Below are 57671 nucleotides of genomic sequence, written 5' to 3'. Positions count from 1 at the left end.
CACGCGCGTGAAGTTCCGCCTGCTCGACAAGCTCAGGCTCGGCGTCACGGGCAGCGCGGGCCTCGGCATGGGCGTATTCGGCGCGGCGGGTAAGATCGCGGTTGCGGCGACCAATCCGCTGATGGCGGCGGGCGCAGTGCTCGGTCTCGGCGGCATCGCCTTCCGCCAGACGATGAACTTCCTCAACCAGAAGCAGCGCTACATGGTGGTGATGGCGCAGAACCTCTACTTCCATGCCATGGCCGACAATCGCGGCGTGCTGATCAAGCTAGCGGACCGTGCGGCGGAGGAAGACGTGAAGGAGGAGATGCTGCTTTACAGCGTGCTCGCCAAGGAAACGGCCAAGCATTCGGATCTACCTGCGATCGATGCGGCCATCGAGCAGTATCTGGCGGCGAGCTTTGGCGTCACGGTCGACTTCGACCTCGAGGATGCCCTGCAGCGCCTGCTCGCAGACGGGATCGTGACCGAGGACGCCGACGGTACGCTGCGCACGCTCGGCCCCGAGGCCGCCGCACAGCATCTTGACGCCAAGTGGGACGTGTTCCTGGACAATCTCCCGGATTGCCGGGGCGACGAGGGGCGCGAGGTGGAGCGCACGGTTCCGATCGAGGACGCGGTAGCGGCGCAGCAGGCCGCCAGAGCCCAGCCGGGCTGAGCCCAGGCCCCTCGGTTTGCCATCGCGCCCACGCCCGATGCGCGATATAAACCAGCCGCGCCGCATGCCGGTTCGCCCGGACCCCGCGCGGTTGCATCTTCTATTCTTGCTCTAGAACGGATTCCATGACCCCCCATAAGCTGATTGCCGAGGTGGAGGCGCGCGATCGCGCAATGCGCGTTGCGGGTGCGCTTCAGGATCTTCTCGAGCCGCCGCCGGATGCGCTCACAGTGTTCGAGAACAAGACCGGCGACGACGCGCCGGTGCGCTGGCGCATTGAGGCCTACTTCTCCGATGAGCGGACGCCGCAGGACATCGAAGACGAGCTTACCGCCCTGCTCGGCGAGCCCGCTCCCCGCTTCCAGTCGGACGATATTCCCGACCTCAACTGGGTGGCGCTCTCGCAGGCGGCTCTGCCGCCGGTGCGGGCAAGCCGGTTCACGGTGCATGGCTGCCACGACCGGGAGCGCGTTCCACAAGGGCCGAACGCCATTCTCATCGAAGCGGGCGAAGCATTCGGAACCGCCCATCATTCGACTACTTACGGCTGCCTCATCGCGATCGGCCGGCTGGCGCAGGGCCGGACGTTCCGCAATGTCCTGGATCTCGGCTGCGGCTCCGGCGTGCTCGCCATCGCTGCGGCCCGCGTTTGGCCTCATGCCTCGGTGCATGGCGTGGACATCGATCACCAGTCGGTCATCGTCGCGCGCGAGAACGCGGCGGTCAACAAGGTGGGCGCACGCCTCCGCTTCACCTGCGGACCGGGCGTATCAGCACCCGCCGTGCGCAAGCTCGTGCCGTTCGATCTCGTCGTCGCGAACATCCTCGCCGGGCCGTTGATCACGCTCGCGCCCGATATCCGCCGCGCCACGAAAGCGGGCGGGACAGTGGTTCTCTCGGGCCTGCTCACGCGGGAGGCGCCGCGCGTGCTTGCGGCCTATCACGCGCAAGGCTTCTCTCTCTCCTCCCATCAGCGCTACGATGGCTGGTCGACCCTCACGCTGACCAAGCGGACCTGAGCCTCAAGGACTTTCCCGCCATGTTCCAGACGTTCGCCGCACCGTCCGACGCTGCCGCCGTTCCCGATCGCGTGAAGCGGCTGCGCGCGCTGCTCGCCGAGGAAGGTCTGCAGGCGGTGCTGCTGCCGAGAGGGGACGAGCATCAGGGCGAGTACGTGGCGCCGTGCTCGGAGCGCCTTCGCTGGCTCACCGGCTTTTCCGGCAGCGCCGGGATGGTCGCGGTGACACGGCGGCACGCGGGACTGTTCGTGGACGGGCGCTACACCGTGCAAGTGCGGAGCGAGTGCGGCAGCAGCGGGCTGTTCGACTTCCCCGGGATGGCGCGCGTCGCGCTTGCCGGGTGGCTCAAGGACAAGCTCAAGAGCGGAGACGTCGTCGGCTTCGATCCCTGGCTGCATACGGCATCCGAGATCGCGTGGCTGGACGCGCTCCTGAAGGACGCCGGCATCGCGCTCAAGCCGACCCGGCGAAACCTGGTGGATCGCATCTGGGGCAATGATCGCCCGCTTCCGCCAGACGGGCCGGTGGTGCCGCATCCGATGAAATACGCCGGACGCTCCGCCGAGAACAAAATCGCCTCGCTTCAGAAGACGCTGAAAGATGCTGGCCAGGATGCCGTCGTTCTCACGTCTCCGGATTCCATTTGCTGGCTATTCAATATTCGCGGCCACGACGTTGCGCACAATCCGGTCGTTCTCGCTTTCGCGATCGTGCCCGCCAACGGAAAGGCCGAGCTGTTCGTCGCGCCCGAGAAACTTTCGCGGGAAAGCCGTGCGCATCTCGAAAGCTCTGCAAAGATTTCTCCGCCCGGCGCCCTCAAGGATCGCATTGCGGCGCTGCGCAAGGCGGGGCGGCGCGTGCGCGTCGATTACGACCGGGCCGCGTTCTGGTTCGTGCGCGCGCTCGGCAAGAGCGCAGTTAGGGGCGGTGACCCCTGCGTTGCGCCGAAAGCGATCAAGAACGCAACCGAGATCAAGGGCGCGCGCGTTGCGCATGTGCGTGACGGCGCGGCCGTCGTGCGGTTTCTCGCCTGGCTCGACCGCGCCGTTGCCGGCGGGGATGCCGTCGACGAGATCGCCGCGGTTCGCGCGCTCGAGGACCAGCGTGCCGGGAGCCAGGCGCTCAAGGAGATCTCCTTCGACACCATCTCGGGCAGCGGACCGAACGGCGCCATCGTGCACTATCGCGTGACGGAGGCGAGCAACCGGATACTCAAGCGGGGAGAGCTGTTCCTGCTCGATTCCGGCGCGCAGTATCTCGAGGGAACCACTGATATCACGCGCACAATCGCGATCGGGGAGCCGCCTGCCGAAGCGCGCGAGCGGTTCACGCTCGTGCTCAAGGGGCATATCGCCATCGCGACAGCCCGCTTTCCCCAAGGCACGCGAGGAATCGACCTCGATGCCTTCGCGCGGCGCGCGCTCTGGGAGCATGGGCTCGACTACGATCACGGCACCGGCCATGGCGTGGGCAGCTACCTCTCCGTCCATGAAGGCCCGCAATCGATCTCGCGAGCGGGCATGGCTGTGATCGAGCCGGGCATGATCATCTCGAACGAGCCCGGCTACTACAAGGAGGGTGCCTACGGCATCCGTATCGAGAACCTCGTTCTCGTTACCGAGCCGGAGCGTCCCAAGGGCGGCGACCGGGACGTGATGGGTTTCGAGACGCTGACGCTGGTGCCGATCGACCGCCGCCTCATCGCTAAAGAGTTGCTGACACCAGACGAGACGCGTTGGATCGACACCTATCACGCAAGGGTTCTGGCGACGATAGGACCCGAGGTCGATGCTCCGACGCTTCGCTGGCTCGAAGCGGCGACAAAACCGCTCTAAAAACCTGCCCCGCACAACTCAAAACTTATTTCATTTCCCGGCAAAAGCCCGACCATTTCGCCCCATTTTGTGGCTTTTCTGCCTTCGCGCATAACAGCAAGAAGGCAGCGCGCACATTTTTCCTACTTTCTTCAATGCGTCACGCCGATTTTCTATTATGATTTATTAGATGTGATTCGGGTGTGCCGTGGCCCAGCGCTGCACGTCCCGTTTTCGATCTTTCGGTCGTGCGCCTTGCGTGCGGTTGCGATTAAACCTGCAACAGACTCTTTTGGAGCGTTTCATGACCGCGAGCAGCACTCTGCCCGCTCCAAACCTCATGCCTTTGATGCGCTACCGCGATTTGGCGGAGGCGATGAGCTGGCTCGAGGATGCGTTCGGGTTCGAAAAGCAGATCGCCGTCAGCGATAGCGACGGCGAGGTGATCTACGGCCAGATGAGCTATCGCGGCAGCCTGATGATGATGGGCGCCGTGCGCGATACCGATCTCGACAAGCTGATGCGCCAGCCGGACGAGGTGGGCGGTGTCGAGACGCAGAGCTGCTACATCGTCGTGGACGATGCGGACACCCACTATGCCCGCGCGCGCGACAAAGGCGCGGAGATCGTGCTCGAGATCAAGAGCGACGGCCTCGGACGGCGCGGCTATTCCTGCCGCGATCCGCAGGGACACATCTGGAACTTCGGCACCTATAACCCCGGCAAGGGCCTGACGATGACGTCGGCGTCAGCTCCGCCCTCGGTGGAAGCGCTGCCGGAACCGCCACGCCGGCGCCACAGCCCGCGTGTGCTGATGAGCATCGCCGGCCTGATGGTGGCGCTCGGCGCAACCTGCTGGGTGTTCGCGGACGAGATCAAGTCGGATCTGTCAAAGCGGCTCGCCGATGCCGCGGGCCGTCACCAGGCGGCCGAAGCAGAACGCGCCTACGCGGAGCTGGTGAAGGTGCGCGCGGAGAAGCGCAAGGCCGACGAGCTGGCGCAATCGCTCAACAGCGATCTGGCCAGCGAGCGGGCGCGGCGGATCGCGACGGAAGCCGATGCGGGCAAGACGTCCGAACGCCTTTCCGAGGAACAGACGGCGCGGCGCTCCGCCGAGACGGCCATTGCCGCGCTTCGCGAGGAGCTGAAGCGCGAACAGGATGCGCTCGACGCTGCCGTCGAGGCCAAGCGCATCAGCGAGGAGAAGCTCGCCGTCAAATCCGCAACCAACGAGCCAAGCCCGCCGAAACAACAGGCCGAGGTCAAGGCTGCGGAGCCGCCTGTCGCCGAGGCTACGCCGGAGGCGCCTGCCGCGCCGGTCGCTCTCAATGCGCCTGCTGCGACGCCGCCGGAGGCCCCGTCGTCCGTTGCCACGCCGGCTGGGGCAAGCGGCATCGAGACTTCCGCGACCAATCCGGCATCGGAAAAGGCTGCCGAACAAGCGCCGGCCAAGGCACACGCCGCGGCTTCCGACGATGATGACACCGCCACGCCGCACGCCGCCGCGCCCGATCGCGAGCAGAGCAGCGCGCGGCGTGCATCGAAATCGTCGCAGAAGAGCCAGAAGCAAGCGACGGCCCGTGCCTCGCGCGTTCTGCCGACCTATGTGGTGGACCTGCACGACGTGCCCTGGCCCTATAACACCTGGTACAAATAGCGGTTTCCGCTTTTCCTCAAGCGCGGGATCGACCCGCCCCGACAGGCTTAAAGGCGCGGTGTTCCCGACGGAACAGCGCGCCTTCGCATTCCCCTCCACTCTGGCTCAGGATCGGTTGCAGTGGGCTTGCCGCAAGGCGCGGCCACGCATGCCGAACAGGCGTTGTGCGTCAACAGAGAACGAGAGAAAGGGCGCGACCATGTCCTCGAAAGCCTCCCTGCTGTTTCTGAGCCTGCTCACGGGTGCGGCCAGCCTTCCTATCGGATACGCTTCGGCCGAAACCATCGGCAACACCGTCAGCGTGGCGCAGCTCGTCACCGCGCAGCTCGCGAAGGACACCCGCAACCTCGCGTCCGGCGACCTCATCAATCAGGACGAGCTGATCGAGGTGAGCCAGGACGGATCGGGCGAGTTCAAGCTGCTCGACGATACGAAACTCGCGCTCGGTCCCGGTGCGCGGCTGACGCTCGATAAATTCGTCTACGATCCCGCAAAGAGCGGCAACTCGGTGGTGATGCGCTTCGCCAAGGGCGCCTTCCGGTTCGTCACGGGCCTCGCGGAAAAGCCGGCCTACGTCATTCATGTTCCCTCCGCCTCGATCACGGTTCGCGGCACCATCTTCGACGTGTTCGTGGAGGACGGCGGCACGAGCTGGCTGCTGCTGCACGAGGGCGCCGTGCGCGTCTGCAATGCGACTGGGACCTGCCGCGATCATTCCGAACCGGGCAAGCTCATCCGCATCTCGAGCGGGGGTGAGCTCAGCAAGCCGACCCGATGGGCCACGCTGCCGGGCATCGAGAAGATCTCGTTCGATACCGCATTCCCATTCGTCGGCACGCCGCCGTCGGTCGATCCCAAGCCCGTGCTTACCCGCGAGGCCGTGCTTCAGCCGACGTCCGACACGGCGAAGGAGACTCCGAAGCGCCGCGCTGAAGCACCTAAGAAGAAGCGCCAGCAGCAGGCTTCCGCCGAGGCTACGGAGACGCCCGCGATGACGAACCTGCCGCCCAAGCGCACCAAGATCAAAAAGACCAATATCGAGCCCACCGGCAACAGCGTCGGCACGATGAAGGATCCCCGCAAGACGGGCCGCGGCATGGACAAGTACGAGCGCCATACGCAGAAGACCGATCGCTACACGAAGCAGCGTGAGAAAGGCCTCGATACCGCTTCCCAGTATGCGCCCACGACCATCGACAAGCTGCGCAAGAACGGCACCATCGAGCGTGCAGATGCCGCAAGCTCCGGCGGCCCGGCGACCGGCTGGCGGAAGTACGTGGACAGGTATTACAGCGGCCGGTAGTCGCCGGCCTCGATGAGGGCGAAGCGGAGGAGCCGAAAGCTCCTCCGTTTTTTGTTGTGCCTGGTTCGTCGTGTCTGGGATTACGCGCCGATGAGCGCCAGCCACTCGTCTTCGGTGAGAACCTTGACGCCGAGCTTCTGGGCGTTGGTGAGCTTCGAGCCCGCGTCCGCGCCTGCGATCACGTAGTCCGTCTTGGCGGACACCGATCCGGCGACCTTGGCGCCGAGACGCTCGGCCTGGGCCTTCGCCTCACTGCGCCCGACGCGCTCGAGCTTGCCGGTGAAGACGACGGTCTTGCCGGTGACGGGCGAGGAGACCGCAACGGGCCGCTCGAACGGGGCCACTGTCACGTGCGCCAAGAGATCGTCCAGGGCTTCGACGTTGTGAGGCTCCGAGAAGAAGTCGACGAGGGCGTCGACTACCGTCTCACCGATGCCTTCGATGGCGTCGATGTCGGCGTAGGCCTCGCTCTCCTTGCCATCGCGGACCGCGGCCTCGACGGCGCCGCGGAGCGCTTCGAACGTGAGGTAGGCTTTGGCGAGATCCTTGGCCGTGGTCTCGCCCACGTGGCGGATGCCGAGCGCAAAGATGAAGCGGTCGAGCGTGATGGTGCGGCGGGCATCGATGGCGCGAAACAGCTTCTCGACCGACTTCGTGCCCATTCCCTTGCGGTTTCTGAGCGGTGTCAGGCTCTTCTTGTCTCGCTCTTCCAGCGTGAAGATGTCTGCCGGGCGGAGGATGAGCTCGTCGTCGAAGAACGTCTCGATCTTCTCCTCGCCGAGACCTTCGATGTCGAAGGCAAGGCGCGAGACGAAGTGCTTCAAGCGCTCCTTGGCCTGAGCCGGGCAGATGAGGCCACCGGTGCAGCGGCGCACGACACCGCCGGCGCCCGGAGATTCGTCCGCCTCGCGTACGGCATGGCTGCCGCAGACGGGGCAGGTCTTCGGAAACAGGAACGGCTGGGCGGAAAGCGGGCGCTTCTCGGTAACGACGCGCACGATCTGCGGGATGACGTCGCCCGCGCGCTGCACGACGACGGTGTCGCCGACGCGAATGTCCTTGCGCGCGATCTCGTCCTCGTTGTGCAGCGTGGCGTTCGAGACCACGACGCCGCCGACCGTCACCGGCTCGAGCTTGGCGACGGGCGTCAGCGAGCCGGTGCGGCCGACTTGTATCTCGATGTCGCGGAGCACGGTGACCGCCTGCTCGGCCGGAAACTTGTGGGCGATGGCCCAGCGCGGGGAGCGCGACACGAAGCCGAGGCGGGCCTGATAGTCGAGCCGGTTCACCTTGTAGACAACGCCGTCGATATCGTAGCCGAGGCTCGCGCGGCGCTCGCCGATCTCACGATAGAAAGACAGCAGGTCCTGCGCGCTCTCGCAAAGGGTCATCAGCGGATTGACCGGCATGCCCCAGTGGGCGAAGGCCTCGACCATGCCGTTCTGACTGTCGGAAGGCATGTCCGACATCTCGCCCCAGGCATAGGCGAAGAAGCGCAGGGGGCGGGCCGCCGTGATGGCAGGATCGAGCTGGCGTAGCGAGCCTGCCGCCGCATTGCGCGGATTGGCGAACACCTTGCCGCCGCTCTCGGCCTGTGCCGCGTTGAGGGCGGCGAAATCGGCGTGGCCCATGTAGATCTCGCCGCGCACCTCCGCTACCTCGGGAACGTGGCGGCCTTTGAGCTTCTTCGGGATCTCGCGAATGGTGGCGACGTTGGCCGTGACGTTCTCGCCTTCGGCGCCGTCGCCGCGCGTGGCGGCTTCCACGAAGTGGCCGTTCTCGTAGCGCAGGGAGATCGACAGGCCGTCGATCTTCGGCTCCGCCGTGAAGGCGAGCGCATCGTCCGTCTTGAGGGAGAGGAAGCGGCGCACGCGCGCGGCGAACTCTGACACCTCCTCGTCGTCGAAGGCGTTGCCGAGAGAGAGCATGGGCACGCGGTGGCGTACCTTGGCGAAGGTCTCCGACGCCGCCGCGCCCACTCTGTGGGATGGGCTATCGGCACGGATCAGCCCGGGAAACCTGGCCTCGATCGCGTCGTTGCGCCGGCGCAGGTCGTCGTACTCCGCATCCGAGATCTCGGGCGCATCGGATTGGTAATAGAGCCTGTCGTGGCGGGCGATCTCTTCCGCGAGGTGCGCGAGCTCCGAGGCCGCTTCGCTGGCGCTCAGCTCATCGACAGGGCGTGGTTGGGGCTTTTTTCTAGACATCGCCCGTCACGGTGTACTCGCTCAGGCGTTCTCAACGCAACCGTTCCCTGGCGGCGGAAACGTGCCGCGCCGGGGGTCAGCCGGGGCCGCCGAGCGACAGCTTGGGAACGGCCTTCCACGCCTTGGTGATCCAGGAATCGCTGTTCACGGCCGGGGCGTGGCCCTCGGACTTCAGAAGCGCATAAGCGCTCTTGTACCACTTCGATTCCGGGAAGTTGTGGCCAAGCACCGCCACGGCCGTCTGCGCCTCGTTGATCACGCCGAGCGCCATGTAGCACTCGGTGAGGCGCATGAGGGCTTCCTCGACGTGGGCGGTCGTCTGGTAGTCGGAGACGACGGTCTTGAAGCGATTGATGGCCGCGACGAAGTTCTTGTCCTTCATGTAATAGCGGCCGACTTCCATCTCGGACGCCGCGAGCGTGTCCTCGGCAATGCGAATGCGGTTCTCGGCATCGCGCGCATAGGTGCTGTCGGGATAGCGCGACTTCAGAATGCGAAGCTGCTCCAGCGCCTTGCGAGTCGCGCCCTGGTCGCGATTCGCAGTCTTGATGTCGTCGAAGTAGGCCGAGGCGATGATGTGGTGGGCGAGCGGCGCATCCTTGGTGCCGGGATGCATGATCGTGTAACGCTCTGCCGATGCGATAGCTTCCGGCGTCTTGCCGGCCTTGTAATAGGCGTAGGCCGCCAGCACGATGGCGCGGCGAGCTTCCGGCGAATAGGGATGCGAGCGGTCGAGATCCTCGAACTTGCGCGCCGCGTCCTCGAACTTACCCTTGTTCATCAGGGTATCGGCGTCGGCGTACATCTTCTCGGGCGGATCGGTGTTCAGGATCGTGGCGCTATCGGAGGAGGACGCGCAGCCCGCGAGCGTCAGCGCAACACCGCCCATGGCGCACCAAACAACGGCCGCTGCCCATTTCGGCGTCTTCAGCAAATGCCCTACTCCCCAGCCGACGTTCTGACGCGCCGCCATCCCGCCCGGCAGCGTTTTGCGTTGATTAGCACACTTCAGATCAGGCCTGAAGCCAACAGGCCCTCGAAATCCCTTCTGGTGACCGTAGTTCCACAATGTGGTTGATGTGAGGCTCGGAGGCGTATTCGGGTGTGAGCGGATCGCCGGAAGCGCCATCTAGAACAAGCCGTTGGCGCGACTCATTCACGTCTCTGCGCGGGGCCGCGCTTTCGCGGCCGCATGGGCGGTTCTCAAGGTAGAGGAAGGTCGTCCGCCGGATCCGCAGCTTACTCGCCGGCAGCCGCGACGGCAGCCCGCTCGAAGGCAACGGGGCGGGTCTCGCGGACGCGCGGAGCCTGCACGATGGCCCAGGCCGAGCTATCCTCGAGCAGCTTCTGGAGTACCAGCGAGTTCAGGCGGTGGCCGCCCTTGACCGAACGGTAGGCGCCCAGAATCGGGTGACCCGAGAGGCTGAGATCGCCAACAGCGTCCAGCATCTTGTGGCGCACGAACTCCTGCGGATCGCGCAGGCCTTCGCGGTTCATGATGCGATCGTCGCCGATGGCAACGGTGTTGGTGAGGTTGGCACCGAGTGCGAGGCCCGCCTTCCAAAGGCGCTCCACGTCGCTCATGAAGCCGAAAGTGCGGGCATTCGCCAGCTCATTGCGGAACACGCCGGGGCTCATCTCGAAGGCCAAGCGCTGCTTGCCGATAACGGCGGACGGGAAATCGATCTCGACGTCGAGATGGAAACCGGAGTGCGGCGTCAGCTCGCCCCAGCACTCACCCTCTTCGACGCGCACGGGCTTCAAAACCTTGAGGAAACGGCGCGGGGCAGGAAGCTCGCGGATGCCGACTTGATCGATCGCCTCGACGAACGGCGCGGAGCTGCCGTCCATGATCGGCACTTCCTTGCTGTCGATTTCGATGAGGCAGTTGTCGATCTGGAGGCCGCGGAGGGCGGCGAGAAGATGCTCGACGGTGGAGACGGTTACGCCGTCTTCGTTTCCAATGACCGTGCAGAGCGTGAGATTTTTGACGTTGCAGACTTTAGCGGGGATCTCGGCGGTGATGCGTCCACGTTTCGTAACCACGAAACGGAGCCCAGTGTCGGCTACTGCCGGATGCAGGATAACCGATACTGGCGCTCCGCTGTGCACCCCCGTGCCGTGGACTTGGATTTCCTGAGCAATCGTCGTCTGTCGCGCGCCAATAAATCGATTCGACATGCTGCGCCGTCCCTCGATGCATCGGCATTCCGTCTTGAACGGTTTGCCACCCCCGGCCGACGTTCGCGCGCCGCTCACTCCATTCCCCGTTTTTTAACCGCCCAAGTCGCTTATTTTTGGCAAGCTCGAAGGGCAGTTGGGTGATGCGGATGTAGCGCGAACCGGTCGTTATTAAGAAACGATAGCCCCCGTCCCGCTGTGGCACAAATCACGCTTTCTTACGGCGTGTTACGTTCGGGACGGCTCCGCCGAAGCGCCGAAAACGGCCTTCGGACGGGTCGTGGACTATCTCCGTCTTTCTCTGAAAAACACTGGTAGTTCAACGTCTTGATTTTCGCGCTCGTACGCATCCGGCGCTTGAGCATAGCGCTCGTAGCCTTCGCCGTCCGCTGGTGCGGGCGGCTCGGAGGGCTGCTCTTGTTGATAGGATTGGGGGGAAATTCGCTGGCGTGTATCCGAATCAGATCCGCCGCGTACCCGGCCCGCTAAACGCTCGAAAAGACCGAGTCGCCGACGCGGTTCCTGGTGCGGGGCTTGCCGCGGCTCAGGAGCATAAATCGGCGGCTCCGGATCGGCATGCGGACGCTCGGAATACTGCCGCTGAACCTGCGGCGGGAAATCGTTGGCATCGGGCAAACGCCGTTGCTGGCGGCGCACCTCGGACGGGGGCTGGGGCGCGAACGATCCCGCCTGGCCGTGGGCCGAGACATACCCCTGCGGAAGGGGGGGCGGCGCGGACGCGGCCTGCAACTGCGGCGGACCGTCCTCGATCATGACATTGCCGGGGCCCCGCCAGGGTTCCCCACCGCGGCCGCGAGCGGGCTCGTGGCCCATGGAGGCCTGAGTCCGGGGGGTCCCGAACTGGGAAGCAGCCGACGGAGCGTATTGCAGGGCCTCGGTCAGGCGCTGCTGAAGGTCGTGGGCGCCGCCGCGATGCTCGCGCGCGGGCTCCGGCGCGTAGCTCGGCGGCGGCGGCGGCGGGGCATGGCGGGAGCTCTCTGGAGCCTGCGGGCGGCCAGGCGCGGCACGAGAGGCCGCGCGAATCCAATCCTCGGCGGGTGCGGGCGGGGCGCGTTCGGCCTCGCCAGCGCGACTCATGCCGGACGCCACGATGGAGACGCGGATCCGATCTCCCAACGTCTCGTCGTAGGTGGCGCCGACGATGATGTTCGCCTCGGGATCGACCTCCTGGCGCACGCGGCTCGCCGCCTCGTCCACTTCGTAGAGCGTGAGGCCGGGGCCGCCGGTGATGGAGAGCAGCAGGCCCTTTGCGCCGCGCAGCGACACGTCGTCGAGCAGCGGGTTGGAGATGGCTTCCTCGGCGGCGACGGTGGCGCGGCGCTCGCCGGTTGCCTCGCCGGTTCCCATCATCGCCGTGCCCATGCCCGTCATGACGGTGCGCACGTCGGCGAAATCGAGGTTGATCAGGCCTTCCTTGATGATCAGGTCGACGATGCAGGCCACGCCCGAATAGAGCACCTGATCGGCCATCACGAAGGCTTCGGAGAAGGTGGTCTTCTCGCTCGCGATGCGGAACAGGTTCTGATTCGGAATGACGATCAGCGTGTCGACGAAATTGCGCAGCTCTGCCACGCCCGCTTCCGCGATGCGCATGCGGCGCGCGCCTTCGAACAGGAACGGCTTGGTGACGACGCCGACCGTTAGAATTCCGAGCTCGCGCGCCACGCGTGCGATGACAGAGGCGGCACCCGTACCGGTGCCGCCGCCCATGCCGGCGGCGATGAACACCATGTGCGAGCCTTTGATGTGCTTGCGGATGTCCTCGATGGCTTCCTCGGCCGCCGCCTCGCCGATTTCAGGGCGCGATCCAGCTCCGAGGCCTTCGGTCAATTCGGCGCCGAGCTGGATGCGTACATCCGTGCTGGCTGCCGCAAGCGCCTGGGCATCGGTGTTGGCGACGATGAAATCGACGCCCACGAGGCCCGTCGCGATCATGTTGTTGACAGCGTTGCAACCGGCGCCGCCGACGCCGATCACCGTGAGCTTGGGTCTCACATCCGAAAGATTCGGCAGGTGACCTCTGATGCTCATTTCGCCCCCGTTTCACGCGAGGGAGATCAGTCCGCAACGCGGCTCCCCGGCATTCCCAACTCGGCCCGGGCCCGATCCGTTGCTGGCGGCACTCCGAGCTAGAACCCTTCCCGCAGCCAGGATCCGACGCGCTTCAGGTAGCTTCCCGATTCGGCGTCGCGGCTGCGATTGATCCGCCTGCCGGCGTGCTCGGGCGTTTCCGCGAGGAGCAATCCGACCACGGTCGAGAACGCGGAACTCGATAGCGCAGGCGGCAATCCTGAAATCGCCTGCGGACCTGCAATACGCACAGGGCGGCCCAACTCTGCGGCTACAAAATCGGCCAAGCCGGTCAACTGGCTCGTACCCCCTGTGAGCACAAGACAGCGGCCGGCATAAGCCGTCATCTCGCACGCGTCCAGGCGTTGCCGGATATGATCGACGATCGCCTTTACGCGAGGCCGGATCACCTCAGCAAGCTCGGCCTTCGTCATGTGATGCATGACGCCTTCCTCGTCGCCGGATGCCGGGTACGTAAAGACGTCGTGCTCGTCAGACGGAGCGCAGACCACTGTGCCATAAAGCGCTTTGATTCGCTCGGCCTCCGCAAGAGGTGCATGCAACGCGCGGGCGATATCGAAGGTGATCTGGGTGCCGCCCAAGGGCGCGGAGCAGGCGTAGAGAAACCGATCCTCGGCAAACATGGCGATGCCGGTGGTGCCGGCGCCGATGTCCACGGCGGTCACGCCGAGCCGGCGCTCGTCTTCGCTCGTAACGGCAAGGGCGCTGGCAAACGGGGCGGGGACGTGGCTCGCGACCTCGAGGTAGCAGCGTCCCACCACCATCAAAAGGTTGCGCAGGGGTGCCTCGTCTGCCGTCACGGCATGGAGATCAAGGTCCAGCCTGCGGGCCGCCATACCGCGGGGGTCGCGCGAGCCGGGGGCGCCGTCGATGCGCAGGGCCACCTCGTTCATATGCACGAGCGCACGGCCGTCCCGCTCGACATAAGCCTGGCCGGCCGTGAGCAGGCGGTCCACGTCGGCGTTGGCGACGATGCCGCTCGCGATGTCGGCCTTGGCGGAGAAATTGTGAGACCTCAAGCGTCCACAGGACACGGCGACGTGGATCTCGGAGAGCTCGAAGCCCGCCATGCGCTCGGCCTGGGCGATGGCCGCGCGGGCCGCCTGCTCGGCGCGGTCGAGATCGATGATGACGCCACCCTTCACGCCCTCGGCGCGCTGATGGCCGATGCCGAGAATGCGCACGTCCGGGCTGCCGTCCTCGCGCCGCCCGGGCTCGACCGATGCGATCAGGCACGCGATCTTGCTGGTGCCGATATCGAGCACGGCCGTCACGCGTTTCGGCCCTCCGCTCCGCCGTTTTGCCTTGTCTCGTGTCATCGGATCTCTTCTCCTCAAGAGCCGGTGTTCGGCGCGGGCCCGGCGGCAGGCGGCGCCTCGGGGCGGATGGCGACGCGGCCGGGGCCGCGGAAATCGAGCGTCGTCTTGCCGCCGGCGACGAGACGGAGGAGCGCCGTATCGCGGGCGATCTCCTCGAGCGCGCCGACCTCTCCGTCGGCTGGCAGCTCTATCGTCGTGGCGTTGGTGAGCTTGAGCCGCCAGCGGCGCTCCGATACGCGCTCGGCCTCGCCCATGCGGGCCGCGATCTCGGGATAGCGGGCGAGGCTCTCCATGAGACCTGCGGCATCGGCAGCAGCACCTTCTCCGGAGACACGGGGAAGATCGGGGAGCTGTGCGCCGCTGACGGCGGCAAGCACGCGGCCAGTCTTGTCGATGAGGTAATGGCGGTCGGCGCGCGTCCAGAGCGCGTAAGGCTTCCGCTCGGTCACGCGGATGTCGAGGCGGCCGGGATAGACGCGCGTGAGTTCGGCGGTATCGACCCAGGGCAGGCGTTCGATGCGGGCTTTGACGGCGGCGGTATCGAGGGCCGCGAACGTGCGCACGTTGGCGAGATCGAGCGCATCGAAGATGTCGCGATCGAAGCTGAAATGATGACCCTTGAGCGTGACCTGATCGATGCCGAAGCCCAGAAAGCGCGCGGTGCGCTGGACCTCGGGCGAATGCTTGCCGAGGCGGACCGTCTCCTCGACCGCGCCCAGAGCCAAGCCGATCCCGAGCGCAGCGAACAGAAGACGGGCGCGCCTGGGCTTCCAAGCAGCCAGCGAGAAGCGCCGGCGCGGCGACGGCGCGCCAAGGCCCAGCGCAAGCTTCTGCTCGACCTGATAGGGGCCTTTGGGGCTACGGGCGGGGGGCGTTTCGGAGTGTGGAAGCGGGTCGTGAGCGGGTGCTTGCAGGATCGCATCGTGCGCCTGCAGTCGGGTCATACGGTCCTGCCCTACCTCGAACAACTCGCGTCCTCGACGATCCATCTCACGAGCTTGCCAAATGACCAGCCCGCATGTGCAGCAAGCTCCGGAACCAGAGAAGTTCCCGTCATGCCCGGCTGCGTGTTGACTTCAAGGCAGATCAGCTCGCCGGTTCCGCCGTCGGTATCGTCGAAGCGGAAGTCCGCGCGAGACACACCACGGCAGCCAAGCGACGCATGGGCCGCCAACGTGTATTTCCGGATCAACTGGTAAACATTCGGTAAAATATCTGCCGGAAGCTCGTGGGTAGAGCCGCCGGGGGCGTATTTCGCCTCGAAATCGTAGAAGGCGAGGCCCTTCTGGGGCACGATCTCGATCACGTCGGTCGCGAAGTCCCCGATCACCGCGCAGGTCAGCTCGCGCCCGGGGATGAAGCGCTCCACCATCACAACCTGCTCCGGCGCGCCGCCTTCGAGAATGGCGCGCGACCAGTCATTATTGCCGGGGCGGATGATGAGGACGCCGACGCTCGAGCCTTCATCGACGGGCTTCACGACGTAAGGCGGCGGTAGCGCGTGAGCGGCCGCGGCGTCGCTGCGGGTGAGGAGCTTTGCTTCCGCGACCGGCACGCCGGCCAGTCTCATGATCGCCTTGGCGTTCTCCTTGTGCATGGCGAGGGCGGACGCCAGCACGCCCGAGTGCGTGTACGGAATGGCCATCATCTCCAGGATGCCCTGGATGCAACCGTCCTCTCCGAAGCGGCCATGCAGCGCATTGAAGCACACATCCGGGCGCACGGCCGCGAGGCGGGCGGCGATGTCGCGATCGACGTCGATGCGGGTGACGCGGTAGCCCTCGCCTTCGAGCGCATCCGCGACGGCGGCGCCGGAGCGGAGGCTCACGCTGCGCTCGGCGGAGAGGCCTCCCATCAGAACGGCCACGTGCTCGAAGGTCCTTTGCGGTGGCTCGCCCAGCGTGTTGGTCATGATTTCACAGTCTCAGACAGATGTTCGCCGTTTCCCTATTCCGCCGCAGCCAGCGCCTCGCCGACCGGACGGCCGGCCTCAGGCAACCCCAGGCGGATGATCTCCCATTCGAGCGTGACGCCAGCGTCGGCCTTCACGCGCGCACGCACCGTCTCGCCCAGGCGCTCGATGTCCTCGCCGGTGGCGTTGCGGTCGTTGATCAGAAAGTTGCAGTGCTTCTCGGACACGGCCGCGCCGCCCACGCGAAAGCCGCGGCAGCCGGCGGCGTCGATCAGCTTCCAGGCGCTGTGGCCGGGCGGGTTCTTGAAGGTGGAGCCGCCGGTGCGCTCCTTGATCGGCTGGTTCTTCTCCCGATACTCCGCCACCTCGTCCATAGCGCGCAGGATCTCTGCGGGATCGCCCGGCGTTCCTTCGAACAGGGCTTCGGTGAAGATCCAGTCGGACGGGATGGCGCTGTGGCGATAGGTGAAGCCCATGTCGGCGAGCGAGAGCACATGGATGTTGCCCTCCGGGTCGACGGCGCGCGCTTCGCGCAGCACGTCCTTCGTCTCGCTGCCGTGGGCGCCCGCGTTCATGCGCAAGGCGCCGCCGATGGAGCCCGGGATGCCGCGATAGAAGGCGAGGCCGGCAATGCCTGCATCCGCTGCGGCCCGCGCGACCTTCACGTCCGGCACGACGGTGCCGACGCGGATGCGGTTGCCGGGCTCGACCTTGATCTCGCCGAAACCGCGCCCCAAGCGGATAACGATGCCGGGCACGCCTCCGTCACGCACGAGCAGGTTCGATCCCAGGCCGATGACGAAGGTCGCGAGGTCTTTCGGCTTGTTCTTGAGGAAGTAGGCGAGGTCCGCCTCGTCGGCAGGCGTAAACAGCACCTGTGCGGGGCCACCGGCGCGGAACCAAGTTATGTCAGCCATCGACACGTTGGCGGAGAGGCGCCCGCGCAGCTCCGGCATGCGTTCTTTCAGGTCCGGCGTGAGATCGGGGAAGGTCATCGCGCTTCACTCCTGGCCAGATCGCAAGAGTGACCTACCCGCAAACGACCGTGGCTGCCCGCAAGCTCTTGCGGTCGCGATGCTCCGGAGACGTGTCTAGACACCGGCCTTCGCCGGTGTGACGTAAATTTGGGGCTGTGGGCCGGACGAAAAACACCGTCATCCCGGCGTAGGCCGGAATCCAGCTCCGCTTGCCGCATCGCTTTCGAAGGAAGAAGGGATGTCCAGCCGTAACGAGAGCTGGGATCCGCCCATGCCCTGCCCCCTTCCCACAAGGGGGAGGAAGCTTCCGCTGCGTTCGTTTTGATCGTCACAGGGCGCTCCCGGCGCGGCGGGGCTCGGCGGCGGCCAGCCATTCGGGAAGCGCGTGCGCCCATTCGGTGGAGTTGCCGGCGCCGAGGAAGATCACCATGTCGTCCGGACGGCCGTGACGCCGGATTACGCCCACGAGCTCACGCGGGTCTTCGATGGTGGCGACTGCGGTGTGGCCCATGCCGCGGATGCCCTCGGCCAGCGAGAGCGGATCGATACCGTCGATGGGCTGCTCGCCCGCGCTGTAGAGCGGCGCGACGATCACGCTGTCAGCCGCGCGAAAGCAGGCTGAGAACTCACGGAAGAGATCACGCACGCGCGTGTAGCGATGAGGCTCCACGACGGCGATCACACGCCCGCGTGCACCCGCTCGCGCAGCTTCGAGGACGGCCGCGATCTCCGCTGGGTGATGCCCGTAGTCGTCGAAGATCTGCACGCCATTCCAGGTGCCGGTTAGCTGGAAACGGCGCTTGACGCCGGAGAAGCTCGCAAGGCCCGAGCGAATGACGTCGTCCGGGATGCCCGCCTCTGCCGACACGGCGATAGCGGCGAGCGCATTCAGAGCGTTGTGCTGGCCCGGCATCGGAACGGTCCAGCCGCGGATGGCGCGGGCGCCCCCCTTCACGCGCGGGCCGAGGTCCGCATCGATCACGGTTCCACCGCCGTCGGCACGGACAGCGCGCAGCACGATGTCTGCGTCGTCACGTGTGCCGTAGGTGAGAAGCGGGCGGCCGTCGCGCTTCAATTCAAGGCGCTCCACCATCTCGCGCGCGACCGGATGATCGGTGCAGGTGACCGCGAGGCCATAGAAGGGGATGTTGCGGAAGAAGGCTTCGTACTCGCGGTGCATGTTCTCGACGGAGCCGAAGTAGTCGAGGTGCTCGGGATCGATGTTGGTCACGACGCCGATCTCGGTCGGGAGGCGCGTGAAGGTGCCGTCGCTCTCGTCGGCTTCGACGATCATCCAGCGGCCCTGGCCGAGGCGTGCGTTGGAGCCCCACGAGTTGATGATGCCGCCGGTGATCACGGTGGGATCCAGGCGCGCGTGCTCGAAGATGGTGCTGATCAGGGAAGTGGTGGTGGTCTTGCCGTGGGTACCGGTCACAGAGACAGTTGCGTAGAGGCGCATCAGCTCGGCCAGGATCTCGGCGCGGCGCACGATGGGCAGCCCCTTGGCGCGGGCCGCCTCGAACTCCGGATTGTTGCGCTTCACCGCCGTCGAGATCACGACCTGGCGGGCGCCGATAAGGTTCACCGCATCATGGCCAACGAACACGCGCACGCCTTTCGCGCGCAGGCGGCGGACATTGGCGGAATCCTTCTGGTCGCTGCCCTGGACGCTGTAGCCTTTGGCGAGCAGGATCTCGGCGATGGCGCTCATGCCGATGCCGCCGATACCGATGATGTGAAACGGCCCGATGTCACGGGGCATCTGCATGCGTGGTGTTCCTATTCCTGCCGCGCGGGGCGCCTCGGGGACACTATGTCCTGCCCTTGGCGCGCGTGAGTGTGACGTATCGTCAGAGTCACGACGTTCCCCCGTCTGCTCCGCGGCGTCTTCCGATCACGTCCCCGACCAGATCCGCGAGCAGGCCCACGGAGGACGCCTGCCCCTGGGCTTTGGCACTGGCGGCCGCACGCGAGAGAGTGTCGGGTGAATCGAACAGCCTTCCGAGTTCTGTCGCCAAACGCAGCGGCGTCAGATCCCTTTGCTCGATACACCAGCTGCCCCCCGATTCGGCAAGGTTCGTAGCGTTTGCAAGCTGATCACTGTCGAGAGAATGCGGCAAAGGTACGAGGATCGACGGGCGCCCGATGACTGCCAATTCGGCGACGGAGGAGGCACCGGCGCGGGCGATCACCACGTGGCTATCGGCCATGATCTGCGGCAAGTTCTTGAAAAAAGTGGCGATCTCGGCGTCTATGCCGGCCGCGGCGGTTTCCGCCTTCACGGCGGCCACGTCCTCCTCGCGAGCCTGTTGAACGAGCTTCAGCCGTTGGCGGACGGAAAGGGGCAGCGTCGCCAGGGCCGGCGGCACGGCTTCGGAGAAGAAACGGGCACCCTGGCTGCCACCAAAGACGAGGAGGTGAATGGGGCCGTTCTGGTTCAGCGGCGGGTAGGGGGTCTTGGCCGCCTCGATGACCACGCCCCGCACGGGATTGCCGGTGAAGCGGGCCTTCTCCGCCAGTGCGCCCTCCAGGAACTTCGTCTTGCGGAACGAGGTGGCGACGGCGGCGGCGTGTTTCGCGAGCACGCGGTTGGCGCGGCCCAGCACGGCGTTCTGCTCGTGAATGATCGACGGGACGCCGAGCATCCGGGCAGCCACCAGCGGGGGAATGGTGGGATAGCCGCCGAAGCCGACCACAGCCGCAGGCTTCACGGAACGAAGCAGCTTGTGCGCTTTGAGGATGCCGCGGGCCAGGGTGAAGCTCGCCCGGGCAAGCGCGATAGGGTTGCGCTTGCTGCCCGGCGTCGCCGCCGGAAGCTGATAGACGGAGCGCGCGGGGAAGCCGGTGCCGTAGCGGTCGCCGCGCATGTCCGTAACGAGGTCCACGGCAAATCCGCGCCGCCCCAGCTCCTCTGCCAGGGCATAGGCGGGAAACAAATGGCCGCCGGTTCCGCCAGCGGCAAGCAGGATGGTGGGGGGCTCACGCGTCACGTTCGTGTCTCGTTGTTGGGAGCGAGGCTCGGAAGGCTCGGCATCAATGGGGGCTTTTTGAGGCGGTCCGCATCCGGGCGGCGGCGGGTCAACGCCAGCAACATGCCGAGCGTCAGCGAAATGGCAAGCATGGAGGAGCCGCCCGCCGAAAGAAACGGCAACGTCATGCCCTTGGCAGGAAGCAGGCCGACGTTCACACCCATATTGATCAAGGCCTGAAGCCCGAACATCAGCGAGAGGCCGACGATGCCGAGGCGCGTGGCGGCGTCGGGCTCGCTCTCGGCGTGGCGGAGCGCGCGCAGGACGACGAAGGCGAAGAGACAGAGCAGCGCGAGGCAGGCGAGCGCCCCGTACTCCTCGGCCACGACGGCGAAAATGTAGTCCGTGTGCGCGTCCGGCAGAGAGGTCTTGATGGTGCCCTCGCCCGGGCCGCGCCCGAGAAAACCGCCTTCGACGAACGAGCGGATCGCGCGGTCTCCCTGGCTGAAATCTCCGGTCTGCGGATTGATGAAGCGGTCGATGCGGAAGGCGACGTGCGGAAAATAGATGTAGGCCCCGTAAAGCCCGACGGCGCCTGCGACGGCGACGACAGCGGCCCCTGTGGCGGCAAGGCCCGAGACGAACAGCATCGTCATCCAGACCATGGTGACGAGCATCGTCTGACCGACGTCAGGCTGGATAACGAGCAAGCCGGCAAAAATCGCAAACAGGCTCATGGCCAGCGTGAGGGCCGGCATGTCCGGGCGGCGGCGCGCCTCGGCGAGCAGCCAGCCGGATACGACCACGAACGCGGGCTTTGCGAACTCGGACGGCTGGATCGAATGGCCTTCGATGGACAGCCAGCGGCGAGCGCCGTTGATCTCCTCGCCCATGAAGTACACCGCGACGAGGCCGATCATCGAGGCTGCGAGCGTGAGGATGGCGAGGCGGCGAACGGCAGCAGGCCCCAGCAGCGAGACCGCAAGCATGATGACAATGCCCGCCAGCGAGAAGATGACGTGCCGCTCGACGAAGTAGTAAGGGGAGAGGCCCTTCTTCACCGCGACGGCGGGGCTCGCCGCGAGGGAGAGGACTACACCCGCGGCAACGATGATGAGGATCGCGTAGAGGAGCACGTGGTCGACGGTGAACCACCATTCCGCGAGCCGGCTTCTGTCGGCGCGCGAGAACTTCATCGGCCGTCTCGCTCGGCTGCGAGATGCGCGACGAGCTTCTTGAAGGCGTCGCCACGCACCTCGAAATTCTTGAACTGGTCGTAGGAGGCGCACGCGGGAGAGAGCAGCACGACGCTACCCGGCTTGCCTGAGGCGAGCGCATCGGATGCCGCATTGCGCACGGCGACGTCGAGCGTGCCGGAACGCTCGAACGGCACCGCATCCCCCAGCGTCGCCGCGAATTCCTCCGTCGCTTCGCCGATGAGGTAGGCCTTGGCGATGCGCGAAAAGTAGGGCGCGAGCGTCGTGATGCCGCCGGCTTTCGGCTTACCGCCGAGGATCCAGTAGATGTTGCCTTCGAAGGAGGCGAGCGCCTTCTCGGTGCTGTCGGCGTTGGTGGCCTTGCTGTCGTTGATGAAATCGACGGGGCCGATCTTCTGCGCGACCTCCAGGCGATGCGGAAGGCCGGGGAAACTTCTGAGGGCCGCCTGAAGATCGCCCCCTGCGCGGAACTTCTCCGGGAGGGCCTCGACGGCGGCGATGGCGGCGGCGGCGTTTTGCCAGTTGTGGCTGCCGCGCAGCGTGGGGATACCCGCGAGGTTTGCGCGCTCGATCTCGCGCCCCTCTGCACCGCGTTCGAAAACGCGCGCGTCACGTGCATAGAGTCCGCGGTCGATTGCGCCGCGGATGGAGACGCGGCGGACGTTTGGCTTCGCTCCCGCCTCGAGGCTCTCTGCAATGCCTGCGCACCAGTCGTCGTCGATGCCGATCACGGCCGTGCCCTCAGCCTTGTCGACGAGGCGGCGCTTCACCTCGGCATAGTGCTCGACGGTGCCATGGCGGTCGATGTGGTCGGGCGTTACGTTGAGGAGGACTGCGACGGTGGGCGCGGCGCCCGGCGAGAGGTCGATCTGGAAGCTCGACAGCTCCAGCACGTGAATTCGGTTGTCGGCCGGCGGCTCCAGCGTCAGCACGGCGCGGCCGATGTTGCCGCCGAGTTGTACGTCGTTGCCGTATTCGCGGAGGATATGCGCAATCAGCGCCGTGGTGGTGGATTTGCCGTTGGTGCCGGTGATGGCGACGACGGGCGAATGGGGCGCGCTCACAGTGCGGTCGCGGAAGAACAGCTCCACGTCGCCGATGATCTCGACGCCAGCCGCCTGCGCCTTCACGACTGTCCAGTGGGGCTCGGGATGCGTCAGCGGAACGCCCGGCGCGAGGACGAGCGCGGCGAACTCCCGCCAATTCACCTGCGTGAGATCGACGACGGGGCATCCCGCGTCGGTTGCCGCCTTGCGGCCCGCCTCACTGTCGTCCCATGCGGCGACGCGGGCGCCGCCTTCCATAAGCGCGCGCACAGTCGCGAGCCCGGAAGCGCCGAGGCCGAAAACCGCAACCGTCCGGTCCTTGAAGGTCGTGATGCGAATCATGGGCTCAGGCTAATGCCTTTTCTCGCGCGATTGAATCGTGGCCGGCGCGCCGTTCGCCAAGCGTGGCCCGCTCAAGCGTCCGGAACTGCGTCTGAACCCCGGTCTCCGTCGGGGTGACGTTGCCTTATTTGCCGTTCGTCGAGACAAACAATCACCGTCATCCCGGCATCAGCGCAGCTTCAGGGTGGCGAGGCCGATCAGAGCCAGGATCACGGCGATGATCCAGAAGCGGACGACGACGGTGCTCTCGTGCCAGCCCTTCTGCTCGTAGTGGTGATGCAGCGGGGCCATGCGGAAGACGCGTTTTCCGGTAAGCTTGTACGAGGTCACCTGGATGATGACGGACAACGTCTCCAGTACGAACAGGCCGCCGACGATGGCGAGGACGACCTCGTGCTTGGTGGCGACCGCGATGGTGCCGAGCGCGCCGCCGAGCGCCAACGATCCCGTGTCGCCCATGAAGATCATGGCGGGTGGCGCGTTGAACCAGAGGAAGCCAAGACCAGCGCCGATCAGGGCGCCGCAGATGACGGCCAGTTCGCCGGTGCCCGCGACGTGGTGGATCTGCAGGTAGGAGGCGAACTTCACGTTGCCGATGAGATAGGCGATGAGGCCGAAGGTGGCCGCCGCGATCATGACGGGCACGATGGCGAGGCCGTCGAGGCCGTCCGTCAGGTTGACCGCATTGCCCGCGCCGACGATGACGATCATGCCGACGATGATGAAGAACGCGCCGAGATCGACGAGCGCCGTCTTGAAGAACGGGAGCGCGAGCTTGCCCGACAGCTCCTCCGTCGAGAGATCCATGATGATGTAGACCGCCAACGCGGCGACCGCGATCTCGAGACCCAGGCGCGCCCAGCCGCCGAAGCCGCTCGGCTGCTGCTTTGTGACTTTGAGATAGTCGTCGTAGAAGCCGATGCCGCCATAGGCGAGCGTGACCAGCAGCACGACCCAGACGTAGACGTTCGCGAGATCCGACCAGAGAAGCGTCGCGACGGTGACGCTAGCCAGGATCATGAGGCCGCCCATGGTGGGCGTACCCTTCTTCGAGAAATGCGACTTGGGGCCGTCCTCGCGGATTGGCTGGCCCTTGCCCTGCTTCAGGCGGAGCAGATCGATAATGCCGGGGCCAAAGAGAAGAACGAAGAGAAGCGCGGTGAAAATGGCGCCGCCGGTGCGGAAGGTGATGTAGCGGAAGACGTTCAATATGCCGATCTGATCGCTGAAGCTTACGAGCTCATACAGCATGGTCTTCCTTCCCCCTCGTTCCCAGCCCCGAACAGACCTATTTGGTGCCCAACAGTTTCACCAGTGCGTCCGCGACCGGACCCATGCGGCTGCCGTTCGATCCCTTGATCATGATCACGTCTCCCGGAGCGAGCGCGGCGATCAGCCGTTCTCTGAGCTCGCCAGATTCCGGCGCCCAGGCCCCCTGCCTCTCCGGTGCCAAGGCCGCGAAAAGATGCGCCATGTTCGGCCCACAGGCAAAAACCAGATCCGTACCGGCGGCGTCAACTGCTTCCTTGAGCCCGGCGTGGAGCGCTTTTTCCTCGGGGCCCAGCTCCAGCATGTCGCCCAGCACGGCGATGCGGCGCGGAAAAACGCCACGCGGCACGGTGCCGAGAACGGCAAGCGCCGCCCGCATGGAAGCAGGATTTGCGTTGTAGCTCTCGTCGATTAGCAGGATACGGCCATCCCGGAAGGGAAGCTCCGTCCGCGAGCCACGGCCGGGTGGTGGCGGCAGGGCGGCCAGCGCTTGGAGCGCTTCCTCCACGTCCGCTCCCGCGGCCTCTATAGCTGCCACGACGGCCAAGGCATTGCGGGCAATATGAATTCCCGGAATTGCGACCCGGAACCGGATGGTGCGACCCGCGACATCCATCTCGATCGAGGTTCCGTCGGAGGCGATTTCGAGCGTCTTGGGTCTCACGTCCGCGCGCGCGTCCTGGCCGAACGACACGATGCGCGCGCCGACGGCCTCCGCGTGACGGCGCAGCGTTTCGAAATGCGCGTTGTCGCGGTTGATGATGGCAACGCCGCCCGGCTCCAGTCCCAGAAAGATCTCGGCTTTTGCCTCGGCAATGGCTTCCACGCTCGGAAACTGCGCGAGGTGGACGGGCTCGACGGTGGTGACGATGGCGATGTGCGGGCGGGCGAGGCGCGTCAGCGGCGTGATCTCGCCTGCGTGGTTCATGCCGATCTCGATCACGCCGAAACGCGTGGACGCCGGCATCCGCGCAAGGGTGAGCGGCACGCCCCAATGGTTGTTGAAGGACTTATCGGCCGCGTGGGTAGAGCCGATGCGCGAAAGGCAGGCGCGCAGCATATCCTTGGTGCCGGTCTTTCCGACGCTGCCGGTCACGGCGATCACGCGCGCCTCGGGCGCGAGACGCGCACGCGCTGCGCGGCCGATGGCTTCGAGCCCCGCCACCGTGTCGCGCACGCGGATCAGCGGTCCGTCTCCCGGGCGCTCCTCGTAGGCCTCCGCCACCAGGGCCGCTGCGGCCCCCGCCTCGAAGGCTTTCGTCACGAACTCGTGCCCGTCGCGCTGATCCTTGAGCGCAACGAAGAGATCCCCCGGCGCGAGCGTCCGCGTATCGATCGACAGGCCCGTGATGGGAGCGCCGGTCGCGCGCTCGGCCCGGCCGGCAGTTGCGCGCACTAGGTCGTCAAAGGTCCAGAGAGGAAGTGACATCGAAGGGTCCCGTGCGTCCGGCCGGACGACTTTCTTGTTGTGCGACGGCAGGTTATCAATCGGCGAGGGCCGCGCGCAGGCAATCGTGATCCGAGAAGGGAATGACGGTCTGGCCTACGATCTGGCCGGTTTCGTGGCCTTTGCCGGCGACCAGCACCACATCACCAGGTTGCATGAGGCGGACAGCCGTGCGGATCGCCTCGGCGCGGTCGCCAACCTCCGTCGCCGACGGCGCGGCCGCCAGAATCTCGGCGCGGATCGCAGCCGGCTCCTCCGTTCGCGGATTGTCGTCCGTCACGATGGTGACGTCGGCGCGGGCGGCCGAGATGGCACCCATGATGGGACGCTTGCCGCGATCGCGATCCCCACCGCAGCCGAACACGCAGATGAGCTTTCCCGTCACGAACGGACGGACGCCGTCGAGAGCGGCTTCGAGCGCTTCCGGCTTGTGTGCGTAGTCGACTACGGCGAGCGCGCCGTTCTTCTCGCCCACGATCTCGAGCCGGCCCTTGACGCCGCTCAGCCCTTCGAGCGCGGGAATGACGACGGCGGGATCCTCTCCAACCGCGATGGCGAGCCCTGCCGCCACCAAAGCGTTCTCCACCTGATAGGTGCCGATCAGCGGAAGGTGCACGTCGTAAGTGCGGCCTGCGTGCCGGACGGTGAGCGTTTGGGCGAAGCCGTCCCGGCCGAGCTTTTCGAGACGCACGGTCTCGCCCTTTGCGCCGACTGTGACGAGCCGGAGGCCCCGCTTTTCTGCCGCGCGCACCACGTCGCCTGCGCGTGCACCATCGGCGTTGACGACGGCGGGCGCGCCGGGTGGCAGCAACTCCTCGAACAGGCGCAGCTTGGCCGCGAGATACGCTTCGGTCGTCGGATGATAATCGAGGTGATCGCGACCGAGGTTGGTGAAGGCCCCGGCCGAGACCTTCACGCCATCCAGACGGTACTGGTCGAGGCCATGAGAGGAGGCTTCGAACGCGAGGTGCGAGATGCCTTCGGCCGCGAGAGCGGCGAGCGTCTCGTGCAGCGTGACCGGGTCGGGGGTCGTGAGCGAGCCGTAGACCGCGCCATCCGGTTTCACGAGACCGATGGTGCCGAGCGAGGCAGCACGCCGTCCAGCGGCCGCGAAAAGCTGACGCGTGAACTCGGCGACCGAGGTCTTTCCGCTGGTGCCGGTGACCGCGACGGCCACCTCGGGCTGGCGTGCGTAGAACGCTGCGGCCATCAGCGCGAGCGCGCGGCGCGGCTCGGGCGCGCGAAGCACGGGAATCGCGAGGCCGTCCGGGACGCTGGCCGTCTCCGCCGCGAGAACCGCGACGGCGCCTTTGACGGCCGCATCGGCGATGAATTTCGCGCCATCGGCCTTGCTGCCGGAGAGGGCTGCGAACAGCACTCCCGGCGCGGCTTTGCGGCTGTCGTCGGTGATGCCGGTCACGTCGATACCTGCGCTGCCCGGAGGAGCGGCGGTGATACCGGCGGCTGTCATAAGCGAGGATAGAAGCATGTCGTCTCTGCCGGAGCGGAAGACCTCGATGCTTCTAGAGTCCGCCGGGCGGCACGTCAAACGCGGCGCAGGTGGTTGTCGAACTCAGTCCCGGTAAAGCTCAGCATATCCGGGGCGCGCGCGCCGTCGTGCTCGAAGCGGACGACGCCGTGGCCGGAGCTCATGACGAACTCCGAGCCGCCGCTCTCCGCAATGCCGCAGCCATCCTCTATCTTGACCTCGTGCACGATCCGCCCGGTCTCGGTGTCGGCGTAGACGATGCGGCCGGCACGCGGCGCGGATGCCGCGAGGTAGCGCCCGTCCGCGCTCATGGCGACGGAGCCGATGTAGCCCTTGAGCGAAACGCCCATGGGGTCGGCGGGCTCTATGATGGAGATGGACTTGTCGAGAGACGCACGGCCGATCAGCTCGGGGCTGTCTTCCAGGCCGCCTTGCCATTGACCGCCGAACCAGACTTCACCCTTCGCGTTGGCGGCGAGGTGGCGCACCGACAGCATGTTGATCTCGGGCGGCAACCCGTGGCTCGCCTTGAGAGAGCCGGTCGCCAGATCGACGAAGGCCATGTTGGGTTCCATGCCCGCAAGGTCGATGCTCTCGCGGCCGGTCGCGGGATCGCTGCCGAAACCGCCGTTGGCGACGACCATGGTCTTGCCGTCGGCGAGCATGATCGCCTCGTGAGGGCCGACGCCATAGGACGGGAACTCGCCGATCCGGCGCCATCCGCCCGACGTGTCGTAAATGCCGATCACGCCTTCGCCGCTCTCGACGTTGTGTTCGCTCGTGTAGAGGAGGCGCCCGTCCTGCGAGAAGAAACCGTGGCCGTAGAAGTGACGGTCGGCGGGCGGGGCGAATACCTCGGGCTCGCGGCGTCCGTCCAGATCGAAGGCGAGCGCGAAAAAGCCGGGCCTGCGGCCGAACACGACGGCGCGGCGCGAGGCGTGCTCAATGGCGACGTCGTGGCCACGCGCCGACAAAGGAATCTCTCGCAGGATTTTTCCGTCGGCGGCGATGAGAAGCACGGCGTAGGTGCCATCGGGACGACGCGCGGCGGAGGCGTAAGCCGCTTCGGTGGCGGCAGCGCCCGCCAATCCTTCCGCCGCGAGTGCGCTTCGAGCAGCGCCCAGCGCCACCAACGATCCGATCAGGAAATGGCGGCGGTCAATCGCCATCGAGTTCGTTGAACCCCAGTACGATTTCAGCATTGGGCGCCAGCTCCTTCACGATGATCAGGCGGATGCCGGAAAGATCGAACCTCATCTTCCTCAAGGCGTGAAGATGGGCTTCCGATCCCCGCTCCGTCGCCCGCAGCTTGTCGAGCCGCGCGGCGTCCGCGAGCAGGCTCTTCCAGGCCTTTGGCAGGAAGTCCGTCATCCATGGCTTGTCGGCCGGAACGTATGCCGAAAGCCCGGTCGTCTCGAACAGATCCCTCAAGGCGACGAGCGAGGAGGTGAGGAACTCGCCCGTCAGCTCCGCGCGCTCAAAGGGAAGGCGCACGCGCTTCGGCGGCGTTTCGTCGAGGGCCGTGAGCTCTGGCGTGACGAAGCGGTTCTTGCAGAGATCGAGCCCAGTCGCGATGGCCTTCACCACGTCGCGCACCGTCTCCGACGCATCCTGATAGAGCGCATTGTCCGAGCCTGGCGTAAGGATCTTGAGGCGGAAACTGTCCTCACCGGTCCAGCCTGTGCTGATCTCGCTTGCGACCGTATCGATATTGGCCGCTATGGCGCTTGCCAGCGCGCAGCGGTACCGGGCGGTTTCCTCCGTCGAGGCGCCAAGCGGCGCCTTTTCGTCGAACAGAAGAACCTCGAGCGCGGTGAGCCCCTGCACGGCGACGCTCTGCTTGGCGAGAGCGCCCGCCTCGAGCAACTCGGGCTTGCGCGCTGCGAGAAGGCCATTCAACTGGCGGGAGGTGGTGGCACGCGGGTCCGGCCAGAAAAGTACACGCTCGAGCCGGTGATTGCGGGAGACGGGCCCGAACCGGATGAAGTCCAGGCTTCCCCAGGCGCGCACCGTGTCGGCGAAGGAGGCAACGGCCGCGCGGCGCGTGGCGTCGTCGGCGCCCTCCTTGCAGACAGCTTGAAGAGCGGCGTTCATGCGCGCCGTCTTCTGCGTCAGGGTCTGGATGTGGGGCACGATGAACTGGTCGACCGCGTCGAGCACCATGGTGGCGTGGCTCTTGCGGATGGGGAGGGCTGCGGCTGGAGCCGCGGCTAGCCCTACGACAAAGGCTCCCATGGCCGCGGCCAGGGACATTCTCAACAACCGGTTAGAGATCACGAAGCAGCTCCTCGGGGCCGAAAGGCCGCCCGATATTTATTCCGGAGCGTTGGGGAGCGGAAGGGCCTCGCGTGTCCGGTTCCCGTGAGGTGCGGAAGATGTACCGCGCCTCAATCGCAGGATTCAAACTCCTCCTCGAGGGGAGCGGGCGTCAACTGGCTGCGGCGCTGCTGCTGCATGCGCATCAGGCGCTCGCGCGTGGAGAAGCTGCGGTAGGGACAGACAAGCCCCCTGCGCTCCAGGTTCTCGACCTTGGCGTAGATCACGTCCACGGCCAGGGGAGCGCACCCGCAGCACTGCATACGCTTCTGCATGTAACGGTATACGACGCCGGGCGTCGGGATCGGCGCTTCGGGCTGGTTCAGGATATCCAGGAGTGCAAGCTCGATGTCGTGGTCGGAGACTTGCTGGCAGGAACAAACGATCATGAGCGTATACCTGCCTGCTTATTGTCTCGGCGCGGCGTGGGACGCCGACGCATATGCCGCTGCGTTCACGATCAGGCCCGGAGACAGCACCTGATCGAGCCCGCGCATGGTGACCGCGAAGCTCTCGGCGTGATGGACGACCTCGTCGATCAGCGAGCTTTCGATGAGAGCGAAGGCGCACGCGCGCATGGCCGGGCAGGTGTTGTGCTGGCAGGCGGCGATCATGGAGACCGCGAGGCACTCGTCGCGGCAGAAGCCCGCGCAGTCCCCCGAGCACACCTCGATCTCGCGGCGGGCTGCCGCGCTCACCGCGCGCACCCAGGCCGACAATTCGGAAACAGCCGTGCGGGCTGCGTTCGGCCCCAGCGCCTTGGCGTAGATGCGCCAGGCTTCCTCCCAGCGATCGATGTCGCCGGATTTGTAGCCCGCCACCCAATAGCGGAAGCCGAGGCCGATCAAACGCTCGGCGCCGCGCTCACCGGCGAGGGTGTGCGGAACGGGCGTCGTAACAGGAAGGCGGCGGAGATTGAGATTAGTGCGCTTCATGACAGCCCTCCCCTGCGGAGGCCGAAATCACGGCGCTGATCGAGAAACGTGAACTGTGCGAGCTTGTTAGCTGCCGCGTCACTGGCGCGTGCATAGCGCAGGCGCACACCACCCATTGCGGGCGAGGTTCGAAAACCATCGATCGGACCTTCCTATTGTCGGGGTTCAAGGCCCCGAAAAGGACATCTTAAGTTGGCTGCTCAGTCGCAACCTTGCGCCTAAGCAACCTCTTTCGGCCGATCGAGTCAAGTGTGCTGATGACACATTACATGACTGGAATCATTCAAAACTTTGTTTTGAAGAGTTCCAAAGTAGACAAACTGTCGGAGGGTCAGCCGTGGCCGGGATGCTGGCGGCGCGCCGCGCTGCCCGCGATGGTCGCAGGCTTGGTGGTGCGACGGGGAAGCTTCGGCTTCGCGCGCCCAGGGGCCGCCTCTTTCCGCTGAACCTTGATCATCTGCTCCAGGGTGTGCTCGTCCAGTACGCTGATAAAAGCGCCGAGCGCGTTGTCGAACAGCTCGTCGAGCGCTGCGAGCTGGCCCTGTGTGCCGCTCCGCTCACTCTCGTCGTTCTCGATCTCGAGATTGAGGATCTCCATCGCGCGGACCACATCACCGATCCGGATCTCCGATGCCGGACGTGCCAATCGCACACCACCATGTCTCCCGCGAACTGCCTGAATAAATCCCGCGCGAGATAGGAGATGTACGATCTTGAAGGTGTTCTGGAGCGTGATGTCACGCCGCTCGGAAATTTCCGCGACTTTCACGAGGTTCGGCTGGGCAACGGCACAATCGAGTAGAATCCGAATCGCGTAGTTGGTTGTTTTGCTGAGGCGCATTGTCTGTCCAGTTTCTCCGCCCGCGACCCACCCCACCGGGGACTCGGTTCAGTTGGTATCCTAAACTCAATCTAGACTAATTCCAAACTACTACGCATATCAAACGGAAATCTGATCCAAATCGGAAACAATCTTGCGGCGGCCCCACACGCAACGATCTACTTATGATAGTTTCCTTACGTATTCTTGACTGTTTGCGTCAATAAGCCTAGTCGGTTTGAGGTGGCTTGCCAACCTTAGGAGGCACTTCTTGTCCCACGTGATCCGCACCGCGCGCTTTTTGCCGCTTTTTGCCGCCGCGACAGCGTCCCTTGCGCTGTTTCCGCTGCCATCCCGCGCCGATGCGCCTGCCGTTAAGGACGTGCTGACGACGTATGCCAACATCGCCCAGGCCGGATACGAGGACAGCCTAAAGGCAGCGCGTCAGCTCAAGACCTCCGTCGATGCCCTGATCAAGGCCCCGACCGAAGAGACGCTGGCCGCAGCGCGCGCTTCGTGGGTCGCCGCGCGTGTTCCCTACATGCAAACGGAAGCCTTCCGCTTCGGCAACCCGATCGTGGACGACTGGGAGGGCAAGGTGAATTCCTGGCCGCTCGACGAAGGCCTCATCGACTACGTCGCTGAATCCTATGGTAGCGAGAACCCGGAGAACGAATTCTACGCCGCCGACGTGATCGCGAACACCTCGCTCAAGATCGCTGGCAAGACGGTGGACACGACCAAGATCACGCCGGAGCTCATTCGCGAAACGCTGCACGAGGCGGGTGGCGTGGAAGCCAACGTGGCGAGCGGCTATCACGCCGTCGAATTCCTGCTCTGGGGCCAGGATCTCAACGGCACGGAAGCGGGCGCAGGCAAGCGTCCGGCCACGGACTATGATCTCAAGGCCTGCACCGGTGGCAACTGCGACCGGCGCGCGGCCTATCTCTCGACCGTCACCGACATGCTGGTCGAGGACCTGGAGTGGATGGCCAAGCAGTGGGCTCCCAACGGGGACGCGCGCAAGTTCGCCACCGAGAACGAGAAGCAGGGCCTCACCGCCGTCTTTACCGGCCTCGGCAGCCTTTCGTACGGCGAGCTGGCGGGCGAGCGCATGAAGCTCGGCCTCATGATCCACGACCCGGAAGAGGAGCATGATTGCTTCTCGGACAATACGCACGCGTCTCACTACGGCGACGCGTTGGGCATCAGGAATGTCTATCTCGCGAGCTACACGCGCACCGACGGAAGCGTTGTTTCCGGCCCCAGCGTCTCCGATCTGGTCAAGGCCAAATCGCCCGAGACGGACAAGCAGGTCCGCGCCGCGCTCGACAAGACGCTGGCGAAGATGACGGCGCTCGTGGATCGCGCTAAGAAGGTCGAGGCTTACGACCAGATGATCGGCCTCGACAATGCAGAGGGGAACGCGACCGTGCAGGCTGCCATTGATGCGCTGATCGCGCAGGCGAAGGAGTTCGAGCGTGCGATTGCGGCCCTCGATCTGAAGGATATCAAGTTCGAGGGCTCCGACAGCCTCGACAATCCGGATAAGGTGGAAGAGGCAAAATAGAGTGGGGGAAAGCCCGCCCTCACTCTATCATTGATTTTTGGAATGTTCGGCCGTTGGGCATGGGGGGCGTCTATGAAGGTTCGGTTCGGTACAGGGATTGTTGCTTGCAGCTTTGCCGCGGCCGTGCTGTCCTCGACTTCGAACGTGCGCGCTGCTGATCTCGGGGGAGATTGCTGCGCGGACCTCGAGGAGCGCATTGCGGAGCTCGAGGCGACGACCGCCCGCAAGGGCAACCGCAAAGTTTCGCTTACAGTCGCGGGCCAGGTGAACCGCGCCATCCTCCTGTGGGATGACGGCGTCGAAGACAACGCTTACGTGGTCGGCAACAAGAACGACCAGAGCAATTTCAGCTTCACCGGCGAAGCAGAGATCACCAAGGGATGGAAGGCGGGCTACGAACTCACCGTCCGCTTGCTCGACAATCTTTCGGACGCCGTCTCCCAGGACGACGACAACGGCGATCAGGGCTTCTTCGTCTGGCAATCGCACTGGTGGGTCGAAAGCGAGAAGCTCGGCAAATTCTCCATGGGTCTCGCTTCGCGCGTGAGCGATACGGCGCCCGAGACCGACCTTTCGGAAGCTGGCGTTGCGGGCTACGCGGGCGTGCAGGACATCGGCGGCGGCTTCGCCTTGAGGCTGCGTGACGGCAGCCTCGCTCCGATCGGCTGGGGCGACGTCTACAATCACTTCAACGGCGATACAGCCAACATCGTGCGTTACGACACGCCGGAGATCGCAGGTTTCGTGGCCTCGGCGAGCTGGGGAGAGGACGACGTCTGGGATGTGGGCCTGCGCTATGCGGGCGAAGGCGGCGGCTTCAAGCTCGAGGGCGCCATCGCCTATACGGAGCTAACGGACGGCACGGACGAGGTCATCGGAAATACGCTGGGCCTCGACCAGTCGACGCTCGTGGGCTCGGTGTCTCTGCTGCACGAGGTAACCGGCCTCAACCTCACGTTCGCAGCTGGCTGGCGCGAGTGGAATCAGGCTGCGACCGACGTCGACGGCGCCACGCGCACGCCAGAGGACACCAGCTTCATCTATACTAAGCTCGGCTGGATCGCGAAGCTCAACCCGCTCGGTCCCACCGCCTTCTACGGCGAGTACGGCTGGTTCAAGGATTTCGTGAGCGTGACGGATGATCCCGCCGTGCTCAATGCTTTCAACGTCACCGGAACGGCGACGCGGATCGCGGGCAACGAGGCCGAAGTGTGGGGCGCCGGCGTGGTGCAGCACATCGAGTCGGCCGAAATGCAGATCTATCTCGGCTACCGCCACCACACCGCCGATTTCGAGCTGGTGGATGCGGCGGGCAACCGGGTTGCTTCGGAAGGCGTCGAGGACTTCGACACCGTGATCAGCGGCGCCAAGATCGCATTCTAGATCGCGATTGATTGAATGCAGTGGGGGGTTCCGGCGCATGGGCCGCCGCGCCGTATTTGCATCGCCGCTTTGATTCCGGTTAAGGCCGGCCGCGCGGAGATGCCCTGAGATGCCTTGGCGCCTCGTGGCGCGGACGATGCTTTATGGGCTCGTGAAACTACTCCCAAAGGTCACCATTGCCGAGGGATCGTACCGGTGCTGAAAATCGGCCGTCCCTTCTCTATACGTTCGCATGCCGCATGGTCCGAAGCGGGCCGGTGTGCACTTGTCCTCCTGCGAGGCGGGGCCTCTCTCGCCGCCAATCGGAGAAGAAGTCGAAAAGGTTTCTGATGCCACGCGCGCTTGGACAGACGGTCTCGACGGTTGCCTTTGCCGCTTTCGTTCCCCTGATCGGCGGAGCAGTTTCTCTCTTGGGCGGGAGCGGCGCGGCCGCCCCTGCGGTCACGGTTCCGGCAGGGATAGAGGTTGGAGAAGAACGCCCGGGCGGCAGTGCCACCTCGCGCGAAAGCGTCACGAACCGCGATGCGTTCTCCCATTTCTCGCACGGCATCGGCTTCGAAGGCGAAGCGCGGTTCAAGGTCGGCAACGCCATCTTCCGCAAGCTTTGGGTCGCTGCCCCCTCGTCCACGCAAGCGTCCGACGGGCTCGGCCCACTCTACAATGCGCGCGGCTGCCAGAACTGCCATCTCAAGGACGGGCGCGGGCGTCCGCCGCTGGCCAATTTTCCGGACGAGACCGCCATCTCGATGTTCCTCAGGCTTTCCATTCCGCCCGAGACGGAAGAGCAGAAGCGTCTTCTCGCCGAGCGCAAAGCCACGACCATTCCGGATCCTGTCTATGGCGGGCAACTGCAGAACATCGCCATTCAAGGGCACGATGGCGAAGGACAGATGCACATTACCTACACGGATGTGCCCGTGACGCTGGCCGGCGGCCAGGTGGTCACGCTGAGGCGGCCGTCGTACTCGGTGATCAATCTCGCCTACGGACCCCTGCATCCCAAGGTGATGCTCTCACCGCGCATTGCACCGCCAATGATCGGGCTCGGCCTCGTCGAGGCCATTCCGGAAGCGGACATCCGCGCCAACGCCGATCCCGACGACGCCAACAAAGACGGAATTTCCGGCCGCACCAACGAGGTCTGGTCCATGTCTTCTCAGAGCGTGAAGCTCGGCCGCTTCGGCTGGAAGGCGGGCGAGCCGAGCGTTCTCGATCAGAGCGCGGCCGCGGCGGCTGGCGATATCGGGCTTTCCAATCCGCTGATGCCCTTCCCCTCGGGAGATTGCACGGCAGCGCAGAAGACCTGCATCGACGCTCCCAACGGCAATTCCGAGCGCGCAGGCGGCTTGGAGCTCAGCAAAGAGTTGCTGGACCTCGTGACCTTCTATTCGCAGAACCTCGCGGTGCCCTCGCGGCGCGACGCGGGCGATGACGCGGTGCTCAACGGCAAGGGGCTTTTCTACAAGGTCGGCTGCGCCGCCTGCCACATGCCCTCCTTTACGACAGGCGTCGTGGACGGACAGCCACATCTGAGCAAACAGCTGATATGGCCCTACAGCGACTTCCTGCTGCACGACATGGGCGAGGGACTTGCCGACGGGCGTCCCGAAGGCGAAGCCAGTGGGCAGGAGTGGCGGACAGCGCCGCTCTGGGGTGTCGGCCTCACGGAGGTGGTGAGCGGCCATACCTTCCTGTTGCACGACGGGCGCGCGCGCAATGTGGAGGAAGCCATCCTGTGGCACGGTGGCGAAGCGCAGGCGGCGCGGGACGGCTATGCGCAGCTCAGCGCGGAGGAGCGCGCGGCGCTGCTCAAGTTCGTCAACTCTCTCTAAGGTTCTGCCGCGGGACGACGACGCGCTGCTCAGGCATCGTCCTCGGCCTGCTTCCAGCCGTAGAGCCAGTCGTAGCGGCGCATGAACGTCTCCGGCGGGATGTGCGCCAGGGTGAGGTTGCGCGCCTTCGCCATGAAGCCAGCCAGATGATAGATGCGTCCGTTGGTTCGTGACGCCTCGGCTACGCGCCGGACGCGTCCCGCACGCGCGCGCTCGTAAGCCTTAAAGGCATGTGCGGGGCGGTCGGGCTCATGAGCCAGCGCATCGGCAATGACGACGGCGTCCTCGAGCGCCATGACGCCGCCTTGCGCGAGAAACGGAAACACGGGATGAGCCGCGTCGCCGATAAGCGCCATGCGGCCGGCTGAGAAGCGCGGCGGCTTTTCAAGTCCCAGCAAAGACCATCGGCGCCAATGGCCGGGCTTGCCCAGGAGATCGCGAAGGAGCGGTGCGAAGCCAGCCGTCCGCGCCGCGACCCACTCGCGATCGCAGGGCGTGCTCCAGTCACCCGATACGGCCTGATCGTCGAAGATCGCAACCAGCGCCATGGCATATCCGGCACTGACGGGATAGTGCACGACATGCACATTGTGCCCGAGCCAGAGGTGCACCTCCGTCCGGCGGAGGGCTTCGGGGACCTCCTCAATCGGGATCACGACCCGCACGGCGCTCTTGCCCGTGTACTGCGGCATGCCGCCGGAGAACAGCCGTCCGCGCAGCGCCGACCATGCGCCATCGGCGGCGATCAGCAGGTTGCCGCGGAAAGTTTCCCCCCTGACGCACACGGCCACCACCTCGTCCGCCTCCTCGTGGGCCGAGGTAACCTCGATGTTCTTTCTCAACTGGATATGCGGCTCGCGCTCGACCGCGGACAGGAGCGCCGCGTGCAGGTCGCGGCGGTGGGCCACCCAATAGGGAGCCCCGTGGCGTTGAGCGATCCATTCGCCGAGAGGAAACCTCGCGAGTTGCTCGCCCGTCACCGAATCGAGAATGCGGAGCGCGTCGGGTACCGTGACGTGCCCCCTCAGAAAGCTGGCAGCACCCAGCTGCTCCAGGATGCGTGTTCCGTTGGGGCCGAGCTGGATGCCCGCGCCGTCATCGCCGAAAGCCGGGCGGCGCTCCAGCACCTCCGAGCAGATACCGCGCTTGGCCAGCGCAAGCGCCGTGGCGAGCCCGCCAATCCCTCCGCCCGCGATCAGAACGTTCTCGAGTGGCGTCGCTGCCATTGCTGGTTGCCGGTCACCGGCCCCTGCCGCGCACCTTACGCGGCCAGATCGCCTGCCAGCGTGACGAGGCAATCCTTCGGATCGCTCTCATCCTCGGCAAGGCGGGGATCGTGCACATAGAGGGTGGAGCAGTAGGGGCAAAGGATCTGGCTGTCGGCCCCCATGTCCAGAAAGACGTGGGGGTGGTCGAAGGGCGGCCGTGCGCCCATGCATTGCAGCTCCCTCACACCGACGAAGATTTTTTCGGCGCCGAGATCGTTGGCAAAGTGGGGCGTCGCGCTCTTGGCCATGGTCTTACTTCATCCCGCTTGTTCGTGAAGCTAACCATAGCGGCGGGCAGCGCAAATTAATAGGGGACGCGGCAACATGGGGCGGCCGCACGGTTGATTTCCATCAGACGGACCGCCTGCGGCGCATCCCGCCTCCCGTCAGGCCCACGGGAGGGTAGCCAGGAGCAGGGCCAGCCCTTCGATGTCATTGCCTCCGAACCCCTTTTGCTGCCACTTTGCGCCCCTCGGCCGACGCGCCGACGCGCAGCCCCTCCTCTCTTGCGAGTGCATCGGAATGCATCCCAGGCCCGACATGAAGACCTTCTCGTCCGACGGCGTGACGCTCGCCTATCTGGACGAGCGGCCTGCAGAGAACCCGGACGCGGAGCCGGTGCTTTTCATTCACGGCTTCGCCTCCAACGCCAACGTCAACTGGGTGGACACGGGCTGGGTGAGCGATCTGCTCGCGGCGGGCTACCGTGTCATCGCGTTCGACAACCGCGGTCACGGCCGGAGCGAAAAGCTCTACGGGCTCGAAGACTACGGCGCGCCGTTGATGGCCGAGGATGCGCGCCGCCTGCTGGACCACCTCTCCATCCCGCGCGCGCACGTGATCGGCTATTCGATGGGCGCGCGGATCGCGGCCTTCCTGGCGCTTGCGCACCCCGAGCGTGTGCAAAGCCTGGTGTTCGGCGGCCTCGGCATCAACATGGTGCGCGGAATGGCCGGCACGGGTCCGATCGCCCATGCCCTGGAAGCGCCAAGCGCGGACGCAGTCAAAAGCCAGGCGGCCCGCACGTTCCGCGTCTTCGCCGAGCAGACGAAGAGCGATCTCAAGGCGTTGGCAGCGTGCATCCGATCGGCTCGCGCGCCGATCACCGCCGAGGCGGTTTCGCAGATCGCGCGTCCGGTGCTGGTGGCTGTAGGCGAGAACGATGTGGTTGGAGGCGCCGCGCCGGACCTTGCCGCGCTTATTCCCGGCGCGGAGGCCTTCGTCATTCAAGGGCGGGAGCATATGAAGGCGGTCGGCGACCGCTCGTTCAAGGATAGGGCGCTCGCATTTCTCGCACGCCATCCGCTGCGCTAGAAGGAGGGCACGTAAGCAGCGCCGGAACCAGATCAAACGCCGGAATCACAAGGCCCCGGTGAGACAGATGTTGCTCGTCGAGGGAACATCGTGGGGGATGCCGAGCGAGCAAGTCTATCTACGGGCCGGGGCCTCGACGCACGAGATCGATTTGGCGCATTACGCATACAATGCCCACCGTTACGGCCTGTGCATCCAACGAGAGAGGGACGGATGCTAATAGCAGGGACCGACAAGCGCCTGACGATCCGGGCATTTGAATTGTAGCAAACACTCGATTGTGTTGTGTACGGATTCGCCAAAAGTCATCCGCTTATTTGTGGATAACTTTGGGGAAACTGCCAGAAAACGGTCGCACTTGAGCCCAACAGGTGCCGCAGAGCCGGCCGCAAACGGACAGAAAATCCTGCGATAGGACGTATGGGGAGGATGGGACACGTTCACCTTTCATTAGCCATAACCGGCATAGTGTCCCAAGGTCATGCGTCTCAGTCGCGTTCTCTTGCTGCCGGTTCTGGTACCGGCCCTGCTGTCCGGATGCAGCTCCGGTCCAGACTTCGTCGCCAAGTACGAGCCTTGGCGGGGAAAGGAAGAGAGCGCGTGCATCGCATCCGGCGTTCTCGCCCACACGACCTTCCTTGCAAGCCGATCCGCGCTCGGCGGTCCGAGCGTCTGCGGGACCGAACGGCCCTACGAGCTTTCCGCGGTTCTCGACGGACAAGTGCGGCTCAAACCGACGGCCATGCTGCGCTGCCCGATGATCCCGCAGGTGGAGCGCTGGACGCGTGAGAGCGTCGCCCCCGCCGCGCGCTACTACTTCGGCACCGACGTGGTGGAAATCTCCGTCGCGGGCTCCTACTCCTGCCGCCCCATGAACCACGTCTCCGGCGCCAAGCTGTCGGAGCACGGCTACGCCAATGCGCTCGACGTGGCGGGCTTCACCTTCGCTGACGGGCGCAAGATCACGATCAAGCGGGGCTGGAACGGCGATGTCACCGAGCAGGCGTTCCTGCGCGCGGTTCATCGCGGCGCGTGCCAGCAGTTCACCACCGTGCTCAGCCCGAACTACGACCGCAACCACGCGGATCACTTCCACGTGGATCTGGCGCGGCGCGGCGCGGATGGGCTCTCACGCATCTGCAAATAGGGCCGGCCGGAAGACTGGCACTGATGTAGGTTTTTTGATTGGTCGCATTTTCTCGCGACGAACCGGCGTCCACTTCGTCGGAGGATGCTCTAGGCGCCGTGGTCTTTGTTCTGGCGCTTGGCGGCCCTGCCCGCGGTTTCCGGTCCGTCATATGTGCAACGGGCCGGTGCGCGGACCTTCCAGCTCATGCCAGTCGGAGCGTAATCGACCTCGACGGTGGCATCGAGCGACTTCTCCACCATGGCGACCATGATCGTGTAGCCGAAACCGCGCCGCTCGGGTGGCGTGACGGGCGGGCCGTCCTCCTCCTTCCAGTCGAGCAGAAACTCCCGCTCCTCGCCCGAGCCTTGCAGCCGCCAGGAGACGATGACGCGGCCGTTGCCGTCCGAAAGGGCGCCGTACTTGCTGGCGTTGGTGGCGAGCTCGTGCAGTGCCATGCCGATAGCCTGGGCTGCAGGCGGCTGGAGACGAACGGGGGGGCCTGAGATCTCGATGCGGGTTCCGATCAACTCGCGGAAGAGCGAAAGTTGCGATCGAACGAGATCGGCTACGCGCACGCCCTGCCAGTTGCTCTCGATCAAGAGATCCTGGCTGGCGGCGAGGCCGACGATGCGGTCCGAGAACTGGCGGACGAACTGCTTCGGGTCGCTCGAGGGCATCTGCCGGGCAATGGCCTGCACAACGGCCAGCATGTTCTTCGAGCGATGGTTGACCTCACGCATCAGGAGCAGGATCTGCTGCTCGGCCTGCTCGCGCAGATGGGCTGCCTCCTCGAGCGCGGTGCCGATAGCGTTGGCCTCGGATATGAGCGTCGGCTGGAACTCGACGGCCCTCCCCTCGCCCAGAGCCTTGGCGGCGCGCTCCGCCATGTTGAGAGGCTTGGTGATGACCCGCGCAACGCCGACGGCACCGGCCAGTCCCACGCAGGTGAAGGCCGCCACGATCAGCACATAGCTCAGAAGCGCCTCGCGTGCGGCGGCGTCGACAAGCTCCGCCGGCACCGAGACGTAGACCACCCACTCCGCCACGCGGGACGGCGCGGTTCCCCACTTCACGACCCTGCCCTCGAGGTCCTTGCCGCTTGCGGAGTTGTCGGTCGCCTCGCCGCGCGTTTCCTTCGACAACGGCTTGCCGACGAACTCCTCATGAAGGCGGGTTCTCGCGATGACGACGCCCTTGCGGTCTGCGATCGTGCCGCGCCAATCCGGCGGCAGCTTCTGCCGGTCGAGCAGCTCCTTCATGAGGCTCGGCTCGAGCGAGAGGGACAGAATGTAGCGGATCTTGCCGTCGCGCTGGACCGGAACGCTGACCGCCATGACCGCTTTCTTGGCCACGTCGCCGATCACCACATCGGATACGAACGGCCGCTGCGATGACAGAATCTCCTCGTCGAAGCCTGTGCTGCGGGGCAGCGGCGTGCCATAAGGGACGCGCGTATTGAAAAGCTGCTGGCCGCTCATGTCGCGCAGGAAGGCGTAAAGCCCCCGTGACTTGAGAGCCGCCTCCGCCTGACGATAGACGGTCGCGAAATCGTCCTCAGCAAGAGCAGGGGTGGTGGCGAGCGATTCGAGGACGGCGATATAGCCGTTGAGCGTCTGGTCGAGATCGGCCGCGATGCGCTCCGCGGTGCGCCGCGTCTCGTCGAAGAGGCGTGCCCGCTCGGTGGTCGTCAGGCGTGCCGCCTCCATGCCCAGCAGCACGAGCAGGGGCACGGCGAGCGCGATGATCGACAAGGCGAGGAAATAAGAGACGGGCCACGGCGGGCGAAGAGAGAATTTTCTATCCATTCCGGGCTGGGCCATCCAAGCTGGCGGTGTTTCTTACTCTTATATCAACCCGCGTTCACCTGGTAACAGTTCCAAACAGCCCAAGTGTGGCCATTCTTAGAGAATGACCACACTAAGATCCGAAAAAATAGAGAAATTCCTGGGAACCGTAGTCAGACCCGGCCAGTTTCAGCCGTGGCCTCGATACTCGCGCGGACCACCGGCTCCGTGAGCGTGGGCGCGCAGTACTCGATGAAGCGGTAGGCGTAGCCCCGGAGGTAAGCGCCGCGCCTGACGGCGATCCGCGATACGTTTTCCTGGAAAAGGTGCGTTGCGTCGAGCAGGCGCAATTGAGGGTCGCGCACAGGGTCGAAGGCCTGCGAGGCCACAATCCCCACGCCGAGGCCAAGCTCGACGTAGGCTTTGATCACGTCGGCGTCGAGGGCGGAGAGCACGATGTCGGGCACGATGCCGGCATCGGCGAACGACTTGTCGATCTTGGGGCGGCCGGTGAAGCCCTCACTGTAGGTGATAAGGGGCCATTCCGCCAAAGCGTCCAGCGTGAGCTTGTCCTCCTGCTCGAGCGCGTGGCCCGCCTTCACGATGACGCCGTGATGCCACGTGTAGTACGGGAACGACACGAGCTCGGGCGCATCCTGAAGCGACTCCGTCGCGATGCCGATGTCGGCGGTACCGTCCGCCAGCATGCGCGCGATCTCGGTCGGGCTTCCCTGGTGCAGCACGAGGTGCACGTTGGGGAACGCGTTGCGGAACTTGGCGACGACATGGGGCAGCGCATAGCGCGCCTGCGTGTGCGTGGTCGCCACGTCGAGCTGGCCGCGATCCTTGTTCGCGAACTGCTCGCCGAGCTTCTTGATGTTTTGCGTATCGAGCAGAATGCGTTCGACGATGCCAACGAGCTCCCGCCCGGGCTCAGTCAGGCCCAGCAGGCGCTTGCCGCGCCGGACGAACAGCTCGACGCCAAGCTCGTCCTCGAGATCCTTGATGTGCTTCGACACACCGGACTGCGATGTGTAGAGAGCGTTGGCGACGTCGGTGAGATTGAAATTGCGCTTTACCGTCTCACGGATGATGCGAAGCTGCTGGAAGTTCATCTGCGCTCGTTTTCTCCGAACAGGCTCAAGCGGCGGCTCTTGATGCGAACGGCTTCTCCCGTCGCCAAGCCCAACGCGGCCAGATCGTTCGGTGTGACTTCGACCTCAAAATAGTCCTTCTTGCCCTGCCGCGCATCCCCATTCGCGATCAGCTCGACGCGGGTGATGGCACCGCTGGTCAATATCCTGTTTACCTTGGCGGCGACGCCCTCGCCTTCGGAGCCCTTCACGATCTCCGTATCGTGGGGACGGGCGAAGGCGACGACGGATGCGCCGTCGCTCAAGTCCGTACGGCCATGTGGCAGGCGGTCGTTTCCGACGCGGACATAGTCACCCTCGATGCGGCCTCGGAACTCGTTCACGGTGCCGATGAAGCTGTAGGCGAACGACGTCGCGGGCTCGTTGTAGATTTCGCGCGGAGAGCCGATCTGCTCGATGCGGCCCTTGTTCATGAGCACGATGCGATCCGAGACCTCGAGGGCCTCCTCCTGATCGTGCGTAACGAACACCGACGAGATATGCAGCTCGTCGTGCAGGCGGCGAAGCCAGCGGCGAAGCTCTTTTCTCACCTTCGCATCGAGCGCGCCGAACGGCTCGTCGAGCAGGAGCACCTGCGGCTCGACGGCGAGGGCGCGGGCCAACGCGATGCGCTGGCGCTGTCCGCCCGACAACTGGGCCGGAAAGCGATCGGCCAGCCAATCGAGCTGAACCAGCTCCAAAAGGCGCTGGACCTTTGCGCGGATCTCCTTCTCGGAAGGCCGCTGCGATTTCGGCTTCACCCGCAGGCCGAACGCCACGTTCTCGAACACGGTCATGTGCCGGAACAGGGCGTAATGCTGGAACACGAAGCCGACCTGGCGCTCGCGAACGTGCTTGTTCGAAGCATCCTCGCCCGAGAGGATGATCGAGCCCTGGTCTGCGCTTTCGAGGCCCGCAATGATGCGCAGAAGCGTCGTCTTTCCGCAGCCGGAAGGACCCAGGAGGGCGATCAGCTCTCCGCGCGGCAGATCGAGGTTGATATTGTCCAGAGCCTTGAAGCTGCCGAACGACTTCGAGATGTTTTTGACCTCGATGCTCATGAAGACTTCTCCTCGGACTGAGTGAGGCCCGCCCGCCATTCGATGTAGGTCTTGATGGCGAGGGTTACGAGAGCCAGCAGCGCGAGCAAGGATGCAACGGCAAAGGCAGCCGCGAACTGGTATTCATTGTAAAGGATTTCGACGTGCAGAGGCATGGTGTTGGTCTCGCCGCGGATGTGGCCGGAGACGACCGACACGGCGCCGAACTCGCCCATGGCGCGCGCGTTACAGAGAATAACGCCGTACAGCAGCGCCCACTTCACGTTCGGCAGCGTGACACGCCAGAACATCTGCCAGCCCGAGGCGCCGAGCGTGACAGCCGCTTCCTCCTCGTCGCGTCCCTGGGACTGCATGAGCGGGATCAACTCGCGCGCCACGAAGGGAAACGTGACGAAGATAGTTGCCAGCACGATGCCGGGCACGGCGAAGATGATGCGGATGTCGTGCGCCGCAAGCCAATGGCCGAACCAGCCTTGCGCGCCAAACATCAGCACATAGATGAGGCCGGCGACCACGGGCGAGACGGAGAACGGCAGGTCGATGAAGGTGATGAGGAAGTGCTTGCCGGGGAAATCGAACTTCGCGATGGCCCAGGCAGCCGCGATGCCGAAGACGAGGTTCAAGGGAACCGAGATGGCGGCCGCGATCAGCGTGAGCTTGATGGCAGACAGCGTATCGGGTTCGATGAGGGCCGCCAGATAGGCGTCCCATCCCTTGCGTAGCCCCTCGACGAAAACGGCGATCAAGGGCAGCAACAGGAACAGGGCGAAATACGAGAGCCCGATGCCGAGAAGGGCATACTTCACCCATGGCTTGTCGCGCGTGGCGACATTGGCCTCGAAGCGGGTGGCAGAGCCCGAGTGGGGCGCAAGGTGTGCAGCGGCTCCGGCCATCAGGCTTCCCTCCCCGTGCGGCGGGCGGTCCACGCCTGCAAGCCGTTGATGACGAGCAGCAGCAGGAACGAGACGATCAGCATGACGGAGGCAACGGCGGTCGCGCCTTCGTAGTCGTACTGCTCGAGCTTGGTGATGATCATCAAGGGCGTGATCTCTGAAACGAGCGGAATGTTGCCCGCGATGAAGATGACCGAGCCGTATTCACCGACGGCGCGTGCGAAGGCGAGCGCGAAGCCGGTGAGAAGCGCCGGCACGAGGCTTGGAAACACGACGCGGCGGAAGGTCTGGAAGCGGCTGGCGCCGAGACTCGCGGCCGCCTCCTCGAACTCCGCATCGAGGTCTTCGAGAATTGGCTGAACGGTGCGTACGATGAACGGCAGGCCGATGAAGATGAGTGCGATCAGAATGCCGAGCGGCGTGAACGCGACCTTGATGCCGAACGGCTCGAGATACTGTCCGACCCAGCCGTTCTTAGCGTAAAGCGCGGTGAGCGAGATGCCGGCGACGGCGGTGGGCAACGCGAACGGCAGGTCGATCAGCGCATCCACCAGCTTCTTGCCGGGGAAGGTGTAGCGGACGAGGCTCCACGCCAGGATCAGGCCGAACACGACATTGATGGCGGCCGCCAGCAGGGAGGCGCCGAAGCTCAGCTTGTACGAGGCGACCACGCGGGGCGCCGAGGCTGCATTGATGAAACCTTCCCATCCCAAGCTCGCCGACTTGATGAAGACAGCGGAGAGCGGAATGAGAACGATGAGGGAGAGGTAGGCCAGGGTGAATCCGAGCGACAGCCCGAATCCCGGCAGAACCCTCTTTGCGCGTGCGTATGCCATATCTACTGAAGTCCTGTGTCAGTGCGCAATCGTCAGGGCGATTACAACAGAGACCGAACACAGCAGCGCCGTCCAGGAGATCAGCTTCTCAACTTGTATGTGTTTCGATGGCAAGACACCGTCCCCCGAACTGTCGGCATGCACCCTATGGGGCGGGCGCATAGAACTAGAAATAATAAGAACTGCGATCGATATTCGAATTTCTGGATTAGACGCGGTCAGGGGGCGGGGGCGACGATCACGAGATAAGCGGTCGTTCGAGATGTCGACGGGTTTTCAATGGCGTAGATACTGGAGGCCTCGAAGGCTATTGCGTCACCCTCGCTGAGCGTGATGGGTGCGTCTGCGCCGACCGCGACGGTTAATTGTCCGTGCGAGACGACGAGGTTGTGCCGTGTTCCGATGGGAGAGGCGGGAAACTCCTCACGATGTCCAGCCTCGATCTGCAGCTCGAAGAAGCCGGTGGAGCGCTGACGCGCACCCGGCAGGAGACTGCGTGTCGAATAGCGGCCCTCGCTGGTTATGAGCACGCTCGCGCGATCGCGGCTCAGCACGACGACGGTGGGCTCGCGCTCGGTCGCGACGAGAGTGGCAACGGGAACGCCGAGCGCATCGGCCACTCGCCAAAGCAGGCTCACGGTAGGCACGCTCTTGGCCGTCTCGATCTGCCCGAGCATCGCGCGGCTCACGCCCGACAGCTCGGCGAGCCGCTCCAGCGACAGGCCCTGGGCCTTGCGCAGACGGCGCAAATTCGAACCCACGATGACGGGGACGTCGCGTGGCGTTGCTTCGGGCGTGAGGGTATCGAAACCCGCATCCCGGTCATCCGGTTCTGCTCTGCTCATTGAGATCGAAGGTGCCGCAATCGTTTTCATGACTGCCAACGTAGCGGCAGCGGCCCTTCACACGAACCAAGAAGAAATGATGTGCTTATGCGCTAGCTCGAATTGCGAGCACACCGCGAAACACTGTTCGCGAAATAGGAAAAGGGCCACTCGTGAGAATGGCCCTTTTCCGTTGGTCGTTCAGAGCATTCGCATCAGAACTTGATGATCGCGCCGGTCATGACGAGGTCGACATCCTCCACCGGAGCGTTGCGGATGGCGCCAGAGGCAGGACCACTGGTCGCACCAGTCAAGCCTTTTAGGGTCAGATCACTTTCGACATGGCGATATGAGAGATACAGAACCATCGCGGCCTTGTCGAAGCCTTGGGCGATGCCTGCGCCGAACACCTCGACGCCGGTTCCCCAGATTGCCCAGCCATGCGCGGCGGCTGGATCAGGGCTCAGTGCATCGCTCTGCGTGACCGTCCGGCGAGAATTGGCTCCGCCTTCGTAGTCGTAGTACTCGCCGTAGATCGTGGTTTTTCCGAACTCGTTGAATTTCTTCTCGATACCTGCCTGCACAGCCCAGAAGTCCTGGCTGTCGTCCACGCCAGCCACGGTAGCAAAGCGTGCCTGCTTCTTCAGGTAGTCATCGTTCTTCACACCCGCGCCGGCGTTCAGGAACAGACCGGTCGCTTCATGCACCACGCTGATGGAGCCGCCGAACTGATCGCATTTCTGATCCGTGCTCGCCACACCCGGCGCCGCGTCGGCGCGGCCAGCGCAAACGGTCTTGGTTTGAAGATAATAGCCATCTGTCACTTTGCCATAGCCGACGCCCGCAGCCACCTTAAAGCCACCGAACTCCCCGGTGTAACGAAGTGCCAGATCCCAGAAGTCGTCCTCGCCCCAGGAAGCGGAAGCCGTGAAGCCGGCGATTTCGGGAGATTCATACTTGATGAGGTTGAAGCGACGCTCGCCTTCGCCGGGCTGGTCACCGCCATCACCGATGAGGCGACGCAGCGTCAAGCCATTGTCGCCGGGGCTGCTGGTGGCGCTTGTCGTTGGCGTGACCGCGTTGTTCGTCAGACGGCCATTGATTGCCGAGCGGAGAAGCAAGCCAAAGCCGGTGTCCTCGACGTCGGAGTACTTGGCGAAGTCTTTGGTCTGCGTCTGGTTGATCTCGGTGATCTGGTCGGTCGCGCTCGCCTGCATTCCGAGAGACACGGAACCAAACTTCTTGTTCTTCACGAACCAATAGCTGTCGCGAAGATCGAGGCCGATATCAGCGGGATTACCGTCACCCTTGGCGTTGAATTGGTTCGAGCGCTTCGAGTTGGCGGAGCGAACGCCGATCTCGATCCGATAGCCCGCTTCCCAATCGGCGTCGATCTTGGCCTTGCCACGGAATCCGATACGCGTGCGGGAGTTGTCGTTGGTGACCTGATAGACGTTGCTCTCTTTGCCGTCGTCCCAATACATCAGGGCTTCGTTCACCTGACCGTAGATCTCGAGCGACACCTTACGATTGCCCTTGCGAGCCGTCGTCGCCTCGAGCTCTGCGATGCGCTCCTCAAGATCGGAGCAGCAGCTTCCCCCGAGATCCGCTGCAGATGCCTGCACCATACCAACCGAGACGAGCAGCCCGGCAGCCATGGCCGCCGCATACCCTCTCCGTCCCCTCGTTCCCCCAACCATTAGACATTCTCCGTTATATTAGACGGATCCTCTGCGATAACGTTTTGATATATCTTGTATTTTCCATATTACGTACTCCTCGCTCAAGGATTCCGAGCGTCACCGTTTCACATTCCGTACACAATGTTGCGTGGAAGACGCGTTCACTGCCGCCCGGGCACGCACGATGTCTGCAATGCTGCACAAGGAACGCGGGACGGCGCGTGCAGGTGCGTGCGGAGAAGCACACACCTGACGCGACTCAGAAAATTCGGAACTGAAGCTCGACTCTAGAGCGCGGCGAACACAGGCCGGCGAATCGACGAACGAGTTTCAACGTAGGTCCGATCCGTTAATGAATATTCATTATTGAGTTGCTGAAGCAGCTTCAGCCCATAGGGCCACGGGCCGTAACCCGCCTCCGCATTGATGTGGCCGGCCGCTCCGAGATTGACGAGATTAGCGCCCCACGCGTCAGCGAGGCCGGCGGCGCGCTCGAAGCTCAGCCACGGGTCATTGGTGGAAGCCACCAGAGTGACCGGAAAACCGAGCGGGCTAGCAGGCAAGAGATCGGTGACGCCGAACTTCTCGGGATCGGCAGGTGCCACAAGCAAGAGGCCGGCGATGCGATCGCGATAGTCTTCCGCCGCCTGCACGGCCGCGAGCACGCCGAAGCTGTGCGCGGCGATGAGGAGCGGCCCCGGCTGGCGCGAGATCTCACGGCGGATGCGGCTTGTCCATTCGGGAAGATCCGCGCGCTTCCAATCGCGCTGGATGACGCGAACAACGTCCTCGAGCTGCGTTTCAAACCAGGTTTGCCAGTGGGCGGAGCCGCTGGAATTCAATCCCGGAACAATGAGCGTCGTGGTCATGGAGGCGATCCTTCAAAGCTGCGGGCTCTCGATTTTGACCCGCCTGTCGTCGACAAAAAGCTAGCGGCGGAACACACGCGACTTGGGCTTTGCACGACAACAGGCCTCGATGATCGAGACGGCTCTGACGATCGAGAAGGCTGCGGCCAGCGCCAGGCCCGATGCGGTCACGCTCATCACTCCCATCGTGTCGATCATTGGCATGAGGGACTTTCCTGGTTCGTGAGCCGGGCTGCGAGGACGCTACGCGAGAGAGTTATTGAAGGGGACGCTGCGGATCCGCCGCCCACGCTTCCTTCAGGAGAAAAGGAGCGGGAGCGGCGGATGTTAGTGCTTAGGATGGATCAGCTCTTGCTGCCGGGCACGTAGATCTGGTCGAACGTGCCGCCGTCAGCGAAGTGGGTCTTGTAAGCGTTCGCCCAGCCGCCAAACGCGTCGTCGATCTTGAAGAGATTGATCTTCGGGAACTGCGATGCGTACTTCTCGGCGACCTTCTGGTCCGTGGGGCGATAGAAGTTCTTGCCCGCGATCTCCTGGCCTTCCGGCGAATAGAGATAGTTCAGATAGGCTTCAGCAATCTTGCGGGTGCCTTTCTTGTCGACGTTCTTGTCGATCACAGCGACCGGCGGCTCGGCGAGAATGCTGATGGTCGGCACGACGATCTCAAACTTGTCCGGACCAAGCTCCTTGAGCGCCAGGAACGCCTCGTTCTCCCAGGAGATGAAGACGTCGCCCACGCCGCGCTCGACGAACGTGGTGGTCGAACCGCGCGCGCCCGAATCGAGCACCGGCACGTTCTTGTAAAGGCGCTTCACGAAATCCTTGGCTTGCTCGTCGCCGCCGTACTTGCGCTTGGCGTACTCCCAGGCCGCAAGATAATTCCACTGCGCGCCGCCGGAGGTCTTCGGGTTCGGCGTGATGACCTGCACGCCATCCTTCACCAGATCATCCCAATCCTTGATGCCCTTCTCGTTACCCTTGCGAACGAGGAAGACGATCGTGGAGGTATAGGGCGTGCTGTTGTGCGGCAAGCGCTTCTGCCAGTCGGCCGGCAAAAGCTTGCCCTTGTCGGCGATACCATCGATGTCACGAGCAAGCGCGAGAGTCACGACATCGGCCTCGAGACCGTCGATCACCGCGCGGGCCTGCTTGCCCGAGCCACCGTGCGACTGCTTGATGGTGAGATCCTCGCCACCCGTCGACTTCCAGTGCTTGATGAAGGCCGCGTTGAACTCCTGATAGAGCTCACGGGTGGGATCGTAGGAAACGTTGAGAAGCTCGGCCGCGTTGGACGCAGCCGCGAGGCCGGCCAGGCCGACAGACAAGCCGAGCGCTAGGGCGGTTCGGCGCGAAAGAAGGGCGAGTGACATCGTGAGCTCCTCTGGATTTGGCTTAACTGGAGCCGACCGTAGGCGGCGCCTCGCGTGGAGCGAACCAAGAAGAACTGCTGAGCTTATGAACAATACTGCGGACACATATCCACTGAGCGCGGAAGTCGAGCGGATGCGCGCTCGTTAACACCGTTTGTCGCGTGAGCCACTAGCGGTCGACGTCGGCGCGGCGCACTTTCTGCTCGGAGATTTCCGGCGCGCACAGCTCGATGAACCGGTAGACGTAAGAACGCAGGAAGCGTCCGCGCCGCACCGCAAGGCTCGACACGTTCTCGTCGAACAGATGCGTGCATTCGATCAGTGACAGGGCCTGGTCCCGCTCGGGGTCAAAGGCCATTGATGCGATAATCCCGACGCCCAGCCCGAGTTCCACGTAAGCCTTGATCACGTCGGCATCGAGGGCGGACATGGCGATATCCGGCTCAACGCCTGCCTTCTCGAACGCCTGGTCGATGCGTGCGCGGCCCGTCAGGCCCTCGTCGTACGTGATGATCGGATAGTCGGCGACCGCTTCGAGCGTCAAAGGCTCGACGCCGAGCAGCGGATGGTTCTTTGGCACCACGAGGCCGTGCGACCAGCGGTGATAAGGGAAGGCGAGGAGGCCGGGATTGTCCTCCAGCGTGTCGGTGGCGATGCCGAGATCCGTCTGGCCTTCGAGCAGAATGGCTGCGATCTCCTTGGGGCTTGCCTGATGCAGCACGAGGCGCACATCCGGAAACGCCGCCTTGAAGCGCGCGATGACAGGGGGCAGCATGTAACGCGCCTGCGTGTGCGTCGTGGCAATGTTCAGCGTGCCGGAATCGCTCTTTGCGAACTGCTGCGAGAGGAGCGCCATGTTCTCGGATTCGAGCAGGATCCTTTCCGCGATGACGATGACCTCCTGCCCCGGCTCCGTAAGACCCAGGAGGCGCTTGCCGCGCCGCACAAATATCTCGAGCCCCAGCTCCTCCTCCAGATCGCGGATGTGCTTCGACACGCCGGATTGCGAGGTGAGGAGCGCCTGGGCGGCGTCGGTCAGATTGAAATTGCGCCGAACCGTCTCGCGGATGATGCGAAGCTGCTGAAAGTTCATGACCGCCGAGGAGTTACCTGTCGCCGAAGCGCCTCGCCAACGTGTAACCGCGCTTCGCACAATAGCGAATAACCATTTTCTTCTTTGCTTATGCCAAAATCGAAAATGCCCGCAACTCGGGGGATCGCGAACGGCCTCGCCTCGCAATGCCAGCCCGATTGAATGCTTCTCACTTCTTGTTATTTGACCCTGCTCGCCGATGAGCGCTTGATGACCATGCGAGGCGGTTTGCGCTCGCCGCGGTGATTTCGAGGTTCACTTGCGCCGCGTCATCAAACGCTAAGGAGTAGCCAATGACGTTCTTCGCTTTCCGCTACGGCCCCGACGCTGACGGCCGTCTCCTTTCCGGCCCCGCCGCGCTCGCCTGTCGGTGTTGTTGATCGCCTGAGCCGGGCTGCTTCCCGGCTCCCGATGCAACCCTTCCGACCTATTGCGAGTTAGCCCGCCGACACGCGGGAAAGGATACATATACAATGTCAGATGCATTCGTTATCGAGGTGGCCGACGAGACCGCCGGCATCGTTGTCCGCCTGGACAGCGAGAAGAGCTACCGCTTCCATGCTTCGCTGCCGCGCTACTATCCGCTCGACGGCAAAATCTTCTCCGCTCCGCGCGATGCAGAGCGGGCCGCACTCGCCCAGTTCGGCCGCGGGCCGAAGCAGAAAGCGAGGGCTGCTTAGTCTTCCGGGACCGGGCAGACGACGGTCATGCGCCTTACGCCCGGTCTCGGTCCACCTCTCCATTTCGCTTTCGCCCTGCCACTGCCTTCGACCTCGCCACCGGCCCGCGCGCTCACCGGCGCCTCTTCCGTGAGCGCTGCGCCCGATGGCCGCCCATCTCCCTGGACCACGGTGGTCACGCCAAACGTTTCTGGCCGCGGTTCTCCTCCGGGCCGGTTCGTTCTCACGAGCCGGCCCTTTTTTCAATTCCCGCTTCTAGTCATACAAGAAAGGTTCGACTGATGACGACACTGCGCAAAACCCTCCTGGGTCTCGGCCTCGCAGCGCTCGCGCCCTTTGCGGCCAACGCCGAAAGCTCCATTCTCAACGCGTCGTATGACGTCTCGCGCGAGCTCTACAAAGACATCAACCCCGCGTTCGTCGCGCATTGGAAGCAGACGAAGGGCGCCGACATCACCGTCAACCAGTCGCACGGCGGCTCGACCAAGCAGGCAAAGGCCGTGGCCGAGGGCCTCGAGGCCGACGTCGTGACGCTGAACCAGGCGACCGACCTCGACTTCCTCGCCAGCAAGGACGTGGTCGACAAGGACTGGAAGTCGAAGTTCCCGCATGACGCCGCGCCGTACACAACTACCAGCATCTTCATCGTGCGCCAGGGCAATCCCAAGGGCATCAAGGACTGGAGCGATCTCGTGAAGCCCGGCGTCTCGGTCGTCATTCCGAACCCGAAGACGTCCGGAAACGGCCGCTACACGTATCTTGCCGCCTGGGGATATGCGCTCGGTGCCGACAAGAGCGAGGACAAGGCGCGCGAGTTCGTCAGCAAGCTGTTCGCCAACGTGCCGGTGTTCGACGGCGGCGGGCGTGGCGCAACGACGACCTTCACGCAGCGTGACGTGGGTGACGTGCTCGTGACGTTCGAGAACGAGGTCGCGCTGCTCAAGACCGAATTCGGCGACAAGTTCGACGTCATCTATCCGTCCATCAGCATCGAGGCCGCGCCGCCGGTCGCCATCAACAAGGTGATCACCGCCAAGCGCGGCACGGCCGAGCTGGCCAAGGGCTACCTCGATTTCCTCTATACGCCCGCTGCGCAGAAGATCATCGCCAAGCATGGCTTCCGTCCGTGGGACAAGGACGCGCTGGCCGAGGCCAAGCTGCCGGAGATCAAGACGTTCAAGGTTGAGGACAAGATCAGCAGCTGGGCCGATGCGCAGAAGAAGCATTTCGCGGATGGCGGCATCTACGACCAGATCACCACGACCAAGAGCAACTGACACTTCGCTCTCGCGCACGATGGGGGACGCCCGGCTTCTGCACACAGCAGGGCCGGGCTTTTCATTTGCGAATTTGCTTATCACTTCTTCTTGGTTCAGGGGCGCGGCAGCGATTTCTAACATCTTGCGGCAAGCGCGCGGTTCGCTTGTTCGTCAGAGAGGCGGATCACTCCCGTGACATTCAAGATCGACGGCATCGTCAGCGCGCTCAGAAGCTCGCGGAGCGCTTTATCACGCACGGTCGACCCGAACGGACGCGTTCTCGATCTTCCTTCCCCGCGCGAGGTTTCGGAAGCCGTTTCGGGGATCACGTCCTCGCTCTTTCCGCGCCGCTACGGCGGGGCGAAAGGGGGCCTCAACGGAGAACTCGACTATTTCGTCGGATATACGCTCGGCAAGGCGCTCGAAGCATTGCGGGCTCAGGTCGTTCGCGAGCTGCGGTTCACCGCGTCTCTCAACGGCAACGAGCCCGACGACAGCGAAGCTGTGGCGCTTTCCATCGCGCAGGATTTCGCCGATGGGCTGCCGGCGATCCTCGACATTCTCTATAGCGACATCCGCGCCGCCTACGACGGAGACCCTTCCGCCAAAAGCCACGAGGAAGTGCTGCTCAGCTATCCGGGCGTCAAAGCGATCATTCATCACCGCCTTGCGCACGCGCTCTACAAGCTCGGCGTACCGATCATCGCGCGCATCATCGCGGAAAGCTCGCACTCGTCGACCGGCATCGACATTCATCCCGGCGCAGAGATCGGCGGCAGCTTCTTCATCGATCACGGCACAGGCGTCGTAATCGGCGAGACCGCCGTGATCGGCGAGCGTGTGCGTCTGTATCAGGCGGTGACACTCGGCGCGAAACGCTTCTCCGTCGACGAGAACGGCGCGCTGGTGAAAGGGCTGCCGCGTCATCCGATCGTGGAGGATGACGTCGTCGTCTACGCGGGCGCGACCATTCTCGGGCGGGTGACGATCGGGCGTGGCTCGGTGATCGGCGGCAACGTCTGGCTCACGCGGAGCGTGCCGCCAAACAGCAACATCGTGCAGGCGCAAGCACGCAGCGAAACGTTCGATGGCGGCGCCGGAATATAAATCTCTTCTTGACGCCAAATACGCAATGAGCAATCTGACTGAGCGCGTATTATTGGTATAAAATACTCTAATGTAACGGAAATCGAGGCTAATATGGCAGACGAAGAACAAACAGCGTTGGGCGATGTTGCGGCAAGGCAATTAGCCAATGCGACCAAAACCGTCCCGCAGATTTCGAGCATCACGCCGCGGTGGCTCGTTCATTTCCTGAACTGGGTACCGGTCGAGGCCGGCATCTATCGCGTGAACCGCGTGAAGGACGAGGACAGTGTCGAGGTCTCCTGCTCGCTTCGTGACGAGCGCGCCCTTCCCAACACGTTCGTCGACTACATCGAGAACCCGCGCGAATACATGCTCTCGGCGGTGAACACCGTGCTCGACATTCACACGCGCGTCTCGGACCTCTATTCCGTGCCGCACAACCAGATCAAGGAGCAGCTCCGCCTCACCATCGAGATCGTGAAGGAGCGGCAGGAAAGCGAGCTGATCAACAACAAGGAATACGGCCTCCTAGCCAACGCCGCGGCGGCGCAGAAGATCAAGACGCGCACCGGCGCGCCGACACCCGACGATCTCGACGAGCTGATCTCGCGCGTGTGGAAGGAGCCGGCGTTCTTCCTCGCTCATCCGCTCGCCATCGCCGCATTCGGCCGCGAGTGCACGCGCCGCGGCGTTCCGCCGCCGACGATCACGCTGTTCGGCTCGCCCTTCCTAACCTGGCGCGGCATTCCGCTGATCCCCTCCGACAAGCTCGAGGTGAAGGGCGGCAAGACCAACATCCTGCTGATCCGCACCGGAGAATCGAAGCAGGGCGTCGTCGGCCTCTATCAGCCGGGCCTCCCCGGAGAACAGAGCAAGGGCCTCTCCGTGCGCTTCATGGGCATCAACCACAAGGCCATCGCCTCCTATCTCGTCTCGCTCTATTGCTCGCTCGCCGTTCTGACGGACGATGCGCTCGGCGTGCTCGAGGGCGTCGAGGTGGGCAAGTACCATGAGTACAAGTGACTACCCCAATCCGGGCCAGAGTCCGGGCCTGGATCCGGTCCGTCTCAATCCGTCGCTCGGCGGCGTGGGACTAAGTCCACAAGGACTCGCTCCGGCCCTGGGGCCGGGACTGCCTGACGAGGCGCTCCTGACGCGCCTCGCCAACGAGCTGTTCTCGGCCGTCCCGGGCTCGCCTCCGGGCTTCGGCGGCGTGCCGGTACCCAGCGCTCCGGTCACCGCGCCGCCGCAGGTGCTGGTGCCGGATGTGCCGCTCGCCGCGCCCCCGTCGCAAGGCTCGCTGCCGAACGCCGCCTTGGGACCGCTCTCGATTCCGCTTCCCTATGAAGCGGAGCTCGATGCGCTGCTCGGCGGTCTGTTCCGCGGCGGTTCCTCCGCCTCAGCGGCTCACGATATGGAGCTCCGGCCGGACATTCCGCTCTCCACTCCGCCTTCGGCGGGCACGGTGGGGCATTCGTCTCCGGTTCCGCTCCCCTACGACGCCGAGCTCAAGGCTCTGCTCGGGGGGCTCGGCGGCGAGACGCGTGTCGCGGATCCGACCAACGGGGCGGGCTCGTCCTTCTATTTCCTGAAGGACATCGGCTCCGTTCCGGGCGGCATCGGGGTGCCGGGCCAGACGGGGCCTGGTCTCCACTCGGAATTCGCATCCGCGCATCCCCCCTTCGACGTGAATGCGATCCGGCGCGACTTCCCCATCCTCAGCGAGCACGTGAACGGACGCCCGCTGGTGTGGCTCGACAATGCGGCCACCACGCAGAAACCGCAGGCGGTGATCGATCGCCTGTCGCACTTCTACAGCCACGAGAACTCGAACATCCACCGGGCAGCTCACGAGCTGGCCGCGCGATCGACCGACGCCTACGAGGGAGCGCGCCAGAAAGTGGCCCGCTTCATCAACGCGCCCTCGACCGAGGAGATCGTGTTCACCCGCGGCACCACCGAGTCCATCAATTTGGTGGCTGCCACGTTCGGCTTGCAGCACGTGGGCGAGGGAGACGAGATCGTCATCACGCATCTCGAGCACCACGCCAACATCGTGCCCTGGCAGCAGCTCGCGCTTGCCAAGGGGGCGAAGCTTCGCGTCGCTCCCGTGGACGACCGCGGCGTCGTGCTGCTCGAGGAATACGGCAAGCTGCTCAACGGACGCACCAAGCTCGTCTCGTTCACGCAGGTCTCGAACGCTCTCGGCACCGTCACCCCCGCCCAGCAGATGGTGGAGATGGCGAAGCGGGTGGGCGCGCGGGTTCTGGTGGACGGCGCGCAGTCGGTCTCGCACATGAAGGTGGACGTCCAGTCACTTGGCGCGGACTTCTTCGTGTTCTCCGGGCACAAGCTGTTCGCTCCGACCGGCATCGGCGTGCTGTGGGGAAAGAAGGACCTGCTCGACAGCCTTCCGCCTTACCAGACCGGCGGCAATATGATCCAGGATGTCACCTTGGAGCGGAGCATCTTCCATGCTGCTCCCAATCGCTTCGAGGCGGGCACCGGGAACATTGCGGATGCCGTCGGCCTGGGCGCGGCGATCGACTACGTGGAACGCATCGGGCTCGAGAACATCTCGCGCTACGAGCACGGGCTGATCGTCTACGCCACCAAGCTCCTGAGCGAGATTCCGGGCCTCACCATCGTCGGTACGGCCCCGGAGAAAGCCGGCGTCATCTCGCTGGTGCTCAAGGGCGTGAAGAGCGAGGAGGTGGGCGCGCGTCTCAACAAGTATGGGATCGCGGTACGCTCAGGCCACCACTGCGCGCAGCCGATCCTCCGCCGGTTCGGACACGAGGCGACGGTGCGGCCGTCGTTCGCGTTCTACAACACCTGCGGCGAGATCGACCTGCTCGCTTCGGCGCTGCGCGACATCCAGCGTCAGGCCGGACATTCGCATCTCTGACGGCGCGATTGCAGACGAACCGATGCGGCGGCTTCACGGACGTGAGGCCGCCGCATCGTCTTGGCCGGTCTCATCGTTCTCGCTGCTGCTCCCCTCGCGCAACGCCTCTCCATGTCGCAAGGGTTTCCCTTCCGGCGTCTCGTTCGCGAGGGCCAGCAGGATGTCGGCGTGACACGGATCGCCTGGCTTGCACCAGCAGGCGAGGTTCTTTCCCCTCAGCTCATGAAGATGCTCGCGCAGAAGCGTCATGCCCTTGAGCGTGGTGGTCAGCCACTGCGCATAGGCCTCGGCCGCCCAGGCCTTGCCGAGATAGAGCTGATGACCGAAGGGAAATGGATTTCCCCATTTGCTGCCACGGCCCACATAGATCGTATCGGGCGGCAGGCGCCAGCCCTTGAACATCTTGCGCTGGATGCGTCGCGGATTTGCCATCGCTGTCTCCGACCCGGGCGTCGTGCATCGGACTGATTAGACCGAACGCACGCTCCCGGCGGTAGCCGGAAGCCCGGGCTTCGACAGATATTTTTCCGTGTTTATTTTCGCGCCTGCAACAGGGCGCAAACGGAAATCGCAGCAACCATTGCGGAGACAAAGGCAATGGTGCCGGGCGCCGCGAGCGGGAGCGACACCAGCGCCGGGCCAGGGCAGAAGCCGGCGAGGCCCCAGCCGATCCCGAACACGGCCG

The 57671-nt window shown here is 64.6% G+C and carries 50 protein-coding genes (2 of these 50 cut by a window edge); 15 read left to right on the top strand and 35 right to left on the bottom strand.

Translation table 11 applies throughout. The annotated features are described in order from the left end of the window. The 5 genes from F812_RS0105910 to F812_RS26780 all read left to right on the top strand — a co-directional run. Nucleotides 1-658, top strand: partial view of a TMEM143 family protein gene (locus F812_RS0105910; protein WP_020085039.1) — the 3' portion only. 800 nt of this gene lie to the left of the window's left edge; 658 of the gene's 1458 nt are visible here — the last part of the coding sequence; its start codon lies beyond the left edge, outside the window; the stop codon is at nt 656-658. A gap of 125 nt (nt 659-783) precedes the next feature. Beyond that, nucleotides 784-1677, top strand: coding sequence for a 50S ribosomal protein L11 methyltransferase (locus F812_RS0105905; protein WP_020085038.1), 894 nt, complete (start codon nt 784-786; stop codon nt 1675-1677). Between the two features lie 20 nt (nt 1678-1697). Then, nucleotides 1698-3512 carry an aminopeptidase P family protein gene (locus tag F812_RS0105900; RefSeq protein WP_020085037.1) on the top strand — a complete coding sequence of 605 codons (1815 nt, stop codon included), beginning with the start codon at nt 1698-1700 and terminating at the stop codon, nt 3510-3512. Between the two features lie 283 nt (nt 3513-3795). Beyond that, a complete protein-coding gene (locus F812_RS26430; protein WP_156827281.1) occupies nt 3796-5148 on the top strand; it encodes a VOC family protein in 1353 nt (450 codons plus the stop codon). 199 nt (nt 5149-5347) lie between these two features. Continuing rightward, nucleotides 5348-6451: a FecR family protein gene (locus F812_RS26780; RefSeq protein WP_020085035.1), complete on the top strand. Its 1104-nt coding sequence runs from the start codon at nt 5348-5350 to the stop codon at nt 6449-6451. An 80-nt stretch (nt 6452-6531) separates the two neighbouring features. Here F812_RS26780 and ligA read toward each other — a convergent pair whose 3' ends face one another. From ligA to F812_RS26005, 20 genes are all read right to left on the bottom strand, one after another. Continuing rightward, nucleotides 6532-8658 (bottom strand): NAD-dependent DNA ligase LigA, encoded by a 2127-nt coding sequence (gene ligA, locus F812_RS0105885; RefSeq protein ID WP_020085034.1) that lies wholly within the window; start codon nt 8656-8658, stop codon nt 6532-6534. Between the two features lie 76 nt (nt 8659-8734). After that, complete coding sequence (locus F812_RS22780) at nt 8735-9592, bottom strand: outer membrane protein assembly factor BamD (RefSeq protein WP_040498006.1); 858 nt, start codon at nt 9590-9592, stop codon at nt 8735-8737. A 305-nt stretch (nt 9593-9897) separates the two neighbouring features. After that, nucleotides 9898-10839, bottom strand: coding sequence for a UDP-3-O-acyl-N-acetylglucosamine deacetylase (gene lpxC, locus F812_RS0105875; RefSeq protein ID WP_026867879.1), 942 nt, complete (start codon nt 10837-10839; stop codon nt 9898-9900). 285 nt (nt 10840-11124) lie between these two features. Further along, nucleotides 11125-12891: a cell division protein FtsZ gene (gene ftsZ, locus F812_RS22775; RefSeq protein ID WP_020085031.1), complete on the bottom strand. Its 1767-nt coding sequence runs from the start codon at nt 12889-12891 to the stop codon at nt 11125-11127. Between the two features lie 98 nt (nt 12892-12989). Further along, entirely contained in the window at nt 12990-14270 is a 1281-nt protein-coding gene (gene ftsA, locus F812_RS0105865) for a cell division protein FtsA (protein ID WP_026867878.1), read from the bottom strand. 14 nt (nt 14271-14284) lie between these two features. Beyond that, complete coding sequence (locus F812_RS25300; RefSeq protein ID WP_020085029.1) at nt 14285-15214, bottom strand: cell division protein FtsQ/DivIB; 930 nt, start codon at nt 15212-15214, stop codon at nt 14285-14287. An 11-nt stretch (nt 15215-15225) separates the two neighbouring features. Then, entirely contained in the window at nt 15226-16182 is a 957-nt protein-coding gene (locus F812_RS0105855) for a D-alanine--D-alanine ligase (protein ID WP_020085028.1), read from the bottom strand. A gap of 35 nt (nt 16183-16217) precedes the next feature. After that, complete coding sequence (gene murB, locus F812_RS0105850; RefSeq protein WP_020085027.1) at nt 16218-17177, bottom strand: UDP-N-acetylmuramate dehydrogenase; 960 nt, start codon at nt 17175-17177, stop codon at nt 16218-16220. Nucleotides 17178-17487: 310 nt separating this feature from the next. Next, nucleotides 17488-18927, bottom strand: a complete 1440-nt coding sequence (gene murC / locus F812_RS0105845) for a UDP-N-acetylmuramate--L-alanine ligase (RefSeq protein WP_020085026.1) — start codon at nt 18925-18927, stop codon at nt 17488-17490. 88 nt (nt 18928-19015) lie between these two features. Next, nucleotides 19016-20149: an undecaprenyldiphospho-muramoylpentapeptide beta-N-acetylglucosaminyltransferase gene (gene murG / locus F812_RS0105840; RefSeq protein ID WP_020085025.1), complete on the bottom strand. Its 1134-nt coding sequence runs from the start codon at nt 20147-20149 to the stop codon at nt 19016-19018. Further along, nucleotides 20146-21324: an FtsW/RodA/SpoVE family cell cycle protein gene (locus F812_RS0105835; protein ID WP_020085024.1), complete on the bottom strand. Its 1179-nt coding sequence runs from the start codon at nt 21322-21324 to the stop codon at nt 20146-20148. Before F812_RS0105835 ends, murG begins: the two co-directional genes overlap by 4 nt. Beyond that, nucleotides 21321-22733, bottom strand: coding sequence for a UDP-N-acetylmuramoyl-L-alanine--D-glutamate ligase (gene murD, locus F812_RS0105830; RefSeq protein ID WP_020085023.1), 1413 nt, complete (start codon nt 22731-22733; stop codon nt 21321-21323). The genes F812_RS0105835 and murD overlap by 4 nt, the downstream gene beginning before the upstream one ends. Nucleotides 22734-22901: 168 nt before the next feature. Beyond that, a complete protein-coding gene (gene mraY / locus F812_RS0105825) occupies nt 22902-23984 on the bottom strand; it encodes a phospho-N-acetylmuramoyl-pentapeptide-transferase (RefSeq protein WP_020085022.1) in 1083 nt (360 codons plus the stop codon). A gap of 37 nt (nt 23985-24021) precedes the next feature. Continuing rightward, on the bottom strand, nt 24022-25431 hold the full coding sequence (locus F812_RS0105820; RefSeq protein ID WP_020085021.1) for a UDP-N-acetylmuramoylalanyl-D-glutamyl-2,6-diaminopimelate--D-alanyl-D-alanine ligase: 1410 nt from the start codon (nt 25429-25431) through the stop codon (nt 24022-24024). A 55-nt stretch (nt 25432-25486) separates the two neighbouring features. Continuing rightward, nucleotides 25487-26938 carry a UDP-N-acetylmuramoyl-L-alanyl-D-glutamate--2,6-diaminopimelate ligase gene (locus F812_RS0105815; protein ID WP_026867876.1) on the bottom strand — a complete coding sequence of 484 codons (1452 nt, stop codon included), beginning with the start codon at nt 26936-26938 and terminating at the stop codon, nt 25487-25489. A 56-nt stretch (nt 26939-26994) separates the two neighbouring features. Beyond that, nucleotides 26995-28140 (bottom strand): DUF1513 domain-containing protein, encoded by a 1146-nt coding sequence (locus F812_RS0105810; protein ID WP_040497925.1) that lies wholly within the window; start codon nt 28138-28140, stop codon nt 26995-26997. Further along, nucleotides 28097-29191 carry an imelysin family protein gene (locus F812_RS25295; protein ID WP_083929093.1) on the bottom strand — a complete coding sequence of 365 codons (1095 nt, stop codon included), beginning with the start codon at nt 29189-29191 and terminating at the stop codon, nt 28097-28099. Before F812_RS25295 ends, F812_RS0105810 begins: the two co-directional genes overlap by 44 nt. Nucleotides 29192-29325: 134 nt before the next feature. After that, nucleotides 29326-29643: a (2Fe-2S)-binding protein gene (locus tag F812_RS0105795; protein ID WP_020085016.1), complete on the bottom strand. Its 318-nt coding sequence runs from the start codon at nt 29641-29643 to the stop codon at nt 29326-29328. An 18-nt stretch (nt 29644-29661) separates the two neighbouring features. Continuing rightward, on the bottom strand, nt 29662-30189 hold the full coding sequence (locus F812_RS22760; RefSeq protein WP_020085015.1) for a hypothetical protein: 528 nt from the start codon (nt 30187-30189) through the stop codon (nt 29662-29664). 331 nt (nt 30190-30520) lie between these two features. Then, nucleotides 30521-31030, bottom strand: coding sequence for an RrF2 family transcriptional regulator (locus F812_RS26005; RefSeq protein ID WP_083929092.1), 510 nt, complete (start codon nt 31028-31030; stop codon nt 30521-30523). Nucleotides 31031-31280: 250 nt separating this feature from the next. On the opposite strand from F812_RS26005, the gene F812_RS0105780 reads away from it, so the two are divergent. The 3 genes from F812_RS0105780 to F812_RS0105770 all read left to right on the top strand — a co-directional run bounded on the left by F812_RS0105780 (nt 31281) and on the right by F812_RS0105770 (nt 35794). Continuing rightward, nucleotides 31281-32579 carry an imelysin family protein gene (locus F812_RS0105780; RefSeq protein WP_020085012.1) on the top strand — a complete coding sequence of 433 codons (1299 nt, stop codon included), beginning with the start codon at nt 31281-31283 and terminating at the stop codon, nt 32577-32579. Between the two features lie 144 nt (nt 32580-32723). Then, nucleotides 32724-33962 (top strand): porin family protein, encoded by a 1239-nt coding sequence (locus tag F812_RS22750; protein WP_156827279.1) that lies wholly within the window; start codon nt 32724-32726, stop codon nt 33960-33962. A 329-nt stretch (nt 33963-34291) separates the two neighbouring features. Continuing rightward, nucleotides 34292-35794, top strand: a complete 1503-nt coding sequence (locus tag F812_RS0105770) for a di-heme oxidoreductase family protein (RefSeq protein WP_020085010.1) — start codon at nt 34292-34294, stop codon at nt 35792-35794. Between the two features lie 29 nt (nt 35795-35823). On the opposite strand, the gene F812_RS0105765 is transcribed toward F812_RS0105770, so the two are convergent. After that, nucleotides 35824-37020, bottom strand: a complete 1197-nt coding sequence (locus F812_RS0105765; protein ID WP_020085009.1) for an FAD-dependent monooxygenase — start codon at nt 37018-37020, stop codon at nt 35824-35826. 35 nt (nt 37021-37055) lie between these two features. Further along, on the bottom strand, nt 37056-37310 hold the full coding sequence (locus tag F812_RS0105760) for a zinc-finger domain-containing protein (protein WP_020085008.1): 255 nt from the start codon (nt 37308-37310) through the stop codon (nt 37056-37058). Between the two features lie 292 nt (nt 37311-37602). Between F812_RS0105760 and F812_RS0105750 the strand changes: the two genes are divergently transcribed. Both F812_RS0105750 and F812_RS0105740 read left to right on the top strand, forming a co-directional pair. Then, entirely contained in the window at nt 37603-38376 is a 774-nt protein-coding gene (locus F812_RS0105750; RefSeq protein ID WP_020085006.1) for an alpha/beta fold hydrolase, read from the top strand. A 481-nt stretch (nt 38377-38857) separates the two neighbouring features. After that, the gene (locus F812_RS0105740; protein ID WP_020085004.1) at nt 38858-39523 is read left to right on the top strand and encodes an extensin-like domain-containing protein; all 666 of its coding nucleotides are present in this window, start codon (nt 38858-38860) and stop codon (nt 39521-39523) included. 89 nt (nt 39524-39612) lie between these two features. Here the strand turns inward: F812_RS0105740 and F812_RS0105735 are convergent, their stop codons facing one another. From F812_RS0105735 to F812_RS0105685, 11 genes are all read right to left on the bottom strand, one after another. Next, nucleotides 39613-41310, bottom strand: a complete 1698-nt coding sequence (locus F812_RS0105735) for a sensor histidine kinase (RefSeq protein ID WP_020085003.1) — start codon at nt 41308-41310, stop codon at nt 39613-39615. A gap of 152 nt (nt 41311-41462) precedes the next feature. Then, nucleotides 41463-42404 (bottom strand): CysB family HTH-type transcriptional regulator, encoded by a 942-nt coding sequence (locus tag F812_RS0105730; RefSeq protein WP_020085002.1) that lies wholly within the window; start codon nt 42402-42404, stop codon nt 41463-41465. Further along, nucleotides 42401-43483, bottom strand: a complete 1083-nt coding sequence (locus F812_RS0105725; RefSeq protein ID WP_020085001.1) for a sulfate/molybdate ABC transporter ATP-binding protein — start codon at nt 43481-43483, stop codon at nt 42401-42403. Before F812_RS0105725 ends, F812_RS0105730 begins: the two co-directional genes overlap by 4 nt. After that, nucleotides 43480-44376: a sulfate ABC transporter permease subunit CysW gene (gene cysW, locus F812_RS0105720; RefSeq protein ID WP_020085000.1), complete on the bottom strand. Its 897-nt coding sequence runs from the start codon at nt 44374-44376 to the stop codon at nt 43480-43482. Before cysW ends, F812_RS0105725 begins: the two co-directional genes overlap by 4 nt. Further along, nucleotides 44376-45212 (bottom strand): sulfate ABC transporter permease subunit CysT, encoded by an 837-nt coding sequence (cysT, locus tag F812_RS0105715; protein WP_020084999.1) that lies wholly within the window; start codon nt 45210-45212, stop codon nt 44376-44378. The genes cysW and cysT overlap by 1 nt, the downstream gene beginning before the upstream one ends. A 218-nt stretch (nt 45213-45430) precedes the next feature. Next, entirely contained in the window at nt 45431-46057 is a 627-nt protein-coding gene (locus F812_RS22745; protein ID WP_020084998.1) for a helix-turn-helix domain-containing protein, read from the bottom strand. Nucleotides 46058-46251: 194 nt separating this feature from the next. Then, nucleotides 46252-47736, bottom strand: coding sequence for a porin (locus tag F812_RS22740; RefSeq protein ID WP_245257633.1), 1485 nt, complete (start codon nt 47734-47736; stop codon nt 46252-46254). A gap of 269 nt (nt 47737-48005) precedes the next feature. Further along, the gene (locus F812_RS22735) at nt 48006-48587 is read right to left on the bottom strand and encodes an RBBP9/YdeN family alpha/beta hydrolase (protein ID WP_020084996.1); all 582 of its coding nucleotides are present in this window, start codon (nt 48585-48587) and stop codon (nt 48006-48008) included. A gap of 60 nt (nt 48588-48647) precedes the next feature. Then, nucleotides 48648-48791 (bottom strand): hypothetical protein, encoded by a 144-nt coding sequence (locus F812_RS26425; protein WP_156827278.1) that lies wholly within the window; start codon nt 48789-48791, stop codon nt 48648-48650. Between the two features lie 140 nt (nt 48792-48931). Further along, nucleotides 48932-49957: a sulfate ABC transporter substrate-binding protein gene (locus F812_RS0105690; RefSeq protein WP_020084994.1), complete on the bottom strand. Its 1026-nt coding sequence runs from the start codon at nt 49955-49957 to the stop codon at nt 48932-48934. 169 nt (nt 49958-50126) lie between these two features. Further along, entirely contained in the window at nt 50127-51050 is a 924-nt protein-coding gene (locus F812_RS0105685) for a CysB family HTH-type transcriptional regulator (RefSeq protein ID WP_020084993.1), read from the bottom strand. A gap of 473 nt (nt 51051-51523) precedes the next feature. Here F812_RS0105685 and F812_RS0105680 point away from each other — a divergent pair, with 473 nt between their 5' ends. The 5 genes from F812_RS0105680 to F812_RS0105660 all read left to right on the top strand — a co-directional run bounded on the left by F812_RS0105680 (nt 51524) and on the right by F812_RS0105660 (nt 56986). Continuing rightward, entirely contained in the window at nt 51524-51730 is a 207-nt protein-coding gene (locus tag F812_RS0105680) for a hypothetical protein (protein ID WP_020084992.1), read from the top strand. A 281-nt stretch (nt 51731-52011) separates the two neighbouring features. Further along, the gene (locus tag F812_RS0105675) at nt 52012-53007 is read left to right on the top strand and encodes a sulfate ABC transporter substrate-binding protein (protein WP_020084991.1); all 996 of its coding nucleotides are present in this window, start codon (nt 52012-52014) and stop codon (nt 53005-53007) included. A 174-nt stretch (nt 53008-53181) separates the two neighbouring features. After that, the gene (epsC, locus tag F812_RS0105670) at nt 53182-54096 is read left to right on the top strand and encodes a serine O-acetyltransferase EpsC (RefSeq protein ID WP_020084990.1); all 915 of its coding nucleotides are present in this window, start codon (nt 53182-53184) and stop codon (nt 54094-54096) included. A 93-nt stretch (nt 54097-54189) separates the two neighbouring features. After that, the gene (locus F812_RS0105665; RefSeq protein WP_020084989.1) at nt 54190-55101 is read left to right on the top strand and encodes a family 2A encapsulin nanocompartment shell protein; all 912 of its coding nucleotides are present in this window, start codon (nt 54190-54192) and stop codon (nt 55099-55101) included. After that, on the top strand, nt 55088-56986 hold the full coding sequence (locus F812_RS0105660; protein WP_020084988.1) for a family 2A encapsulin nanocompartment cargo protein cysteine desulfurase: 1899 nt from the start codon (nt 55088-55090) through the stop codon (nt 56984-56986). The genes F812_RS0105665 and F812_RS0105660 overlap by 14 nt, the downstream gene beginning before the upstream one ends. Before the next feature lie 33 nt (nt 56987-57019). Here F812_RS0105660 and F812_RS22730 read toward each other — a convergent pair whose 3' ends face one another. Further along, nucleotides 57020-57418, bottom strand: a complete 399-nt coding sequence (locus tag F812_RS22730; protein ID WP_020084987.1) for a DUF4326 domain-containing protein — start codon at nt 57416-57418, stop codon at nt 57020-57022. Nucleotides 57419-57519: 101 nt separating this feature from the next. After that, a protein-coding gene (locus F812_RS0105650; protein ID WP_020084986.1) for a YeeE/YedE family protein crosses the window boundary here: on the bottom strand, nt 57520-57671 show its 3' portion. It continues 265 nt past the right edge of the window; only the last 152 of its 417 coding nucleotides appear in the window; its start codon lies off the right edge, out of view — the gene reads right to left on this strand; it ends in the stop codon at nt 57520-57522.

It is taken from the genome of Hyphomicrobium zavarzinii ATCC 27496 (assembly GCF_000383415.1).
In the GTDB taxonomy this organism is placed as follows: domain Bacteria; phylum Pseudomonadota; class Alphaproteobacteria; order Rhizobiales; family Hyphomicrobiaceae; genus Hyphomicrobium_C; species Hyphomicrobium_C zavarzinii.
Note: the sequence above shows the minus strand (reverse complement) of the source record. Positions and strands in the feature narration are given on the sequence as shown.

Coding starts and splice junctions, on each gene's coding strand:
- F812_RS0105680 (WP_020084992.1), top strand. CDS start 51,524: ATGTCAGATGCATTCGTTATCGAGGTGGCCGACGAGACCGCCGGCATC.
- F812_RS0105690 (WP_020084994.1), bottom strand. CDS start 49,957: ATGTCACTCGCCCTTCTTTCGCGCCGAACCGCCCTAGCGCTCGGCTTG.
- murD (WP_020085023.1), bottom strand. CDS start 22,733: ATGATTCGCATCACGACCTTCAAGGACCGGACGGTTGCGGTTTTCGGC.
- ftsZ (WP_020085031.1), bottom strand. CDS start 12,891: ATGAGCATCAGAGGTCACCTGCCGAATCTTTCGGATGTGAGACCCAAG.
- F812_RS0105730 (WP_020085002.1), bottom strand. CDS start 42,404: ATGAACTTCCAGCAGCTTCGCATCATCCGTGAGACGGTAAAGCGCAAT.
- ligA (WP_020085034.1), bottom strand. CDS start 8,658: ATGTCTAGAAAAAAGCCCCAACCACGCCCTGTCGATGAGCTGAGCGCC.
- F812_RS0105675 (WP_020084991.1), top strand. CDS start 52,012: ATGACGACACTGCGCAAAACCCTCCTGGGTCTCGGCCTCGCAGCGCTC.
- F812_RS0105735 (WP_020085003.1), bottom strand. CDS start 41,310: ATGGATAGAAAATTCTCTCTTCGCCCGCCGTGGCCCGTCTCTTATTTC.
- F812_RS22740 (WP_245257633.1), bottom strand. CDS start 47,736: ATGGTTGGGGGAACGAGGGGACGGAGAGGGTATGCGGCGGCCATGGCT.
- F812_RS0105820 (WP_020085021.1), bottom strand. CDS start 25,431: ATGTCACTTCCTCTCTGGACCTTTGACGACCTAGTGCGCGCAACTGCC.
- murB (WP_020085027.1), bottom strand. CDS start 17,177: ATGACCTTCCCCGATCTCACGCCGGACCTGAAAGAACGCATGCCGGAG.
- F812_RS26005 (WP_083929092.1), bottom strand. CDS start 31,030: ATGCGCCTCAGCAAAACAACCAACTACGCGATTCGGATTCTACTCGAT.
- F812_RS22760 (WP_020085015.1), bottom strand. CDS start 30,189: ATGAAGCGCACTAATCTCAATCTCCGCCGCCTTCCTGTTACGACGCCC.
- F812_RS0105740 (WP_020085004.1), top strand. CDS start 38,858: ATGCGTCTCAGTCGCGTTCTCTTGCTGCCGGTTCTGGTACCGGCCCTG.
- F812_RS0105665 (WP_020084989.1), top strand. CDS start 54,190: ATGGCAGACGAAGAACAAACAGCGTTGGGCGATGTTGCGGCAAGGCAA.
- mraY (WP_020085022.1), bottom strand. CDS start 23,984: ATGCTGTATGAGCTCGTAAGCTTCAGCGATCAGATCGGCATATTGAAC.
- murC (WP_020085026.1), bottom strand. CDS start 18,927: ATGCAGATGCCCCGTGACATCGGGCCGTTTCACATCATCGGTATCGGC.
- F812_RS0105765 (WP_020085009.1), bottom strand. CDS start 37,020: ATGGCAGCGACGCCACTCGAGAACGTTCTGATCGCGGGCGGAGGGATT.
- F812_RS0105810 (WP_040497925.1), bottom strand. CDS start 28,140: ATGCTGAAATCGTACTGGGGTTCAACGAACTCGATGGCGATTGACCGC.
- F812_RS0105760 (WP_020085008.1), bottom strand. CDS start 37,310: ATGGCCAAGAGCGCGACGCCCCACTTTGCCAACGATCTCGGCGCCGAA.
- F812_RS0105770 (WP_020085010.1), top strand. CDS start 34,292: ATGCCACGCGCGCTTGGACAGACGGTCTCGACGGTTGCCTTTGCCGCT.
- F812_RS26780 (WP_020085035.1), top strand. CDS start 5,348: ATGTCCTCGAAAGCCTCCCTGCTGTTTCTGAGCCTGCTCACGGGTGCG.
- F812_RS0105725 (WP_020085001.1), bottom strand. CDS start 43,483: ATGAGCATCGAGGTCAAAAACATCTCGAAGTCGTTCGGCAGCTTCAAG.
- F812_RS26430 (WP_156827281.1), top strand. CDS start 3,796: ATGACCGCGAGCAGCACTCTGCCCGCTCCAAACCTCATGCCTTTGATG.
- F812_RS0105835 (WP_020085024.1), bottom strand. CDS start 21,324: ATGAAGTTCTCGCGCGCCGACAGAAGCCGGCTCGCGGAATGGTGGTTC.
- F812_RS25295 (WP_083929093.1), bottom strand. CDS start 29,191: ATGTCCCTGGCCGCGGCCATGGGAGCCTTTGTCGTAGGGCTAGCCGCG.
- lpxC (WP_026867879.1), bottom strand. CDS start 10,839: ATGTCGAATCGATTTATTGGCGCGCGACAGACGACGATTGCTCAGGAA.
- F812_RS0105750 (WP_020085006.1), top strand. CDS start 37,603: ATGAAGACCTTCTCGTCCGACGGCGTGACGCTCGCCTATCTGGACGAG.
- F812_RS22745 (WP_020084998.1), bottom strand. CDS start 46,057: ATGAGCAGAGCAGAACCGGATGACCGGGATGCGGGTTTCGATACCCTC.
- F812_RS26425 (WP_156827278.1), bottom strand. CDS start 48,791: ATGCCAATGATCGACACGATGGGAGTGATGAGCGTGACCGCATCGGGC.
- F812_RS0105900 (WP_020085037.1), top strand. CDS start 1,698: ATGTTCCAGACGTTCGCCGCACCGTCCGACGCTGCCGCCGTTCCCGAT.
- F812_RS0105855 (WP_020085028.1), bottom strand. CDS start 16,182: ATGACCAACACGCTGGGCGAGCCACCGCAAAGGACCTTCGAGCACGTG.
- F812_RS0105795 (WP_020085016.1), bottom strand. CDS start 29,643: ATGATCGTTTGTTCCTGCCAGCAAGTCTCCGACCACGACATCGAGCTT.
- cysT (WP_020084999.1), bottom strand. CDS start 45,212: ATGGCATACGCACGCGCAAAGAGGGTTCTGCCGGGATTCGGGCTGTCG.
- F812_RS25300 (WP_020085029.1), bottom strand. CDS start 15,214: ATGACCCGACTGCAGGCGCACGATGCGATCCTGCAAGCACCCGCTCAC.
- F812_RS0105815 (WP_026867876.1), bottom strand. CDS start 26,938: ATGCTTCTATCCTCGCTTATGACAGCCGCCGGTATCACCGCCGCTCCT.
- F812_RS0105660 (WP_020084988.1), top strand. CDS start 55,088: ATGAGTACAAGTGACTACCCCAATCCGGGCCAGAGTCCGGGCCTGGAT.
- F812_RS22730 (WP_020084987.1), bottom strand. CDS start 57,418: ATGGCAAATCCGCGACGCATCCAGCGCAAGATGTTCAAGGGCTGGCGC.
- F812_RS0105685 (WP_020084993.1), bottom strand. CDS start 51,050: ATGAACTTTCAGCAGCTTCGCATCATCCGCGAGACGGTTCGGCGCAAT.
- F812_RS22735 (WP_020084996.1), bottom strand. CDS start 48,587: ATGACCACGACGCTCATTGTTCCGGGATTGAATTCCAGCGGCTCCGCC.
- F812_RS0105905 (WP_020085038.1), top strand. CDS start 784: ATGACCCCCCATAAGCTGATTGCCGAGGTGGAGGCGCGCGATCGCGCA.
- cysW (WP_020085000.1), bottom strand. CDS start 44,376: ATGGCCGGAGCCGCTGCACACCTTGCGCCCCACTCGGGCTCTGCCACC.
- ftsA (WP_026867878.1), bottom strand. CDS start 14,270: ATGACACGAGACAAGGCAAAACGGCGGAGCGGAGGGCCGAAACGCGTG.